Raw genomic sequence first — 57,167 nt, 5'->3', positions numbered from 1 at the left:
CAGCGACACCTTGACGAACGCGTCGATGACCAGGCCCTTGTCGAGGATCAGGTCGAGGACCTCCGCCAGCCCGCCCTGCGGGGATCGACGGACGCCACCGGTGGTCACCGGGGGAGTCTAGGAACGAGGAGCCGGTGTTGACCATCGACCGGACGGCCCCGTGCGGCCCCCCGCCCGCGCGGAGCGGCTCGTCAGCAGCCCTCGTCGTCCCCGTTCCCGTCGTCCCCGACGTCCCTGCCCTCGTCCCGTCGCTCGGCGGCCTCCTCCTCGAGCGCGTCGTCGAGCAGGCGCTCCAGACCCGCGATGCTCCGGTGGGGGCCACGACGGTCGAGCACGACCGGTTCGTCGGGGACACCTGCTTCGGCGAGTGACTCCGCGATGTGGTGAGCTGTGCGCAGACTGTGCACGCCCGCACGGTCGGCGGCGACGTGCCGCGGCGGGGGGACCCACTCTCCAGAGCGTGGATCACGCTCCGCAGGAGGCTCGTCATGCACCTCATCGTCAGCCATTGGCACTGCCCTCACTGCGACGTCGGTGGTCGGGACCCCGACCCCGAGCCCACGTGCTGGAACTGCGGTGCGGTGGCCGTGGTGACGGCCCGCCCCCACGCCGAGGGCGGGCCGCCGGCTCTCACGGCCTGACCCGCGTCCTCAGCTGGTGACCGCCGACATGCCCCGGTCGGCCGCGGCCGGGCCGGACGCGGACGGACGGATGTCGAAGTCGAAGATCGCGGTCGGCAGGTAGAGCGAGCAGCAGGCGTTCGGGATGTCGACGACGCCGCTGACCCGGCCCTCGATCGGCGCCGAGCCGAGCAGCAGGTAGGCCTGCTCGCCGGTGTAGCCGAACTTCTTGAGGTACTCGACGGCGTTGAGGCAGGCCCGCTTGTAGGCCAGCGTCGCGTCGAGGTACTCGTTGGTGTCGGTGTCGTGGTCCACCGAGATCCCGATGAACGTCAGGAACTCCGAGTAGCGGGGTTCGACGTTGCCCGGCATGAAGATCGGGTTGGTGCTGACCCCGTAGGTCTCCATGCCGCCCTTGATGAGGTCGACGCCGAAGTCGATGTAGCCGCCCATCTCGATGGCGCCGCAGAAGGTGATCTCGCCGTCGCCCTGGCTGAAGTGCAGGTCGCCGCCCGAGAGCTTCGCGTCCGCGACGTGCACCGGGTAGTAGACCCGGCTGCCGCGGGTGAAGTTCTTGATGTCGTGGTTGCCGCCGTTCTCGCGGGCGGGCACGGTGCGGGCGCCCTCCTCGGCGATCTGGTCGGCGAGCGACCCCGTCGCCTGCCCGCCGAGGCTGCTCTCGCGCAGCGGCGGCAGCGCGAGCGGAGGCACCCGGTCGGGATCGCGGTCGATGAGCGCCTGCTCGCGGCGGTTCCAGCGGGCGAGCAGGTCCGCCGACGGCGCGGTGCCGAACAGCCCGGGATGGGTGATGCCGGTGTACCGCACGCCCGGCAGGTGCCGCGAGGTCGCGACCTGGCCGTGGAAGTCCCAGATGGCCTTCGCGGACTCGGGGAAGTAGTCGGTGAGGAAGCCGCCGCCGTTCTGCTTCGAGAAGATGCCCGTGTAGCCCCAGCCCTGCCCGGGGGCGTCGCCGTACTCCTGCGGGGGCTGGCACGCCCCGAGGTCCAGGATGTCGACCACGAGCAGGTCGCCCGGTTCCGCGCCCTCGACGCCGATCGGGCCGGAGAGCATGTGCGCGCGGGCGAGGTCGACGTCGCGCACGTCGTTGGCCGAGTCGTTGTTGCCGATCTGGGCGTCGGTCCACTCCCGGCACTCCACCCGGAACTCGCTGCCCGGGCGGACCATCGTGGCCAGCGGGACGTCCGGATGCCACCGGTTGTGACCCGGGACCGCCTGGTCACGCATGGACTTGGACTGGTCGACCTCGAAGACGACCTCGGGCATGGGCGATCACCTTCTCCAACGGGGCCGGCGCTCGCCGGCCGGGGGTGTTGCGGACGAGGCGGGGATCAGGTCCGGCTGTACTCCTGGTCGGTCGGTGTCTCGACGGGCGCCGGGCCGCCCTCGCCGGCCCTCGCCGTCCGCCGCCCGGGCGGCCGCAGCATCGGCAGGAGGACGAGCGCCATGACGACGGCGATGGCCCCGAGCACGATCGCGGTGGGAGCGGTCGCCGGCCACTGACCGGTCAGCAGCAGGAACCCGGGGATCGCGGCGGTCACCCAGGCCTCGATGAGCGTGACCCAGCCCGTGTACCGGGTCATGGACTCACGCTTCAGCCCCAGCACGAGGAAGAACAGGGTCCACAGGAAGGCCCACATCAGCCAGATCACGCCGAAGGGCAGGTTGTCGAGCAGCGCGAAGTTCACGTACGAGTAGCCGACCGCCGCGATGGCCACGAACAGCGAGAACCAGCCGACGCCGGTGGTGTCGAGGTCGCCGAGGAGGCCGATGCCGACGTACAGGTAGGTGAAACCGAAGAGGTACAGGCCGGATGCCTGGAGGATCGTGTCCGGGTCGCCGTTCGCCGTGAAGATCAGGAACGTCGGGGTGACGACCTGGAGCGTCCCGACGAACAGGTTCATGATGGCTGCCGCCTTGGCCTCGATGAAGCCGAGGAGCAGCAGTCCGTTCACGAACAGGACCGCTCCGACGTAGAACAGGCCGGTTGCTGCCACTGGTGGCCCTCCCTGGACGAGGACGTCCGACCGGCGGGGCGGCCGACCCGCCCGCACGTCCGGTCAGCGACGCGTCGTGCCCGAGGCGCGCGTGACGACCTCGGGTGCGTCGCGGCTGGCTTCCTCCCGTGCGAGCGCCGAGCGCAGCGCCGGGTTCATCCCTGCGAGGCGTGGAGCCGTCCACGCTCGCGGCGAGGGCGCAGCGCAGCGTGGGCACTCCACGCGCTCCGGTGCCTCACCCATCGGGCGGATCGTGTCGAAGGCGCCGCAGTCGGGACAGCGGTAGGCGTACGTGGCCATCGCGTCCTCCCTCGACACCGTTGCCGCGCGAACAGGAAACAATTTCCGCGCACAGGCATCTCGGGGGAAGGGCCGGAGGTCCCGTCTCGGGCGCGCACGTGGTTGGGCCGTCCGGCGCAGTAGTGCCTGGCCCCGCACGGTGCCCGACGCCCGGCCGGCGCGGAGCCCCCGGAACGACGAACGGCCCCCGAGCCGGAGCTCGGGGGCCGCGCGTCGGAGAGTCGGTGCCGACCTAGTCCAGGTAGTCGCGCAGGACCTGCGAGCGCGAGGGGTGGCGCAGCTTCGACATGGTCTTCGACTCGATCTGGCGGATGCGCTCGCGCGTCACGCCGTAGACCTGGCCGATCTCGTCGAGCGTGCGCGGCTGGCCGTCGGTGAGCCCGAAGCGCAGGCGCACGACACCCGCCTCGCGCTCGGAGAGCGTCGCGAGGACCGACTGCAGCTGGTCCTGCAGCAGCGTGAACGACACCGCGTCGACGGCCACGACGGCCTCGGAGTCCTCGATGAAGTCACCGAGCTGCGAGTCGCCCTCGTCGCCGATGGTCTGGTCGAGGCTGATCGGCTCCCGGGCGTACTGCTGGATCTCCAGCACCTTGTCCGGGGTGATGTCCATCTCCTTGGCGAGCTCCTCCGGGGTGGGCTCGCGGCCCAGGTCCTGGAGCAGCTCGCGCTGGATGCGACCGAGCTTGTTGATGACCTCGACCATGTGCACCGGGATGCGGATGGTGCGCGCCTGGTCGGCCATCGCGCGGGTGATGGCCTGGCGGATCCACCACGTCGCGTAGGTCGAGAACTTGTAGCCCTTGGTGTAGTCGAACTTCTCGACCGCACGGATCAGACCGAGGTTGCCCTCCTGGATGAGGTCCAGGAACGCCATGCCGCGGCCGGTGTAGCGCTTGGCCAGCGAGACCACGAGGCGCAGGTTGGCCTCGAGGAGGTGGGACTTGGCGCGCTCGCCGTCGCGGACGATCCACCGCAGGTCGCGCCGCATCTGCGTCGCGAGCTCCTGCTGGGCCTCGGCGACCTTGCGCAGCCGCTCGGAGGCGTAGAGGCCGGCCTCGATGCGCTTGGCGAGCTCGACCTCCTCCTCGGCGTTGAGCAGCGCCACCTTGCCGATCTGCTTGAGGTAGGCGCGGACCGAGTCGGCGGACGCGGTGAGCTCGGCGTCCTTGCGCGCCTGGCGCAGCGCCTCGGACTCCTCCTCGTCCCAGACGAAGTCGCCGGACTTCTTGTCCTCCTCGGAGGGCTCCTCGGTCTCCACCTCGGCGGCCTCGACCACCTCGGCGCCCAGGACGACGACGTCCTCGGTGAGCTCCTCGGTGCCCGCGGCCTCGAGCTCGGCGCCCTCGAGCCCCTCGAGGTCCGCGCCCTCGGGACCGTCGGCGCCCTCGATCTCCTCGCCGCCCTCGGGCGCGTCGGCGTCGGTCTTCGTCCCGGCGGCCGCACCCTTGCCCTTGGCGGGGGCCTTCTTGCCGCCCTTGGCCGTGCGCGTCGTCGTCTTCTTCGCCGGCGCCTCCGGGGCGTCGTCGGGAGCGGCGACCACACCGACCGGGCCGCCCGCGGCGGCTGCGTCAGTGTCGGCGGCGTCGGCGACGCGGCGTCGGGTTGCGGACTTTGCGGCTGCCACAGACGACCTTTCGTGACGAACGGCTTGAACGGCGACGGGATCGACGACCGGGGTCGCGGGATGGCCACCCGGACGCGGGACGACGTCGAGGGCCCCGGTGCCTCCCGGTGAACCGCCTCGGCTCGTGCTCCATTGTAACGAGCGGAACGGCCCGCCGTCGCACCTCTCGGTCGTGCCCCGCCCGCGACCTGCTCCGACGTCCGTGCGGGATCGATTCCGAGGCCGTCGGCGGCGACTGCGGAGCGCGATCACCGGGCGGTGACCTGCACGTCGTCGAGTGGACACCCCCCTGTGGTCGGATGCGGCGGTGGAGCACCCCGATCCCGTCGTCCTGGAGGAGCTCGCGGTCGCCGTGGCCGCCGAGACCGCCGCGCTGGCCCTCGAGGTCCGCGAGCGCGTCGTGGGCCGCGACCGGCTGGGCACCAAGAGCTCCGCCACCGACGTCGTCACCGAGGGGGACACGGCCTGCGAGGCGCTGGTGCGGGAGCGGCTCGCGGCGGCGCGCCCGGACGACCTCGTGCTCGGCGAGGAGGGCGGCACCAGCGGCAGCCCCGCGCCGGGCCAGGTCCGCTGGATCGTCGACCCCATCGACGGCACCGTGAACTACACCCACGGGCTGCCCTGGTTCTCGGTGTCCCTCGGCGCCGAGGTGGACGGGCAGGTGGTGGCCGGGGCGGTCGTCGAGCCGGTCTCGGGGCGGGTGTGGCGGGCGGCCCGCGGGCACGGCGCGCACCGCGACGGCGAGCCGCTGCGCGTGACGACCCTCGAGGACCTGTCCCTGGCGGTCGTGGGCACGGGTCTCGGCTACGACCCGGGACGCCGCGGCCGGCAGGCGGCGGTGCTGGCGCGCATCGCGGCCCGGATCGGGGACGTCCGCCGCACCGGCTGCGCGTCGCTGGACCTGTGCGCCGTGGCCGCCGGGTGGCTCGACGGCTTCTACGAGCACGGCCTGCACCCCTGGGACCACGCCGCGGGCGGGCTCATCGCGCAGGAGGCCGGGGCGGTGGTGCGGCTGCCCGGCGCGGACCCCGACGGCCTCGGCGACGCGGCGACCGTCGTCGCGGCCCCGGCGCTGGCGGGCCCGCTGACCGCGCTGCTCGTGGCGGAGGGCGCGGGCGGGATCGGCTAGGTGCTGACTAGGTGCTGCAGTCCACCGACCGCAGCGCGGAGAGCGTGGCGTCGTCCGGGACGGGCGCGGGCGCGCCGGAGCCGTCGGTGGCGGTCTGGCGCGAGAGGGCGCGCAGGGCCTCGGTGACGGGCTGGGGCGGGGCGATGTCGCGGAAGTCGTCGCCGAGGGCGAGGTCGACCTCGCTGCCCTCGCGCCGGTCGGCCACGAGCTCGGCGCACGGGACGACGAGGCTCAGCGTCCGCGCCGCCGACGCCCCCTCGGGGCCGTAGCGGATCTGGCCGACGCAGGAGAGGTCCTGTGCGGGGTAGAGGGGGTCGTTGTCCGGCGGCGCGGCCTCGGCGATGCCCAGCTCGCCCAGCTCGGCGGCCGCCAGCTGGGCCTGCCCGCGGGTGCCGGCGCCGTTGAGCACCTTGACCCGCACGTCGCCCGGGGCCGCCGCGGCCTGGTCGTCGAGCGCGTCGGTGGCCTGCGGCGCCCCGGCGCCCGGCACGGGCGAGGTGTTGCAGGTGGTCACCGAGCCCGCGGTGGAGTTGGTGAACACCACCGTCCACGTCACGATGCTCGCCACCGCGAGCACCACCACGAGCACCGTCGCCGGGACGAGGTTGCGTCGCCGGTAGACCTCGCGCACCCGCGACGTCCCCGCCCTGACCGTGCCGACCAACCGACGCCCTCCCGACCCGCTGACCGCGCTGCCCGTGTCCGCGCCAGGGTAGTGGGACCGGCCACGCGAGCGGCCGCCGCGGCAGCAGCAGGCGGTGTGGCGGGTCACGATCCCGACACCCTCCCGGGGCCTCCTGACCGCGCGGGGTCCCGTGGGTTACCCTCCCGCCGCTCCGCAGCCGCGCGGACGTCCGCCTCGTCCGTGCCGCAGGACCCCGGGTGAGACCCGGGTCACTTTCCGGGTCCGGCACAAACGGTCGCCGTCCCGCGTTGTGCTGCCGCACGACCGAGATGGGACCGGCAGGAAACCGGGCAAGACCGAGGGTGGGACACGCTATGGCGACCGACTACGACGCCCCGCGCCGCAACGAGACCGACGAGATGGGCGAGGACTCCCTCGAGGAGCTCAAGGCCCGGCGCAACGAAGCGCAGTCCGCCGCCGTCGACGTCGACGAGACCGACACCGCCGAGAGCTTCGAGCTCCCGGGTGCCGACCTCTCCGGCGAGGAACTGACGGTTCGCGTGCTGCCCAAGCAGGCCGACGAGTTCACCTGCGGGAGCTGCTTCCTCGTCCACCACCGCAGCCGGCTGGCGGACCAGCGCGGCGGCATGTTCATCTGCCGCGACTGCGCGGCTTGATGGCCGCTCCAAGGCTTGGGCAGTGCACTGCTCCTTCGTCGCAGTGCTCTGCCCGGCGCCGTCGCGCTCCGGTGGTTACTCGAGAGTGGCGATGAGCTGCTCCGGACGACGGGTCGACACGACCCAGTAGGGCACGGGGTCGTCCGGGTCGAGCACCTCGACCCGGACGGCCGGCCCGATCCACGGCCGGTGCAGGACGTGCGCCTCGGGGTCGAGCTGGGGGCCGAGGGCCTCCCGCTTGGCCTCGCCGCGCACGACGTCCACCTGCCCGATCCGGTCGAGCGGCAGGCGGGCGTCCCCGGCGCGCAGCACGCCGCCGTCCACGGCGACGCGCACGCGCCCCAACCACACGAGCAGGACCACGGCCAGGGGCAGCAGGAGCACGTAGGGCAGCCACGAGCGCACGCCCGGGTAGCCCATGTGCAGCTCCGCCGCCAGGAGCCCCGCCATCAGCAGCGCCGGCGGCCACCACCACCAGGGCACGACGAGGCGCTCGCTGAACGGGACCGGCGTCTGCGGGTCCGCGTCGGGTCCCGGTGAGGGCCGCGGGGAGCTCACGACACCCAGAGTAGTCTCGCCGGCCGTGGTGCAGGTCGACATCGTCCGCCTCGACCCGGGGCTGCCCGTGCCGTCCCGGGCCCGGCCCGGCGACGCCGGGGCGGACCTCGCGGCCGCCCGCGACGTGGAGCTGGCGCCCGGGGAACGGGCGCTGGTGGGCACCGGCGTCGCGCTGGTGCTGCCCGACGGGTACGCGGCCTTCGTCGTGCCGCGCTCGGGGCTCGCCGTCCGCGAGGGCCTGGGCCTGCTCAACGCCCCCGGCACGGTGGACGCCGGCTACCGGGGCGAGGTCATGGTCTGCCTGGTCAACCACGACCCGTCGCGGACGGTCACCGTCCGGCGCGGGGACCGCGTGGCGCAGCTCGTGGTCCAGCGGGTCGAGGAGGCCGTCTTCCGGGTGCTCGAGGGTGTCGACGACCTCGAGACGCTCGCCAACGTGGCGCCGTCGGCACGCGGGACGGGGGGCTTCGGGTCGACCGGCGTCGCGCCGGGTCCGCACCCAGCGACGGAAGGGGACAGCAGTCGTGGTCGATGACGTGCGCGGGGGGCGCCACCGGCACCGCGCCGGGCGGGTCGCGCAGGTGTCCGTGGCCGCCGAGCCCGCGGGCCGGCGCCACCACCAGCGGCAGGGCCCGTGGGACGCCGAGGACGCGCCGCGCGACGGCCGCCTGCGCCTGGACCTGGGGTCGGTGCAGCTGCCCGTCCCGCGGGGCGCGCGCCTCAAGGCCGAGCCGGACCCGTCCGGGCCGCTGCGCGCGGTGCACGCGATGGTGCCCGAGGGCCGGCTGACGGTCAGCGCCTTCGCCGCCCCGCGCACCGGGGGGCTGTGGCCCGAGCTCGTCGAGGAGCTCGCCGCCCAGCTGCAGTCCGAGGGCGCGACGATCCGGCGCGACCGGGGGGAGTGGGGCCGCGAGCTGGTGGCCCGCAACGGCAACACCGTCGCCCGCGTCGTCGGCGTCGAGGGCCCGCGCTGGATGCTGCGCGGCGTCGGCACCGGCCCGGTCCAGCACGCGCTCAAGCTGCACGGGATGCTGCGCGAGATGCTGCGCGGCACGGTCGTGTCGCGCTCCTCGGACCCGCTGCCGGTGCGCTCGCTGCTGCCGCTCGTGGTGCCCGAGGACGTGCCCGAGGAGTTCGCGGACTCGCTGGTCGAGTCGATGCCGACCAAGCCCCGCCAGATCACCCGGCCCGAGGGCCCGGTGATCCCGATGATGCTGCCCCAGCGCGCCGGGGCGGGGACCTCGCCGGGCCGTTCCTGACCCGCGTGCCGGAGGCCGGGACGGGCATACCGCCGGGCCCGAACTCGTTTATCCTTCAGATGTCCGCGGCCGAGGGTGCCCGCTCGGGGTGCTCTGCAGCGGCGTCGCACGGGAGCACACACATGAGCGCCGAGACCGGGTTCCTGCGTCGCATGGTCCGTCGGCTCACCTCCGACGTCGGTGACCTCGACGCCGACGACCTGTCCGCCGAGGCCGTCCGTTCGGGCTGTGACCGGGCGTGCGACTCGAGCACCGGCGAGGCGGTGACCGTCAAGGGCCGCCTGCGCTCGGTGGAGATCTGTCCGCGCGGCTCGGTCGCCACGCTCGAGGCCGAGCTGTTCGACGGCACCGACGGCGTCACCCTCGTCTGGATGGGTCGGCGCCGCATCCCCGGCATCGAGCCGGGCCGCACGGTGCGCGCGAGCGGCCGGGTGGCCGTCCGCGACGGGCGCAAGGTCATCTACAACCCGTACTACGAGCTGCAGCTCGCCCACTGACACCGGCCCGGCGCCGCGGCCGCGCCGCGGGTCGTACCGTGGCGGGCACCGGCCGCCGGCCGTCGCGGGCGCCGCAAGCACGGGCCCGCCGTCCCCCGGGAGACCGCCATCCGACCCGAGACGCGCTCCTCGTCGCTCCCCGAGCCCCTGCCCGGGCACCGTTCCGAGCGCCACCCCGAGCGCCGCCCCGCCGACGAGGTCGACCCCCCGACCGGCCCCGTCGACCTGCGGCGCGCGGACCCGCCGACGGAGAACTTCGCGCCGGCGGGTGGCGGCGAGCCGGCCGCCGAGGAGCCGCGCGCGCCCCTGGGGCCGGCGGACGAGGCGGGCGAGGCGGGCGACGCGGACGAGGCCCCCGCGCCTCGCACGCCCACGCTGCTCGACCAGATGGGCGGCATCTCGGGGATCGTGTCCTCGGGCGTGCCCGTCGTGGTGTTCGTCGTGGTCCAGGCGATCGCCGGCAACCTCGTGGCGTCGATCGTCGCCGCGGTCGTGTCCGCGGTCGCCGTGGCGGCGTGGCGGCTCATGCGCGGCGAGGCCGTGCAGCCCGCGCTGTCGGGCCTGCTCGGGGTCGCGGTGTGCGCGTTCGTCGCCTGGCGCACCGGCGAGGCCCGGGGCTTCTTCCTGCTCGGGATCTGGACGAGCCTCGTCTACGGCGGGGTCTTCCTGGTCTCGGTGCTGGTGCGCCGGCCGCTGGTCGGCGTGATCTGGCACCTCGTCAACGGCGAGGGCCAGGACTGGCGGCGCGACCCGCGGATCCTGCGCGCCTACGACATCGCCTCGCTCGCGTGGGTGGCCGTGTTCGGCGCCCGGTTCGTCGTCCAGCGCTGGCTCTACGACTCCGTCTACGCCGACACGTGGCTCGGCTGGGTGCGGATCGCGATGGGCGTGCCGCTGGCCGCGCTGGCCGCCGCCGTCACGGTGTGGGCCATCCGGCGCAGTCGCCGGGCCCCGGCGGACGTTCGGGCTGCCCCGCGCGGGAGATCACCGCGCCGTTCGCGCGCCTAGAGGCAGCGAACAGCGCGTTCGCTGCTACTCCGCGGGCTCGCCCTTGAGGACCCGCTGGATCTCCTCCTCGACGTCCTCGCCCGCGACGAACATCATCTCGTCGCCGGGCTCGATGGGGTCGTCGGGCTGGGGGACGATCACGCGCCCGCCGCGCAGGATCGCGACGAGCGCGGCCTCGCGGGGCAGCGGCACCTCGCGGACGGCGCGCCCGGCGAGCGGGGTGTTGGCGGGCAGCGTGACCTCGACGAGGTTCGCCGTGCCCTGGCGCAGGGTCAGCAGGCGCACGAGGTCGCCGACCGACACGGCCTCCTCGACCATCGCGGCCAGCATGCGCGGGGTGGAGACGGCGACGTCGATGCCCCAGGCGTCGTTGAACAGCCACTCGTTGCGCGGGTCGTTCACGCGCGCGACCACCCGGCGCACCGCGAACTCGGTCTTCGCGAGCAGCGAGACCACGAGGTTGACCTTGTCGTCGCCGGTCGCGGCGATGACGACGTCGCAGCCCTGCAGGCGCGCCTCCTCGAGCGAGGCGAGCTCGCAGGCGTCGGCGTGCACCCACTCGGCCTGCGGCACGGCCTCCGGCTCGACGTGGGCGAGGTCGCGCTCGATGAGCATGACCTCGTGGTCGGCCTCGACGAGCTCGGCGGCGATCGAGCGCCCGACCGCCCCGGCCCCCGCCACGGTCACACGCATGGCTACTCCGCCCTCTCCGGGGAGGCCGCCGCGGCGGCCGTGACGGCGGCGACGGTCCCGCTGACCGCGGCCGCGTAGACGACGTCCTCGGCCTGCAGCACGGTCTCGCTGGTGGTCAGCAGCCCGGTGCCGAACCGCACGATGAACGCCACGCGGCTGCCGGTGGCCTCCTCGAGCTGGGTGACGGGCCGGCCCGACCAGTCCTCGTGGAAGTGCAGCTGCATGATCGCCACGGTGCCCGAGGGGTCGCGCCAGGCGGTGGCGACGCCGTCGGGCAGCAGCATGCGCAGCAGCCGGTCGGTGGTCCACGGCACGGTCGCGACGGTCGGGATGCCGAGCCGCTCGTAGACCGCGGCGCGCTTGGCGTCGTAGATGCGGGCCACGACGTGGGAGACGCCGAACGTCTCGCGGGCCACGCGCGCGGCGATGATGTTGGAGTTGTCGCCGGAGGAGACCGCGGCCAACGCCTCGGCGCGGTGGATGCCCGCCGCCGTCAGCGTCTCGCGGTCGAAGCCGGTGCCGACGACCTCCTGGCCGTGGAAGTCGCTGCCGAGGCGCCGGAACGCCTGCGGGTCGCGGTCGATGACGGCCACGCCGTGGCCGAGCCGCTCGAGGGCGAGCGCGAGGGACGACCCCACGCGCCCGCAGCCCATCACGACGATGTGCACCGCGTCACCGCCATGTCGTCCCCACGCTGTCGTCCCCACGCACCGGTGTGCCTCCCCGACTCGTGCCCGCCGTCCCGACGTGTCCCGGTGTACCCGGTGAGCGGTGCGCACCGTATCGCCCGACCGGCCGCCGGAGCCGTCACATCGGGGCGCGTCACGGCAGGCCACGTCGGGTGCACCCCCGGGCCGCGACGCGCCTACGCTTTCCTCGTGTCCAAGCTCGCCACGGCGACCAAGCGCCTCGTGCTCGGTCTGCCGTTCCGCAGCGACGCACTGCAGGGCACCCTGCTGCGCAAGCGCATCGCCCTGCCGGTGTTCGCCTCCGACGCCCTGTCGTCGGTGGCGTACGCCCCGCAGGAGGTGCTGATCACCCTGTCGCTGGCCGGGCTGGGCGCCTACGCGCTCTCGCCCTGGGTCGGCGTCGCGGTCGTCGTCGTGCTCGCGACGGTGATCGTCAGCTACCGCCAGAACGTGCACGCCTACCCGTCGGGCGGCGGCGACTACGAGATCGCGACGGTCAACCTCGGCCGCTACGCCGGGCTCACCGTCGCCAGCGCCCTGCTCGTCGACTACACGCTCACCGTGGCCGTGTCGGTGTCCTCGGCGGCGGACAACCTCGGCGCCCTCATCCCGGTCGTCGGCGACCACAAGGTCCTCTTCGCGGTGGCCGCGATCCTCGTGCTCACGGCGATCAACCTGCGCGGCGTGCGCGAGTCGGGTGTGACGTTCGCGATCCCCACCTACTGCTTCATCGTCTGCATGGTCGGGATGATCGTGTGGGGCGCGACGCAGCTGGCCCTGGGCGACGACCTCGTCGCCCCGAGCGCCGGGTTCGGCGTCCTGCCCGAGGGCGGCGGCGACTCCACCGACGACCTCACCCAGCTCGCCCTGGTCTTCCTCGTCCTGCGCAGCTTCACCCAGGGCTGCGCGGCGCTGACCGGCGTCGAGGCCATCAGCAACGGCGTGCCGGCGTTCCGCAAGCCCAAGTCCCGCAACGCCGCCACGACGCTCGCGATGCTCGGGCTCATCGCGGTGTTCCTGTTCTCCGGGATGATCTACCTGGCCCGCGCGTCGGGCGTCGTCATGGCCGAGCGGCCGGGCGAGCAGCTCGTCGGGGCCCCCGCGGACTACCGGCAGGAGACGCTGGTCGCGCAGCTCGCGCGCACGGTGTTCGACGGCTTCCCGCCGGGCTTCTGGGCGGTGACGATCTTCACCGCGCTCATCCTCGTGCTGGCGGCGAACACGGCGTTCAACGGCTTCCCGGTGCTCGGCTCGATCCTCGCCCAGGACCGCTACCTGCCCCGCCAGCTGCACACCCGCGGCGACCGCCTGGCCTTCTCCAACGGGATCCTCTTCCTCGCCTTCTTCGCGGTCGTGCTCGTCGTCGGGTTCTCCGCCGAGGTCACCGCGCTGATCCCGCTCTACACGGTCGGTGTGTTCGTCTCGTTCACGCTGTCCCAGACCGGGATGGTGCGGCACTGGACGCGCCTGCTGCGCACCGAGACCGACGCGGGAGAGCAGGCGCGGCTGCGGCGCTCGCGGTGGGTCAGCGGCTTCGGCACGGCCATGACCGGCACGGTGCTGCTGGTGGTGCTGGTGACCAAGTTCGTGGTGGGCGCCTGGATCGCCATCGTCGCCGGCGGGCTCGCGTTCCTCATGATGCTGGCGATCCGCCGGCACTACGACCGGGTCAGCGAGGAGATCGCCGCCCCCGAGGTCATGACGAGCACGCTGCCCAGCCGCAACCACGCGATCGTGCTGATCTCGCGGCTGCACATGCCGACCCTGCGCGCCGTCGCCTACGCCCGGGCGACCCGGCCGGACGTGCTGGAGGCGCTGACGGTCAACGTCGACGACGGCGACACCCGCGCGCTGGTCGCGGAGTGGGAGAAGCGGGACATCCCGGTGCCGCTCAAGGTCGTCGAGTCGCCCTACCGCGAGATCACCAAGCCGATCCTGCAGTACGTCAAGCGGATCCGGACCGACAACCCGCGTGACGTGGTCACGGTGTTCATCCCGGAGTACGTGCTGGGCCGCTGGTGGGAGCAGCTGCTGCACAACCAGAGTGCGCTGCGCCTCAAGGGGCGGCTGCTGTTCCAGCCCGGGGTGATGGTGGTCAGCGTGCCGTGGCAGCTGGAGTCGTCCAAGCGCGCCGCCGCGCGCCGCCCGCCGGGGGCGCCGGGGTCGGCGCGCCGCGGCTACGAGCCCGTGAACGGGGCCGCGCCGGCGCAGGCCGCGCCCGCCCCGCCGCCGAACCCCGTGTCGACCGACCGCGGCCCGGCCCGCTCGGGTGGCCCGGGTGGCCCGGCGGGTCGCGACGAGACCCCGGCGCGCCCCCGGTGAGCGCGGTGGAGCCCGCGACGGCCGAGACCCTCGACTGGACCGACCGTCTCCTCGAGGTCGACGTCGGCCCCGTGGCCCACGGCGGGCACTGCGTCGCTCGCCACGAGGGCCGGGTCGTGTTCGTGCGACACGCCCTGCCCGGCGAGCGGGTGCGGGCCGTGGTCACCGAGGACGGCGGCGGCTCGTTCTGCCGGGCCGACGCCGTGGGGGTGCTCACCGCGTCCCCGGATCGGGTCGAGCCGGCGTGCGCCTGGGCCGGGCCCGGCGGGTGCGGGGGCTGCGACTGGCAGCACGCGACCCCGGCGGCGCAGCGCGCGCTCAAGGCGACGGTGGTCGCCGAGCAGCTGGCGCGCCTGGCCGGGATCGAGCGCGAGGTCGTCGTCGAGGAGCTGCCCGGCGGGCCGCTGGACTGGCGCACGCGGATGCGGATGGCGGTCACCGACGACGGCCGCCCCGGCCTACGGGCGCACCGCAGTCACGAGGTGCTGCCCGTCGGCGACTGCCCGATCGCCGCGCCCGGGGCCCTGCTGCCGGTGCTGGAGCGGGAGTGGACGCCGACCGCCGAGGTCGAGGTGGTGCGCGACGCCGACGGCGAGGTGCACGCCGCCGAGCTGTTCGAGGGCGCCCGGCACCCCGAGATCGGCAGCGGCACCGCGCACGAGCGGGCCGCCGGTCGCACCTGGACGCTGCCCGCGGCCGCGTTCTGGCAGGTCCACCCGCACGCCGCCGACGCCGTGGTGGACGCGGTGCTCGAGGGCGTCGGCGACCTCGCGCCGGGCGCGTGCGCCTGGGACCTCTACGGCGGCGCCGGCCTCATCGCCGCCCCGCTCGCCGAGCGCGTCGGGCCCGAGGGTCGGGTGGTGCTCGTGGAGAGCGACCCGGACGCCACCGCGGCGGCGGGGGAGTGCCTCGCCGACCTGCCCGCGGTGCAGGTGGTGCGCGCCCGCGTGGAGAAGGTGCTGGGCGCGCTGCCCGGTCCGCCCGACGTCATCGTCGCCGACCCGCCGCGCAAGGGCCTGGGTCGCGGGCCGGCCGGCGAGCTCGCCGGGCGCGGGGCGGCACGCATCGTGCTCGTCGCCTGTGACCCGGCCGCGCTGGCCCGCGACGTCGGGGCCCTCGTGGAGCACGGCTATCGGCTGGATGCCCTGCGCGCCTTCGACGCGTTCCCGATGACGCACCACGTCGAATGCGTCGCAACGCTGCTCCTGGCGTGAGCCGCTCGGGTAGACAAGACCCGGCGGCGTCGAGGGAGTCACCGGTGAGCGGCAGCCTGGTCAGCGCGGGTCTCGTGCCCGCCGGCCCCGTGAGCTTCCTCGACGGGGTCCGTCTCGTCGACCACCACTGCCACAGCGTCGTCGGCCACGCGCTCGACCGGGCGGGGTTCGAGGCGCTGCTCACCGAGGGCCCGGGTCCGGCCGCGGGCACCAGCAGCTTCGACTCGGCGCTGGGGTTCTCGGTGCGGCGCTGGTGCGCGCCCGCGCTCGACCTGCCGCCGCACGTCGCGCCCGACGACTACCTCGCCCGGCGCGCCGAGCTCGGCCCCGACGAGGTCACGAAGCGCTTCCTCGGCGGCGCCGGGGTGGGCGCGGTGCTCGTCGACCACGGCTTCGCGGTCGACGGGATGCTCTCGCCGGCCGAGCTCGGGGCCACCGCCGGCGCGTCGGTCGGCGAGGTGGTGCGCCTGGAGGCGGTGGCCGAGGAGGTCGCCGACCGCGGGGTGTCCGCCGCCGGCTACGGCGACGCGGTGGCGCGGGAGGTGGCCGCGCGGACCGCCGAGGGCCGCCACCCGGTGCCCGTGGCGTGCAAGAGCGTGCTCGCCTACCGGGCCGGGCTCGACGTCGACCCGACCCGTCCCGGGCCCGCCGACGTGACGAAGGCGGCCGACGGCTGGCTGCGCCGCCGCGCCACCACCGGCGAGCCGCTGCGCGACCCGGTCCTGCTGCGCCACGGGCTCTGGGCGGGCCTGGACACCGGGCTGCCGCTGCAGCTGCACACCGGCTTCGGCGACCCCGACGAGGACCTGCACCGCGCCAACCCCGCCCTGCTCGTGGACCTGGCCCGCCTCGTCGAGCCGCTGGGCGTGCCGCTGATGCTGCTGCACTGCTACCCGTACCACCGCGAGGCGGCGTGGCTCGCCCAGGTGTTCGCGACGGTGCACGTCGACGTCGGGCTCGCCGTGCCCTACATCGGGGCCCGGGCGATGTCGGTGGTCGCCGAGCTGCTCGAGCTCGCGCCCTACGGCAAGGTGCTGTACTCCTCGGACGCCTTCGGGCTCCCGGAGCTGCACCTGCTGGGGGCACTGCGGTTCCGGTCTGCGCTGGGTGGTCTATTGGAGCACCTCTGCGCGACCGACGAGCTCGCGCCCGCCGACGCCGAACGGGTGGCCACCATGATCGGGACCGACAACGCACGCCGGGTCTACGGGCGGATGCCGGCGTGACCCGGCCGGTCGCCGCCGTCCCGCCCCCGGTCGACCCGGCCCTGCGCGCGGCGCTGGACGCCGAGCTGGACGCCGCGATCGCGCTGCGCCACGCGCTGCACCGCGACCCGCGCCTGTCCGGGGACGAGGCCGACAGCCGCGACCTGGTGCTCGAGGCGGTCGGCGACCTGGTGGACGTGGGCGCGGCCGGCGCGTCCGTCGCCGGCACCGGCACCATGCTGCGCCTCGGCCCGCCCGCGGGCGCCGGGGTGCCCGCGGTCGCCGTGCGCGCCGAGCTGGACGCCCTGCCCGTCGTCGAGCGCACCGGCCTGCCCTTCAGCGCGACCGGCGGCGCCGCGCACGTCTGCGGCCACGACGTGCACGTCGCCGCCCTGGTCGCCGTCGTCCGGGCGCTGGCGCGGGGCGGCGCCGACCGGGTGCCCGCCCCGCTGCTCGCCGTGTTCCAGCCGCGGGAGGAGAAGGCCCCGTCCGGCGCGGCCGACGTCGCCGCCGACCCGGGGTTCGTCGCGCACCGGGTCGGGGCCGTGCTCGGGGTGCACGTCCAGCCCGAGCTGCCCCGCGGCACGGTGTCGGTGCGCGGGGGACCGGTGAACGCCTCGGCCGACGAGATCGAGATCGAGGTGCACGGCCGCGGCGGGCACGGCGGCTACCCCCACCGCACGCGTGACCCCGTGCTGGCGCTGGCCCAGGTGGTCGCGAGCGTGCACCACATCGTGTCCCGCCGCGTCGACCCCATGGCGGCCGGGGTGATCACGATCGGGCAGATGGAGGCCGGGTCGGCGCCCAACGTCGTCCCCGAGACCGCCACCGCCCGCGGCACGGTCCGGGCCCTCGACGCCGACCGCGACGAGCTGCTCGCCGCGGTGCGCGATGTCGTCGAGGGCACCGCCCGCGCCCACGGCTGCGAGGCGACGCTGACCGTCGTGCCCAACGAGCCCGCCGTCGTCAACGACGAGGCCCTGGCCCGCACCGTGGCCCGCTCGCTGGGGTCGCGGCGCGCCGAGGACCGGGTCGACGGGGACGGGCACACCCCGCCGGGTGACGCGACCGGGCTCGTGCTCGACACCACGTTCCGGTCCTGCGGCGCCGACGACTTCTCCCACTACGGTGAGGTCCTGCCGTCGTTGATGCTCTTCGTCGGCACCGCCGCCGCCGGGACCACCCCCGGCAGCGGGCCGGGCCTGCACCACCCCGAGTTCTCCCCGGACGACGCGATGGTCGGCGAGGTGGCACGGGCCCTGCTCGCCGCCGTCACGGCCGCGGGCGCCGCCCTGGTCGCCCCGGCCGCCCCCGCCGACGGCGCCGTCGAGACCACGGCGGCCAGCGCGGCATCCACGCCGTAGTCCCTCAGCACCCTCCCGGGCCGACCCCCCGAGCCCGTTCCCGCAGTCCCCGACCGCACCCACCGCACCCCGGAGCCGAGTCACCGTGACCGAGATCCAGGCGTTCGCCCGCGAGTTCTTCCGCGACCCGTTCAACGTCGCGTCCCTCGTCCCCAGCTTCGCGCCCCTCTGCCGCCAGGCCGCCGCGCCGCTGCCGGAGACCGGTGACCCGGTCGTGCTCGACCTCGGGGCGGGCACCGGCCAGGTCACCGACGTCATCCAGGAGCGGCTGCACGGGCGCGGCCGCCACATCGCCGTCGAGTTCAACCCGCGGATGGCGGCGGTGCTCGCCGAGCGCCACCCCAAGGTCGAGGTGATCTGCGACGACGCCCACGCCGTCGTCGACCGCCTCCTCGACGAGGGCGTGCGCACCGACCTCGCCGTCTCCGGGCTGCCCTGGCTCGCGACGGCGCCGCGCCGCGGCCGCTCGATCTTCGAGCCGCTGGCCCGGCTCACCGCGCCCGGCGGCGCGGTGACGCAGCTCGCCCACGCCTGGATCCGGTTCTTCCCGGACGCCCGGAAGGTGCAGCGCAACCTCGAGGCGAACTTCGAGGAGGTCATCGTCACGCGCACGGTGATGGCGAACATCCCGCCGGCCGTCGTCTACGTCGCCCGGCGGCCCCGGGTCCGCTGACCCGTCCCCGATCCGGCGCGGACTGCGGCGCCGTCGCGCGTCCGTAGACTGGCGCGCCGAAGCAGTGCGCGCACCCCCGACGCACTCCGCCGGCGAGCCGAGGTGACCCGTGACGTTGCTGGACCGTGTTCGCACCCCCGCGGAGCTGCGCGGACTGGACGAGGACGAGGTCGTCGCCCTCGCCGGTGAGATCCGGGCGTTCCTCGTGGACAAGGTGTGCCGCACGGGCGGGCACCTGGGCCCGAACCTCGGTGTGGTGGAGCTGACCCTCGCGCTGCACCGGGTGTTCGACTCGCCCCGCGACGCGCTGATCTTCGACACGGGCCACCAGAGCTACGTGCACAAGATCCTCACCGGGCGCGCCGGGGACTTCGACGGCCTGCGCCAGCGCGACGGCCTGTCGGGCTACCCGAGCCGGTCGGAGAGCGAGCACGACCTGGTCGAGAACTCCCACGCCTCGACGGCCCTCTCGTGGGCCGACGGGCTGGCCAAGGCCGACGCCCTGACCGGCCGCGACCGCGCGGTGGTGGCCGTCGTCGGCGACGGCGCGCTCACCGGCGGCATGGCCTGGGAGGCGCTGAACAACATCGCCGCCGCCCCGGACCGGCCCGTGGTGATCGTCGTCAACGACAACGGCCGCTCCTACTCGCCGACCATCGGCGGGCTCTCGCGCAAGCTCACCTCGCTGCGCCTGCTGCCCCGCTACGAGCAGGTGCTCGAGCACGGCAAGCGCGCGGTGCAGGGGCTGCCGGTGCTCGGGTCGACGCTGTACTCGGCGCTGCACGCGGCGAAGGCCGGGGTGAAGGACGCCCTGTCCCCGCAGCCGCTGTTCGCCGACCTCGGGCTGAAGTACCTCGGCCCCGTCGACGGCCACGACGTCGCCGCCATGGAGCACGCGCTGCGCAGCGCCCGCGACTTCGGCGGGCCGGTGGTCGTGCACGCGGTGACGGCCAAGGGCCGCGGGTTCGCGCCGGCCGAGGCCGACGAGGCGGACCTCATGCACTCCCCGGGGCCCCTCGACCCGGGCACCGGGCTGCCGGTCGGCCCGAAGCCGGTGGACTGGACCTCGGTGTTCACCGAGTCGATGCTCGAGCTGGGCCGGGAGCGCTCGGACGTCGTCGCGATCACCGCGGCGATGGGCGGCCCGACCGGGCTCGCGGCGTTCGGCGAGGCCTACCCCGAGCGCCTGTTCGACGTCGGCATCGCCGAGCAGCACGCGATGACCTCGGCCGCCGGGCTCGCCGCGGGCGGCCTGCACCCGGTCGTCGCGATCTACTCGACGTTCCTCAACCGCGCGTTCGACCAGCTGCTCATGGACGTCGCGCTGCACCGCGCCCCGGTCACCATCGCGCTCGACCGCGCCGGGGTCACCGGCAGCGACGGCGCGAGCCACAACGGGATGTGGGACCTGTCGATCCTCGGGATCGTGCCCGGTCTGCGGGTCGCCGCGCCCCGCGACGCGGTCACCCTGCGCGAGGAGCTGCGCGAGGCCGTCGCCATCGAGGACGGCCCGACGGCGCTGCGCTGGTCGAAGGGCGCGGTGCCGGCGTCGGTGCCCGCGCTGCGCACGCTGGGCCCGGCGAGCGGCCCGGGCCGCGTCGACGTCCTCGCCGAGCCGCAGCGCCCCTCGCGCGCCGCGCCCCGGCCCACCGCGGTCGACCGCCTGCCCGACGCCGCGCTGCCCGACGTCCCCGACGTCCTGCTCGTGTGCGTCGGCGCGTTCGGCGAGCTCGGCGTGCAGGCGGCCGAGCGGCTCACGGCGCAGGGGATCGGGGTCACGGTCGTCGACCCGCGCTGGGTGCAGCCGGTGCCCGAGGCGCTGCGGACCCTCGCCGGCGAGCACCGCCTGGTCGTCACCGTCGAGGACGGCGGGCGCCACGGCGGCGTGGGCTCGGCGCTGGCCGACGCGCTCTCCCAGGACGGGGTCGACGTGCCGGTGCGCCGCCTCGCGCTCGACCAGGAGTTCCTCGCGCACGCCTCGCGGGGCCAGGTGCTCGCGGCGGCGGGGCTCACCGACGCCGACGTCGCCCGCCAGGTCACGGAGTGGGTCTCGGGCCGCGAGACGCTGACCGTCCCGGACGCGGATCTCGCACGCTGACCTGGGCTTCCTCTCAGCGACCGCTCAGGTGACCTGTGGCACCGTGGAGGCGTGCGAGTACTGATCGTGGAGGACGAGCAGGCCCTGGCCGACGCGCTCGCGCGGGGGCTGCGTCGCGAGGGCATGGCCGTCGACGTCGCGTACGACGGTGACGAGGGCAGCGAGAAGGTCGGCGTCACCCGCTACGACGTCGTCGTGCTCGACCGCGACCTGCCGGGGCGCTCCGGCGACGAGCTGTGCGCCGAGATCGTCGGCGGCGTCACCCGCGTCATCATGCTCACCGCGAGCGGGACGCTGCGGGACAAGGTGGAGGGCCTCGCGCTCGGCGCGGACGACTACCTGCCCAAGCCCTTCGACTTCCCGGAGCTCGTGGCGCGCCTGCGGGCCCTGGGCCGGCGGGCGACCCCGGCCGTGCCGCCGGTGCTCCGCGCCGCCGACGTCGTGCTCGACCCGGCCAAGCGCACGGTGACCCGCGGCAGCACCGCCCTCGAGCTCACGCGCAAGGAGTTCGGGGTGCTCGAGGTGCTCATGGCCGCGCGCGGCGCCGTCGTCAGCTCCGAGGAGCTGCTCGAGCGGGTGTGGGACGAGAACGCCGACCCGTTCACCACCACCGTGCGGGTCACCGTCATGACCCTGCGCAAGAAGCTCGGCGAGCCCGGCATCATCGACACCGTCGTCGGCTCGGGCTACCGCGTGCCGGCCGAGGCGCCCGCCACCGTCTGAGCCGTGCCGGCGACGTGCCCCCGGCGTGCTCCTCTGATCCGACGTCCGTGTCGGGACGTCGATCATGAGCGGTACCGGGGGCTCACGGCGGCCATCCGGGGGACGCCGTAGCGTCGGACCGTGTCCACCGCCCCCACCGCGTCGCCCGTGCCGCGCCGCGGCCCGGGGCTCCGCCTGCGCCTGACGCTGCTGGCGACCGGGCTGGTGGCCGTGGTCGCGGTGCTGCTGGTCTGGCTGGGCTGGGTGCTGGTCGGCCAGGTGGTCGCCGCGGTGCCGCAGCTGCCGCCGGACACGCCGGTGATGGTCGACGGGGTGCGCGTGCCCGCCGGGGAGCTGGCCGACGCGCTCGGCCGGGCCGCCCGCGTCGAGGTGCTGCGCATCGGCGCGCTGGCGTTCGCGATGGTCGTCGTCGCCGCGGCGCTGATCTCGTGGGTGACGGTCCGGCGGGTGCTGCGCCCGCTGCACGACGTCACGGCCACGGCGCAGCGCCTGTCCGCGGAGTCCCTCGACGCCCGCATCGGGCTGACCGGCCCGCGCGACGAGGTCGCCGAGCTCGCGGCCACGTTCGACGCGATGCTCGACCGGCTGCAGGCCGCGTTCGACGCCCAGCAGCGGTTCGTGGCCAACGCGAGCCACGAGCTGCGCACCCCGCTCGCGGTCCTGCGCACCGAGGTCGACGTGACCCTCGCCGACCCGGACGCCGACGCCGCCGAGCTGCGGCGCATGGGCGAGGTCATCCGCGACGCCACGCGCCGCGCCGAGGACCTCGTCGCCGGCCTGCTGTTCCTCGCGCGCACCGAGGCCGCCGACGCCGTGCCGCGCGACCCCGTCGACCTCGCCGAGACCGTGCCCGGTGCCCTGGACGCCGTGCGCGCCGAGGCCCGCGACCGGAACCTGACCGTGCACACCGAGCTCGCCCCCGCCGGGGTCGCCGGCGACGCCGCGCTGCTCGGGCGGGTGGCGGGCAACCTGCTCGAGAACGCCGTGCGCCACAACGTCGAGGGCGGCTGGCTCGCCGTGCGCACGCGGGTCGACGACGGGCACGCCGTGCTGTCGGTGTCGTCGTCGGGGCCCGTGGTGGCGCCCGCGATGGTCGCCGAGCTCTTCGAGCCCTTCCGCCGAGGCGCCGGGCGGACCGGCAGCGGCACGGGGCTCGGCCTGTCGATCGTGCGCGCCGTGGCCCGCGCGCACGGGGGGCGCGCGGTGGCCGAGCCGGTCGCGGGCGGCGGGCTGACCGTCGACGTGGTGCTGCCGCGGGCTCAGGACTCCTGAGGTCCGGAGGGTTCCGCCGGCACCGCGTGCAGCGCCTCGGCCAGCAGCGGGGCGGTGAGCTCCGCCTGCCAGGGGCGCGCGCCGAGGTCGCGCAGCGCGCCGGCCACCGCGTCGGGCGCGAGCGACTCGGGCGGCGCCCAGCACAGGCGGCGCACGAGGTCGGGGGTCACGAGGTTCTCGACCGGCGTGCCGGTGCGCTCGGAGAGCCCCGCGAGCGCGGCACGGGCGGCGGCGAGGCGGGCGGCCGCGGCCGGGTCCTTGTCGCCCCAGCGGTGCGCGGGCGGCGGTCCGTCCTGCGCCGGGGCGGACGCCGGCCACCCCGCCTTCGGCAGGGCGCGGGCCCGGGCGATCGCCGACCACCAGCGGTCGGCGAGGCGGCGCTGGGCACGCCCCCGGAACACGGGCATACCGACGAGGTCGTCGCGGCCGGTGGGCTCCCGCAGCGCCGCGTCGACGATCGCCGCGTCGGGCAGCAGCCGACCGGGGGCGACGTCGCGGGTGGAGGCGAGCTCGTCGCGGGAGCCCCACAGCTCGCGGACCACGGCCAGCTGCGCGGGCCGGCGGACCTTGTGCAGGCCGGAGGTGCGCCGCCACGGCTCGGCGCGCGGCGGCGGGGGAGGGGCGAGGCGCACGGCCTCGAACTCCTGCTCCGCCCAGGCGGTCTTGCCCTGGCGCTCGAGGTCGGCGGCGACGGCGTCCCGCAGCTCGACGAGCAGCTCGACGTCGAGCGCGGCGTAGGTGAGCCACTCCGCGGGCAGCGGGCGGCGGGACCAGTCGGCGGCGCCGTGGCCCTTCTGCAGCCGCACGCCCAGCAGGTGCTCGGTCAGCGGGCCGAGCCCGACGCGCGGGTAGCCGACGAGGCGTCCGGCGAGCTCGGTGTCGAACAGCGAGTCCGGGCGCATGCCGACCTCGGCGAGGCACGCGAGGTCCTGCGACGCCGCGTGCAGCACCCACTCGACGCCGCGCAGGGCCTCGTCGACCACCCGGAGGTCGCCGCCGCAGGCGATGGGGTCGACGAGCACGGTGCCAGCGCCCTCGCGGCGCAGCTGCACCAGGTAGGCGCGGGCCGAGTAGCGGTAGCCCGACGCCCGCTCGGCGTCGACGGCCACGGGACCCGTTCCGCCGGCCAGCGAGGCCGCTGCGTCCGCCAGCGCGGCCGCGTCGGTGACGAGCGGCGGTACGCCCTCGGCCGGTTCGAGCAGGTCGACCACCGCCGGGTCGTCGTCGACGACCTCGGCGGTCTCGGTCGGCTCGCTCGGCGAGGGATCAGGGGCCACGGACGCAGGAGTGTGCCCCTCACCACCCCGTTCGGCACGCGATGGCGAGGAACTCGCGGGTGTGTCGCGCGCGGAGGGTGACCGGTCACGGACCCCGCCGGTGCCCCCGGCGGGGTCCGTGGACCGACCGTCGTGCGACGACCCGGCCGACGGCCCCGTGTGAGAGGTGGTCGGCCCGCTCGCCCTCGCGCTCAGCGGATGACGCCGGCCCGCATGGCCAGCGCGACCATCTGTGCCCGGTCACCCGTGCCGAGCTTGCGCCCGATGCGGGAGAGGTGGCTCTTCACCGTCAGCGCCGAGAGGCTCAGCGCGTCACCGATCTCCTTGTTGGAGCGGCCGTCGGCGACCAGCTGCAGCACCTCGACCTCGCGGGCCGAGAGCTCCCGCGGGGTGTTGTCGGTGGCCGGCACGCGGGTGCCCGCCGCGAGCAGGGGAGCGACCGACGGGTCGGCGTAGAGGCCGCCCTCGAGGACCCGGCGCACGCCGTCGGTGACCACACCGGGCGACGCCGACTTGAGCAGGTACGCCTGGGCGCCGGCCTGGAAGGCCGCACGGACCGCCGACGGGTCGTCGGAGGCCGCCAGCACGACGACACGGTTCCAGCCCTGGGCGCGGAGCTCCGCGATCAGGTCCAGGCCGCTGCCGTCCGGCAGGCCGAGGTCGAGGATCGCGAGGTCGCACGGCCCGGAGGCCAGCGCCCGCGTGCGGGCCTCGGAGATCGAGGCCGCCTCGTGGACGGTGCCCGCGCCCATCGAGGAGAGCCGCTGCGCGATGGCCTCACGCAACAGCGGGTGGTCGTCGACCACCAGCACGGTGAACATCTCTTCCCGCGGATGCGGGACCATGGCCGGCGGCAGCAAGCCGCTCGCGACGCCGCGAAGGGCCATGCCTGGGCCCACGGTTGCCACGTCGAGTACCTCCTAGAAGTCGGTCTTGCCCCCCGACATAACGCACCCTGGCCCTCGTCCCAACGACCGCGCCGCCGATCGGACGAGGAAGTGCGTGCGAGAGAAGATATCCCCCCGGGCGAGTTAACGAGAGCATCAGGGCCAACTTCGCTCGGTGGAGTTTCGCGTGTTACGCGGTCGCGGTCACCCTTTGGAGTGGACAGACTCCACGAAATCGTCTCGTGGTGACACTCGGTGTAACTGCTGCTACGGAGAGTATCGAGTAGCGCCGACCGCCCCAGGGCTGCTGCAACCAACGACCCAACGTGTTGGCGTGACGGACGCAGCGTCCTCGGGCTGATCGGACGGCAGGCTGTTCAGCCCGGGGAATGGGCACGATGACCTGCGGAAGTGCGAAAAAAATTCCGACATCGATACCGGTGGTACCGGGAGAATGCTCAACCAGATCGGCCGGCGCGCCGGGCACCGAGCGTCGTCACGCCCACCGGCGGAAGTCCCGCGGCGATCGCGAGGACACCCGCGAACGCCTCGCCGTGCGCGCTGAGGACCTCCTCGGTCGGCGTCCACGACGCGCGCAGCTCGAGGTCGGTCGCGTGGGTCGGGCCGCTGATGTCGCCGAAGCGGACCGAGGCGGTCTGGGTCACGGTGCCCCCCAGCGCCGTCCACGCCGCGCCCGAGTCCTCCAGCGCGCCGGTCAGCCAGGACCACGCCACCTCGGGCAGCATCGGGTCGCCGGCGTGCTCCGGGTCCAGCTCGGCGCGCACGAACGTCACCACGCGCAGCGTCCCGTCCCAGGCGTCCTGGCCCTCCGGGTCGTGCAGCAGCACGAGGCGTCCGGTCACCACGACCTCGGCGTCGTCGACCTCGCCGGTGCCCGGCGCGGGGGCGCTCGCGAGCACCTCGGCGCTCCAGGCGGCGGAGTACGGGGCGAGGCGCTGCGGCGGGCGCATGGTCCGCAGCTCGATCTCCGCGCGCGTCGGGAGACCGTCGAGCGAGTCCACCGCGCGACGGAAGGTCTCGGGGTGGGTGGTGGGCGCCGTCACCTCGACGACAGTAGGCCGAACGGGTTCTTCCCGGCACCTCCCACGCCGAACGCCCCGGACGTGCACCTCCGTCCCTCCCGTCCCGGGCGTCCCGACCCCGAGCCGGGCGAGGGCGTCCTTCGCTGCGTGCCACGCAGCCGGGGCGTCCCTCGCTGCGACCACCCGGCACACGCGGCGGCGCGCGAGGACGACGTGGGAGGATGGGGACACCATGAGCAGGGCAGGAATCGTGACCACGGACGTCCACGCCGACGCGTCTGCGGGGCGCCGGCACCTGCCCGCTTCGCCCTTCCTCGCCGCCGCGCGCGGGGAGCGCCCGACCCACCGGCCGGTGTGGTTCATGCGGCAGGCCGGGCGCTCGCTGCCGGAGTACCGCGAGGTCCGGAAGGGCACCGGGATGCTCGAGGCCTGCCTGACCCCCGACCTCGCCTGCGAGATCACCCTGCAGCCGGTGCGCCGCTACGGCGTCGACGCGGCGATCCTCTTCTCCGACATCGTGGTGCCGCTGCGGGCCGCCGGCGTCGGCGTCGACATCGTCGCGGGCACGGGGCCGGTGGTGGAGCACCCCGTGCGCACCGCCGCCGACGTCGCCGCGCTGCCCGCCCTCGACGGGGCGGGCGTCGCCCCGGTCGCCGAGGCCGTGCGCCTGCTGGTCCGCGAGCTGGGCGAGACGCCGCTCATCGGCTTCGCCGGCGCCCCGTTCACGCTCGCCTCCTACCTCGTCGAGGGCGGGCCGAGCCGCAACCACGAGCGCACGAAGGCGCTCATGCACGCCGAGCCCGAGACCTGGCACGCGCTGTGCTCCGTGCTCGCCGACACCACGCTGACGTTCCTGCGCGCCCAGGTCGAGGCCGGGGTCGACGCCGTGCAGCTCTTCGACTCCTGGGCCGGGGCCCTGTCCGAGCGCGACTACCGCGAGCTGGTGCTGCCGCACTCGACGCGGGTGCTGGCCGGCCTCGCCGACGCGGGCGTGCCCCGCATCCACTTCGGCGTCGGCACCGGCGAGCTCCTCGGGGCGATGGGGGAGGCCGGCGCGGACGTCGTCGGCGTCGACTGGCGGATCCCGCTCGACGTCGCCGCCACCCGCGTCGCGCCGGGCACCGCGCTGCAGGGCAACCTCGACCCGGCGCTGCTGTTCGCCGGCGAGGACGTCGTCGCCCGCGAGGTCCGGCGCATCCTCGCCGAGGGCGAGGCGGCCGCGGGCCACGTGTTCAACCTCGGGCACGGGGTGCTGCCCGAGACCGACCCCGACGCCCTGGCCCGCGTCGTCGACCTGGTGCACGCCACCGCGCTGCCGTGACCCGCGTCCTCGTCGTCGGCGGCGGGGTCTCCGGGCTCGCCGCGGCCCACCGGCTGCGCACCCTCCTGGGGCCCGACGCCGAGATCGTCGTCGTCGAGGCCGCCCGTTCGCTGGGCGGGAAGCTCGCGGCGATGGAGATCGGCGGGCGGCGGGTCGACGTGGGCGCCGAGGCGTTCCTGGCCCGGCGCCCCGAGGCGGGCGCGCGGATCGCCGAGCTCGGCCTGGACGACCAGCTCGTGCACCCCGGACCCGCCGCCTCGGGCCTGCGCGTGGGCGGGCGGACCGTCGGGCTGCCCCCGCGCACGGTCATGGGCGTGCCGGGCGACCCCGACGTCGCCGCGGACGCCCTCTCGCCCGCCGGTCTCGCGGCGCTGCGGGCCGACCGCCCCGGCGACTGGGAGCCCGGCGGTGACGTCGCCGTGGGCGCGCTGGTGCGGGCGCGGCTGGGCGACGAGGTCGCCGACCGGCTCGTCGACCCGCTGCTGGGCGGCGTCTACGCCGGGCACGCCGACGGGCTGGGCCTGCGCGCCACCGTGCCCGCGCTGGCCGCCGCCCTGGACGCCGACCCGCGCTCGCTGCTCGCCGCCGCCCGCGCGTGCCTGCCGGCCCCGCCCGCCGAGGCCGCGCCGCCGGTCGCCACCGGCGCGCCGAGCTCCAGCCCCGGGCGCGCCCCGGTCTTCGGCACCCTGCGCGGGGGGCTCGCGGACCTCCCCGCCACCCTGGCCCTCGCCGCCCGCGCGGACCTCCGCCTCGGACGGACGGTCACCGCGCTCGCCCGCACCCCCGACGGCTGGCGCGCCGAGATCACCGACGACGCGCCGGTCGAGGCCGACGCCGTCGTGCTCGCCGTGCCCGCGCCGGCCGTGCGCCGCCTGCTCGCCGACCACGCGCCCGGTGCCGCGCGCGCCGCCGGCGAGATCGAGCTGGCGTCCTCGGCGCTCGTGGTCCTCGCGCTGCCCGCGGCCGCGGCGGGCCCGCTCGCCGGGCGCTCGGGGGTGCTCGTCGGGGCGGGGGAGCGGCGCCCGGACGGCCTGCCCTGGACGATCAAGGCGACGACGTTCAGCAGCGAGAAGTGGCCGCACCTGGCGCCGCACGACACCGGCGACCCCGACGCCACCGCCGTCCTGCGCCTGTCGATCGGCCGCCACGGCGACCCCGGCTCCCTGGCCGCGCTGCGCCGCGACGACGACGACCTCGTCAGCGCCGCCCGCAGCGACCTCGCCGCCCTCACCGGGATCGAGGAGGTCCCCGTCGAGTCCGCGGTCGTGCGCTGGCCCGGCGGGCTGCCGCAGTACGGCGTCGGTCACCTCGACCGGGTCGCCGCCATCGAGTCCGGCGTCGCCGCGCTGCCGGGGCTCGCCGTGGCCGGGGCGGCGCTGCACGGCGTGGGCGTGCCGGCCTGCCTCGCCACCGCCGACGCCGCGGCCCGCCGCGTCGCGGAGCACCTCGCGGCGACCACCGTCCGGTAGCTGCCGTCCGGTCGTTCCCGTCCGGACTACGCCGGTCGTTCCCCCCGACCCCGTGCCACGCCAGGATGCTCGCCGTGACCGATCTCGCCGGAGACCTCGGGGCGCGCGACGACGACGCCCGCACCCGCCACATCGTCGACACCCTCGCCGACGCGTTCTCCGACCTCATGACGGAGTCGCCCGCGGCGTTCCGCAACAAGTTCCGCAAGATGGCCGTCGAGCCGTTCGCCTTCTACCGGGGCAGCGCGCCGCTCTACTACGCCGACGTCGCGCGCCTCGAGGACCCGTGGGTCGACGACAAGACCCGGCGCGTGTGGATCCAGGGCGACCTGCACGCCGAGAACTTCGGGACCTACCTCGACGGCGACGGCGTGCTGGTCTTCGACGTCAACGACTTCGACGAGGCCTACGTCGCCCCGTGGACCTGGGACCTGCGCCGGCTCGTGGCGAGCGTGGCCCTGCTCGGCTGGTCCAAGGCGTTCTCCGACGGCGACATCGACGCGCTCAACGCCACCTACCTGCGCTCCTACCTCGCCGCGGTCCGCTCGTTCTCGGGCGGCTCGGGGGAGCGGGAGTTCGCGCTGACCCGGCGGAACACCGACGGCCCGATCCGCGAGGCCCTGCAGCGCTCGCGGGAGAGCAGCCGGAGGGCCCTGCTCGACGCGGTCACCGAGATCGAGGGGGAGGACCGGGTGTTCCGCGCCGGCCCCGGGGTGCGCCGCCTCGACGACGAGGAGCGCGCGGAGGTGCTCGCGGCCTACGAGGGCTACCTCGGCACGATCCCGCACGCCAAGCGGTGGCCGGACACGGCGTACGGCGTGCACGACGTCGTCGGGCGCAGCGGTTTCGGCATCGGCAGCGCGGGCCTGCCGGCCTACAACGTGCTCATCGAGGGCCCGAACGAGGCGCTCGACAACGACATCGTGCTGTCGATGAAGCAGGCGGTGCGGGCCGCGCCGAGCCGTGTCGTCGACGACCCCGAGGTGGCCTCCTGGTTCACCCACCACGGCCACCGCACCGCCCTGTCGCGGCGCGCGCTGCAGGCCCATGCCGACCGCCTGCTCGGCTGGACCGAGATGCGCGGCGTCGGCTACGTCGTCGCCGAGCTCTCGCCGTACGAGAACGACCTCGACTGGGACGACCTCACCGAGCCCCGCGACCTGCGCGACGTCCTGCACCACCTCGGGCGCGCCACCGCCCGGGCCCACTGCGTCTCCGACGCCGACGCCGAGCAGGGCCTGGTCACCGGGCAGGTCGAGGACGCCCTGCTCGGGGTGGTCGGGGAGCGGGAGGACGACTTCGTCGCCGACCTCGTGGCGTTCGCCCGCGACTACGCCGACATCGTGCGCGACGACCACCGCCGCTTCGTCGAGGCGTTCCGGGCCGACCAGGTGCCCGGCGTCTCCAGCGCCGAGGAGTCCCTCTGATCGGTGCCGGTGGCACCATGGAGCGCGTGGCCCGGCTGAACTACGACGAGCTGAACTCGACCCTGCGCTACGCCATGTGGTCGGTGTTCCGCACCGACCCGGCGCGCCTGCCCGAGGACCGCGCGGCCCTCGGCGACGAGCTCGCCGGCGTGCTCGAGCAGGCCGACGGCAAGGGCGTCGCCGTCCGCGGTCTCTACGACCTCGCGGGCATGCGCGCCGACGCCGACTGGATGGTCTGGACCCACGCGCCGGACATCGAGTCGCTGCAGGCCACCTACTCGGCGCTGCGCCGCACCGCGCTCGGGCGCGCGTCGACCCCGGTGTGGTCGGGCACCGCGCTGCACCGGCCCGCGGAGTTCAACAAGAGCCACGTGCCGGCGTTCATCGCGGGCGAGGAGCCCAAGGGCTACCTCTGCCTCTACCCCTTCGTGCGCTCCTACGACTGGTACCTGCTGCCCGACGAGGAGCGGCGCACCATGCTCGCCGACCACGGCAAGGCCGCCCGGGGCTACGCCGACGTCCGCGCCAACACCGTGCCCGCGTTCGCGCTCGGCGACTACGAGTGGATCCTCGCGTTCGAGGCCGACCAGCTCGACCGGATCGTCGACCTCATGCGCGACCTGCGCGCCACCGAGGCCCGCCGCCACGTGCGGGAGGAGATCCCGTTCTTCACCGGCCCGCGGGTGTCACCGGGGCAGCTCGTCACCTCTCTGCCGTAGTCCGGCGGCAACCGGACGCCGTCCGCCGTACCGGACGAGCCGTACATCGATCAAGTCCTCGCTTCACGCAACGCGACCTGTCATATTCCGTGTGTGGCGACCGTGGGTTTCCTTCACGTCGCGTCGGCGCACGTCCGGGAGGCCCGCCGCCTCCTCGCGGAGTACGCGCCCGGCGTCACCGACGTGCACCTGGTCGACCGCCTGCTGCTCGAGCCCGGCCGCGACATCGGCGTGCGCGTCGCCGCCCGCGTCGGCGAGCTCGTCGGTCGTGACGTCGACACCGTGATCTGCACCTGGCCGGCGCTGACCGACCACGTGGTGCGCGTCGCCCGCGAGCGCGGCATCGCCGCGGCCGGTGTCGAGGAGCTGCTCGCCCCGTCGTCCGGGGTGCTCGCCCTCAGTCGATGAGGTGCCAGGTGATGAGGTCGTGGATCTCCGCGGCCTGCTCCGGGCCGCGGCACGTCACCTCGTAGAACGTCCGGCCGACCTGGATCGCCACGGTGTTCGAGAAGATCGGCTCGTCCTCGGCGGACACGTACGACACCGTGGTGATGCGGCTGTAGGGCGCGGTGATGAGCGCCGCGCGCCCGCCCGGGAAGGCGGTGTCGAGCAGGATCACCCGGCGGTTGGTGATGCCGCACAGCGCGATGCCGGCGCTGTCGCTGGCGTAGACGCCGTCGATCTGCTCCTCGGGCATCAGCGTGTCGCGGATGACGTCGTACTGCACCGTCTCGTCGAACCGCGGCAGCCGCGCGGACAGCGGGTGCGGACGGCGGGGGTGGTCGTCCGTGGTGCGGGGACGCAGCGGATGGCCCATCGACGGCATCGTCCTCTCTCCGGCGCGGAGGCGGGCTGGCCGTCCTCCGACACTAACGATCCTGCCCGTCGGCGGCTCCCGGCGGTGGTGTCGGACACCGGTCGCCGCGCGGAATGCGTCGCGGTGGACGCGTGCGTTGCGCCGGACGGAGCAGGGGTGGCGGGGTGGATCAGGCGCGGTACTCGAGGAGCAGGTGCTGCCCCCAGCGCGCCATCGACAGCGGACGGACGGTCTCTGGGTGGGCGTCCACCCACTCCCACACGGCGCGCAGCTCGGCGTCGTGGTCGAACAGGTCGTCGAAGTAGACGAGCGTGCCCGGCCGCAGGTGGGGCTCGAGCCAGTCGAGCACCTCGCGCGTGCTCGAGTAGAGGTCGCAGTCGACGTTGACGACGAGCTCGTCGTGCGGCGGCAGCGCCCGGCCCGGCAGCGTGTCGGCGAACCAGCCGGGCACGATCTCGACCCGCGGGTCGTCGATCCGCGGCACCACCCCGGTGGCGAAGCTGCCCGCGGGGGCGTCGGGGTGCCAGTCGCCGGGCAGGCCGTCGAAGCTGTCGAACCCGATCATGCGCGCGCCCGGCGTCGCGAGGTGCTCGCTCCACCAGCGCAGCGTGCGGCCCTCGTGCACGCCGAACTCGAGGTAGAGCGGGCGCGGCGAGCGCAGGCGCTCGACGATCTCGGCGAACACCGCGAACCGGTCGCCGCGGTTGGGGACGCGCAGCTCCAGGCTCCGCATCCAGCTGCCCTGCTCGAGCGCGCCGAGGGCGGTGCGCAGGCCGGTGAGGTGGCGGGGGGAGAGCTGCCGGCCGGCCGCGACGAGCAGCCGGCGCGGCTGGACCGGGTGCAGCCGGCGGGCGAGGCGGCGGCCCAGGTCGCGGCCGAGGTCACGGCCGAGATCACGGCCGAGGGTGCGCGTGGTCGTGGACATCGGCCGACGACCGTAGCGGGCCGCCTCAGCCGGCCGGGTGCCCCGGGGACCTCAGCTCGCGGGCTCGAGGCGCAGGCTCACCGAGTTCATGCAGTAGCGCTGGTCGGTGGGCGTGCCGTAGCCCTCGCCGCTGAACACGTGGCCCAGGTGCGAGTGGCAGGTCGCGCAGAGGACCTCGACGCGGGCCATGCCCATCGAGCGGTCCTCGCGCAGGATCACGTTGTCGTCGGCCGAGGGCGCGTAGAACGACGGCCACCCGCAGTGGGAGGCGAACTTGGTCTCGGAGCGGAAGAGCTCGGCGCCGCAGGCGCGGCAGGAGTAGACGCCCTCGGTGAAGACCTCGTCGTACTCACCGGTGAACGGGCGTTCCGTCCCCGCCTGCCGCAGCACCTGGTACTCCTCCGGCGTCAGCTGCTCGCGCCACTCGGCGTCGGACTTGCTGACCTTCGGGGTGCCGATCGAGGCGTCACTGCTCATGCATCCAGGCTAATACGTCGTGCACGTCTCAGAGGGCCGTGCCGAGGACCACCTCGAGGACCTCGAAGATCACGAAGCCGGTGCCGAGGAGGACCAGGGCGACGAGCACGACCGCGGCGAGCCGGCGCGGGCCGTCCGCCCGGTTGGCGGATTCGGCGAAGTCGCGGACCCCTGCCAGTTGCCCCTCCACGGTGAACGCGGCCGGCCCGGTCTGCTCAATCCGATCGAGGTGCGCGGCGAAGGCGCGCGCCTCGGGGTCGTCGGGATCGAGACCGACGAGGTCGTCGGCGAACCGTCCGTGCGGGCCCGCGGGCTCGTCCGGACCCTGATCGGGGGAGCCGGAGCGGCCCCCACCTGGGGCTTTCGACGCGCTCATCGACCCACGGTAACCCGCGGCCCTTCCCGTCGGGCCTACCATTGGGTCATGAGCACGGACACCTCGGCGTGCACGACCCTCGACACCCAGTTGTGCTTCGCGCTGCACGACGCCTCGCGGGCGATCGCCGCGTCCTACCGGCGCGGGCTCGCCCCGCTGGGGCTGACCTACAGCCAGTACGTCGTGCTGCTCGTGCTCTGGGAGCACGGCCCCACGACGATGGGGACGCTGTGCCGGGAGCTGCACCTCGACAGCGGCACCCTCTCGCCGCTGCTGCAGCGCCTCGAGGAGCGCGGCCGCGTGGTGCGCCGCCGGCGCCCCGAGGACGAGCGCACCGTCGAGGTGACGTGCACGGCGGAGGGGGACGCCCTGCGCGAGCCCGTGCTCGCCGTGCAGCGTCGGGTCCAGGCGGAGACGGGCATGGGGATCGAGGACATCGTCCGGCTGCGCCAGGAGCTCCAGGCCCTCGCGGACCGGCTGCGCGCGGCCGACGAGAACGGCCTGACCGGCTAGCCTTCCGCGTCGTGGCGAAGTCCCCGGCCGAGGAGATCGACGTCGACGGGCTGACCGTCCGCGTCACCAATCCCGACAAGGTCTACTTCCCGGACCGCGGGATCACGAAGCGGCAGGTCGTCGAGCACTACGTGGCGGTCCGCGAGCCGCTGCTCGCCGTCCTCTACGAGCGCCCCACGCACCTCAAGCGGTTCGTCGACGGCGTGACCGGCGAGTTCTTCTACCAGAAACGGGTGCCCAAGGGCGCTCCCGAGTGGGTCGAGACCGTCGACGTCCGCTTCCCCAGCGGGCGCTCCGCCACGGAGATCTGCCCGACGGTGACCGCGGTGCTGCCGTGGGCCGCGAACCTCGGCACCTTCGACTTCCACCCGTGGCCCGTGCGCCGCGGCGAGGTCGACCAGCCCGACGAGCTGCGCATCGACCTCGACCCCCAGCCCGGCACCGACTTCGCCGACGCCGTGCGCGTGGCCGGCGTGCTGCGCGAGGTCCTCGACGACGCCGGCCTGCACGGACGTCCCAAGACCTCCGGCGGGCGCGGCATCCATGTGCTCGTCCCGGTGCGCCCGGAGTGGGACTTCGTCGGCGTGCGCCGCGCGGTGATCGCCCTGGCCCGCGAGGTGTGCCGGCGCGTCCCGACCGAGGCCACGGTCGACTGGTGGAAGGAGGAGCGCGGGCAACGCGTGTTCCTCGACTACAACCAGGCCGCCCGCGACCGCACGATCGCCTCGGCCTGGTCGGTGCGCGGCACCCCGCGGGCGACGGTGTCGATGCCGCTGCGCTGGGAGGACCTGCCCGAGGTCGACCCCGACGACTTCGACGTCCTCACCGCCGCGGGCGTCCTCGCCGAGCGCGGCGACGCCCTCGCGGGCCTGCACGACGCCCCGGGGAGCCTTGCGACCGTCCTGGAGTGGGTCGAGCGCGACCAGCGCGACCACGGTCTGGGCGACCTGCCCTACCCGCCCGAGTACCCGAAGATGCCGGGCGAGCCCAAGCGCGTGCAGCCCAGCCGCAGCCGGGCGGACACCACCGGCAAGACCGTCCGGTGAGGAGCCCTCCGCCTCCCGACCCCGATCCCGTCGTCGTGCGGGACGAGAGCGGTGTGCGGGTGACGGTGATCCCGGTCGGGTGGGTGGGGGTCCGGCGCTCCCACGTGGAGTTCGGCGGGCCGTGGTCGCTGCGCTACGCCGCGATCGCCGTCGACCGCCGGTGGGCTCCGTGGCTGCCGGTGAACGTCGTGCTGATCGAGCACCGGCGCGGGATCGTGCTCGTCGACACCGGTGAGGCGGTCGATCAGCCGCCCGGGCACTTCGGCTGCGGCGACCGCGTCCAGGAGAGCATCTACCGCCGATACCTGCGCCTCCCGGTGCGGGCCGGTGCCGATGCGCCCGCCCGGCTGCGCGCCCTCGGCGTCGCGCCCGACGCCGTCGACACCGTCGTCCTCACCCATCTCCACGGCGACCACACCGGCAACCTGCCCGCGTTCGCCCGGGCCGAGGTCGTCGTCGGGCCCGGAGAGGTGGAGGGCTATCCCGGAGCGACCGCTTGCCGCGTGACCGGCCGACGGCTGGTGCGGCCCCGGTTCGAGGACGGTGGGATCGCCGGCTTCGCGAGGTCCACGACGCTCGTGGACGACGGGTCGGTCCGGGCCGTACCGCTGCCGGGCCACACCATCGGACACCTCGGTGTCGTCGTCGACGGGGCCCGCCCGACGGTGATCGCGGGCGACGCGGCGTTGAGCTACGAGCAGCTGCGCCGGCGCGGCACCCCGGGTGTCGCCCGCGACCGGACCGAGAACCGTCGGACGCAGGAGCGGCTCGACACCGTTGCCCGGGCGGGCGGACAGGTCGTGCTCTCCCACGCGGCGCCTGACGCTCCCTGACGGCCCTGGGTACCGGCCGCCCCCGAGGAAGAGACGGACCGTGGTCCTGCGCAGCGCAGGACGAAAGCCCGTGCTGGCGCCCAGGAGATTGAGCCCAGCATCGTCGTCCGCACACCGCTGGACCCGGAAGGTGCAGGGGAGGACTCGATGTCTGTGGACTCGGACGGTCGGCCCGACACACAGCCCGGCCCGACGTCGACGACATGACGTCGTCCCGTGGCGGTCGCGGCGGGCCGGCCGGTCCGCTGCGCGTGGCGCCGCCGACCCACCCGTTCCTCGTGATGAACCCACGCTCGGGCGCCGGGAAGGTGCGGCGGTTCGGGCTGGCGGAGAAGGCGGCATCCCTCGGAGCGAGCGTGCTGTTCCTCGATGAGGACGAGCGCGAGCTGGCGGCCCGTCTGCACGCGGCGGTCGACGACGGGGCCGATCTGCTCGGCGTTGCGGGCGGCGACGGGACGCTCGCACCCGTCGCCGAGGTGGCCGCGGAGCGCGGTGTCCTCTTCCTGGTGATCCCGGCCGGTACGCGCAATCACTTCGCCCTCGACCTCGGGCTGGACCGGTCCCGGCCCGACCGGGCACTGGACGCTCTGAGCGACGGCGTGGTGTCGGTGGTCGACCTGGGCGTCGTCGGTGCGCGCCCGTTCGTCAACAACGTCTCGCTCGGTGCCTACGCGGAGATCGTCGGTCGGCCGGATTACCGGGACAGCAAGCTCATGGTCGCTCTGGACGTCCTCCCGGACGTGCTCTCCGGGCGCGTGGAGCAGTGCTTCACCGTGCGCGCCGGCCCGATGACCGTCACCGACCCGACGGTCGCCCTCGTCAGCAACAACCCCTACGGCGCCCGCGGTGCCGGGGGTGTCGCGCGACGGCGGCGTCTCGACCTCGGTGTTCTCGGGCTGATGTGCGTGGACGTGGGGAGGCCGGGGGAGGCCCTCGCCGCCGGGGAACGACAGCACCCACCGGCCATCGTGGCCACCGCGGAGGAGGTCGTCATCGATGCTCCGTCCCCGGTGGTGCGGGCCGCGGTCGACGGTGAGAGCACCTGGCTCGACACACCGGCCGTCTGCCGGATCCGTCCCCGCTCGCTGCGGGTGCTGATTCCGCGGCACCGTCCCCGCGCTGCCGGACACCGAGCCGCAGCGGCACCGCGTCCGGTGGGACGCGCGACCGCGCGGTGATGACCAGGGGGTTCCGACGACGGAGGCGCATCGTCCGGGACCTGTGATCAAGCGGCGGTGTCCGGCCGTGGTGCGGCGTCCGGGTCGGGCAGGGGACGGTCGCAGATCGCACGGGCTTCGTCGGCGGGGACGCCGAGCATGCGGAGCAGGTCCTCGGTGACGAGATCGGTCGCCGTCGCATCGTCGCGGCCCGGGTCGTCGTGCAGCAGCTGGCCCAGGGTCAAGGCGGTACCCGTGACGACGACGAGGGCGAGGTCCGCATCGCGGACGGTGGCGAACCGTCCGGCCCTGACGGCCGCATCGACGTCGCGGCGCGCGCGGCCGGCGAGGCCCTGACCGGAGCTCGCCAGAGCCAGGCCGTTGTTCAGCAGGACCTTGCTGAGCTCGGGATGCCGGCGATGCAGTCGCCCCGTGAGCCGGAAGCTCTGGGCGAACGCCTCGGCGGGGTCGTCGATGTCCTCGGTCAGGGTGTCCAGGGTCTGCCCGAAGGTCTCCAGCGCGTCCTCGACGGCGGCGTGGAAGAGCTGCTCCTTGGTCTCGAAGTAGTTGTAGAACGACCCCATCCCGACGTCCGCGAGCTGGGTGATCTCGGCGATCGGGACGGCGGTCCTCCCGCTCGCGATACAGGTCTGGGCGGCGCGGACCAGTGCGGCACGGGTGCGTGCCTTGCGCCGGTCCATGCGGTTGCGTGCCTGCTCGGTCATCGCGCTGGTCCTCCCGTCGGGTTCCCGCATCCACTCTAGCGTCGAGCGTCAGAGTTGACGAATTAGTCAGACTCGCACCACCACGGCAGCCGTCGGCGGGCCAGGTCGGAACCGGAGTCCACGACCGAGCTCGAGCTGCCTCCGGGGCTCCGGCGGGCTGCTCACATGGCTGCCATCGCGATGCCGGTCACCGAGTCAGTGCTGACGAATTCCTCAGAAGCGCTTGACTGAGCAACGTGTCATGACTGACGATATCCTCATTACTGAGGGGAGTAGTCGATGATCAACAACCGCGATCCCCACGCGGAGCTGCACAGCGAGCAGGGCGCGATGGCCGGTGAGCATCCAGGCCGCGCCCGCGATCCGATCGTCAGGGTGCACGACCTCGCGTGGCTGGAGTTCGAGAAGCCCGACCTGGACGGGGCGGAGCGCTTCGCGCGGGCCTTCGGGTTCACCACGGCGGCGAGCACGCCCGATGAGCTGCACCTGCGGGGGACCGACCCGGGCGCGCCCTGCGTGCTGATCCGGCGCGGCCGCCGCTCGGCGTTCACGGGTCCCGCCTTCCGCGCCGCCGACTCGGGCGACGTGCTCCGGCTCGCCGAGGCGACCGGCCGTCGGGCGGTGAAGCTGCCCGAGAGCCTGGGTGGGCTGGCCGTCGATCTGGTCGATCCGAGCGGGCTGCGGGTGCGCGTGGTGTCGGACACCAACGAGCTGGCCGAGCTGCCGGCCCAGGCACCGCTGCGGCTCAACGTCGGTCACCGCGCGGTGCGGACCAACGCCACCCAGCGTCCGGTGCGGGAGCCCGCGCGGGTGCAGCGGCTCGGGCACGTGGTGTGGCAGACGACCACGTACCGGGAGACGCTCGACTGGTACCTGGATCACCTGGGGCTGATCGTCAGCGATTTCCTGTACTACCCGGGGCAGCGGGAGCGCGGTCCGGTGATGAGCTTCATCCGTTGCGATCGCGGCGCCACCCCGAGTGACCACCACACGCTGGCGCTGGCGCTGGGGCCGGCGAACCGGTACGTGCACTCGGCCTACCAGGTCGCCGACCTGGACGCGCTGGCCTCGGGCGGGGAGTACCTGCGCGACCAGGGCTATCACCACTCGTGGGGCATCGGCCGCCACATCCAGGGCAGTCAGATCTTCGACTACTGGCGCGACCCGGACGGGTTCATGGTCGAGCACTTCAGCGACGGCGACCTGTTCGACGACACCCTCGAGCCCGGGTGGGCCCCGATGACGGCCTCCGGCCTCGCGCAGTGGGGACCGCCGGCGACCAAGGACTTCCTCGGCATCGCCCCGGGCCCCCAGGTCCTGCAGGAGCTCCGCACCGTGGTCGGCGCCCTGCGCCAGGACAACGAGTTCGACGTCGAGCGCCTCCGCGGTCTGGTGAAGGTGGCGGCGTCATGAGCATCTCCGTGCTGCGCACCGCCGACGCCTGGTACGTCTCCACGCCCGGCGGAGCGACCTGGATCGACACCGCCGCGACGACGACCGCGGAGCTGCTGGCCGATCGGCCGGCGATCGCCGCCGCGGCGGCGGGCGGGCGGACCGTGCCGGTCGGCTCGCTCGACCTCGTCTCCCCGGTGACGGCTCCGTGTCGCGTCGTCGCCCAGATGACCAACTTCGCCTCGCACGTCGAGGACGCCGGGATGGATCCGGACACCGTGCCGCTGACGTTCTTCCGGAAGGCCTCCGGCTCGATCAGCGGCCCGTTCGACGACGTCGTCAAGCCGTCCCACGTTCGGCTGCTGGACTACGAGGTCGAGATCGGGCTCGTGATCGGGCGCGAGCTGCCGGTGGGCACCGAGGTCGGCGAGGACGACCTGGCCACCGCCGTCGCCGGTCTGGTGGTCACCAACGACGTCTCCGCCCGCGACCTGCAACTGCCCAAGACGCAGTTCTACGAGTCGAAGTCCTACCCGACGTTCACCCCGGTCGGCCCGGCGCTGGTGCTGCTCGACGCCGACGAGCTCAAGCGGTTCCCCGACCTGCGCCTGCGGCTGTCGGTCCACGGCGAGGTCCGGCAGGACCGCACCGTCGGTGGCGACATGATCTATCGACCGGCCGAAGCCCTGACGGCCTTGACGCGGTTCCAGCGGCTCGACGTCGGTGACCTGGTGCTCACCGGGACGCCGGTGGGCACGGCGCTGTCCGCGCCGTCCCGGCCGGCGCAGATCCTGGGATCCCTGGTCCCGCCGGCCACCAAGTGGACGATGTTCTTCAGGAGTCAGGCGCGCAATCCGAAGTACCTCGCCGACGGCGACGTCATCGCAGCGAGCGTCGCCACCGACGACGGTGTCATCGACCTCGGTACCCAGCGCACGGTCGTGAGGGACGCGCGATGACCGACGATCTGCTCTGGCCGCGCTACGCCGCGCCCACCGACCTCGCCGCGATCGAGGCCGTCCCGCTGGCCGACCGGGACCTGCCGGAGACCACCTACGCGCTGCTCGCCCGGGCCGCGACCCGCTGGCCCGCGCGCACGGCGCTCTCGGTCCTGCCCGACGCCGCCCGCTGGCGGGAACCGGAGTCACGCTCGTTCGCCGAGCTGCTCGCCGACGTGCACCGCTGCGCCAACCTGCTGCACCGCCTCGGCGTCCGCCGCGGGGACGCGGTCGCCCTGATGGCGCCCAACTGCGCCCAGCTGGTCACCGCGATGCTGGCCGCGCAGCTCGCCGGCATCGCCGCCCCGGTCAACGGCGCGCTGTCCCGCCCGCACCTGGCCGAACTGCTGCGCCGGTCCGGTGCCCGCGTGCTGATCACCGCCGGGCCCGAGCTCGCGCCCGAGGTCTGGGAGACCGCACGGGCGCTGGCCGACGAGCTGGACGCGGTCCTGGTGTTGCGCCCGACCGGCGCGGGCGGTGCGGCGCCACCGCTGGACGACATCGCGGGAGTGCGGGTCGGCTACATCGATGAGCAGGCCGCGACGGAGGACGCCGAGGCGTTCGCCGGCGAGCCGCCCCGGTCCGCCGACCTCGCTGCGTTCTTCCACACCGGTGGCACCACCGGCGCGCCCAAGCTCGCCGCGCACACGCACGCCAACGAGGTAGCCGACGCGTGGATGCTCGCGGCGAACTCGTTGATCGACCCCGACACCGTGGTGTTCGGCGCGCTGCCCCTGTTCCACGTCAACGCGCTGGTGGTGACTCTGCTCGCGCCGCTGTTCAAGGGGCAGCGAGTCGTCTGGGCCGGGCCGTTGGGCTACCGGGATGCCGCGCTGTTCGGCGAGTTCTGGCGGATCGTGGAGCACCACCGGATCGCCACGATGAGCGCGGTGGCGACCGTGTACGCCACCCTGGCCCAGGTCCCGGTGGACGCCGACATCAGCAGCCTGCGCTTCGCCATGGTCGGCGCCTCGCCGCTGCCCCCCGCGGTGCGGACGGACTTCCAGCAGCGCACGGGCGTGCCCCTGCTCGAGGGCTACGGCCTGACCGAGGCCACCTGCGCCAGCGCGCGCAGCTTCCCCGACGCGCCCCGGCCGGGCGCGGTCGGTCAGCGACTGCCCTACCAGCACATGACGGTGCTCGAGAACGGGGTGCTCGCGATCAGCGGCCCGACGGTGTTCCCGGGCTACGTCGTCGGCCGCGAGGACCACGGCTACCGGCTCGACGGGTTGGGCAAGCTCGTCGACGGTTGGCTGGACACCGGCGACCTCGCCGAGATCGACGAGGACGGGTTCGTGCACCTGCGCGGCCGCGCCAAGGACCTCATCATCCGCGGCGGCCACAACATCGACCCCGCGCTCATCGAGGACGCACTGCTTGCCCACCCGCACGTCACGGCGGCCGCCGCCGTCGGTCGGCCCGACGCGCACGCCGGCGAGGTGCCGGTGGCCTACGTGGCCGTGGCCCCGGGCGCCGCCGTCGACGAGGTCGGCCTGCTCGCGTGGGCCGCGCAGCGGGTGCCCGAACGCGCCGCCGTGCCCAAGGCCGTCACCGTGCTGGACGCCCTGCCCCTCACCGCCGTCGGCAAGCCGTACAAGCTGGACCTGCGCGCCGACGCGACCCGGCGAGCCGTCGCGGACGCCCTCGCCGCGGTCCCCGACGCCGAGGTCGAGGCGCACATCGACGACGGGTCCGTCGTCGTGACGGTGACCGCCCCGACGTCGTGCGACCGGACCGCGATCGGGGACGCGCTCGGCGCCTACGCCGTCACCTGGAACCTCCACATCACTCAGGACGCCTCATGACCCCCGTCATCGGCTTCGCCGCCGCCATCGTCGTGATCTTCGCCGGGCTCGGCCTGGTCAAGGTCCTCGCCCTCGCCCCGGCCCGCGCTCTCGCCACCGAGGCCGGCTTCTCCGTCGACGCCTACCGGCGCATCGGGGCCCTCGAGCTCGCCGGTGCCGTCGGCGTGGCGCTCGGCCCGGCCGTGCCGGTGCTCGGCGTCCTGGCCGGGACCGGCCTGCTGCTCCTGCTGGCCGGTGCCGTGGTCACCCACCTGCGCCACCGCGACGGCGTGCGCCGGATCGCGCCCGCGGTGGTGTGCGCGGTCCTGGTCGCCGGCTACCTTGCCGCGCTCGGGCAGGCCGTGTCATGACCGCGCCACACGTGCCGGTGCTCGTGGTCGGCGCCGGTCCGACCGGATTGACCGTCGCGACGCTGCTCGCCCAGCGTGGCGTCGAGTGCCTGCTGCTCGACCGGTGGGCCTCGATCTACCCGCAGCCCCGCGCGGTGCACCTCGACGACGAGGTCTACCGCATCCTGGCCCGGCTCGGACTGCGCGAGGAGTTCGCCGCGATCTCCTGGCCGTGCCACGGCCTGCGCCTGGTCGACCCGAGCATGCGCGTGCTCGCGGAGCTTCGCCGCGCCGGCGGGACGGGGCGGCACGGCTTCCCCGAGGCCACCATGTTCGACCAGCCCGAGCTGGAACGCCTGCTGCGCGCGAACCTCGAGCGGCACCACACCGCGACACTGCGCGGCGACATCGAGGTCACCCGGGTCACCCAGGACGGCGCGGGCCCGGTCCGCGTCGACTACACCGACCGGGTCAGCGGTGCGCAGGGCTCGGTCCTCGCCGACCACGTGCTCGGCTGCGACGGCGCCAACAGCCTGGTCCGCGCCGCGATCGGCGCCACCATGCAGGACCTGCACTTCGAGCAGCGATGGCTGGTCGTCGACGTGGCCACCGACGCCGAGCTCGATGAGTGGGAGGGCGTGCACCAGGTGTGCGACCCGTACCGCGCCGCGACCTACATGCGGATCGGACGCCACCGCTACCGCTGGGAGTTCCAGCTGCGCCCGCACGAGACCGTCGAGGACTACCGGCACATCGACCAGCTGCATCCGCTGCTGCGGCCGTGGACCAGGGACATCCCGAGCGACGCGCTCCACGTGGTCCGGGCTGCGGAGTACACCTTCCGAGCGCAGCTGGCCGACCACTGGCGCGACCGACGGGTGTTCCTGCTCGGCGACGCCGCCCACCTGACCCCGCCGTTCGTCGGGCAGGGCCTGTGCGCCGGGATCCGCGACGCCGCCAACCTGGCCTGGAAGCTCGCCGCCGTCCTCGACGGGAGCCTGCCCGAGCAGGTGCTCGACAGCTACGAGGCCGAACGGAAGCCGCACGCCCGGGCCATGATCCGGCTCGCCAAGCTCATCGGGACGGCCATGACCCAGGGCGGCGACGCCGGCACGCTCCTGCGCCGGATCGTCGTGCCGCGTCTGGCCCGCATCCCCGGCCTGTCCCGGATCGTGCTGGACAGCGAGACCCCGCCCCTGCACCGCTCCGCGCTCGTCCTCGGCCCCCGCCTGCGTCTCCGCCGGCGTCGCCTCGCCGGGCGGCTGTGCCCCAACGGCCGGTTCGGCGACGGCCGGCGTCTCGACGAGGTCACCGGGGGCCGCTTCGCGCTCGTCACCATCGGCCCTGCCTCGCCGACGGTGACGGCCGAGGCGCGGCGGCGCGGCGGTGTGTGCTTCGCCGCCCCGGCCGACAGCGACCTGCACCGCTGGTTGCGTCGAGGCCGCGCCCGCGCCGCCGTCGTCCGGCCGGACGGCACCGTCCTGCACGCCGGGCGCGACCCGTCCGGACTCTGCGCCGCCCTGCCCCACCACGGCCACGAGGAGGAGTCGTGACCACAGCACTCGCCGTCGACGCCATCGGCGGCCCCAATCCCGTCGTCGGGCTCCGCCGCAAGGACCTCGTCGACTCCGTGCGCTCGGTCGTCGGCGAGGCGGTGGCGCACCCGTCGCACACCACGGCGAGCCTGAGCCACCTGACCAGGACCGCGGCGGAGGTGGCCCTCGGGCGCGCCGCGCCGGCACCCGACCCCAAGGACCGCCGATTCGCCGACCCCGCCTGGTCGCAGAACCCCTGGTACCGCCGCCTCATGGGACTCCACCTGGCCGCCGAGACGGAACTGGACACCTGGCTCGCGGGCACCGAGCTGGCACAGGTGGACCGCGAGCGGGCCCGTTTCGTGCTCTCGTTCCTGCTCGACGCCGCGTCGCCGAGCAACCTGCCGCTGAACCCGTCCGCGGTGAAGCGTGTCCTCGACACCGGGGGCACCAGCGTCATCGCCGGCCTCCGGCACTTCCTCGGCGACGTGCGCGACAACGGCGCCTTCCCCCGACAGGTCGACGCCGAGAAGTTCGTCGTCGGCGGCAACCTGGCCACCACCGACGGCGCCGTGGTGTACCGCACCGAGGTCCTGGAGCTGATCCAGTACCGGCCGCGCACCGAGAAGGTGCGCGCCCGCCCTCTGCTGATCGCACCACCGCAGATCAACAAGTTCTACGTCTTCGACCTCTCCCCGAAGAAGAGCCTGGTCCGCTACGCCCTCGAGCAGGGGTTCCAGGTCTTCGTGATCAGCTGGCGCAACCCGACCGAGGAGCACCGCGACTGGGACCTCGGCACCTACCTCACCGCGACCGAGGAGGCGATCGACGTCGTCCGCGACATCACCGCCTGTCCGGATGTCAACCTGGTCGGCGCGTGCTCCGGCGGCATCACCTCGGTGGCGCTCACCGCCTACCTCGCGGCGCGGGGCAGAGACGTGGTCCACTCGCTGTCCCTGTTCGTCAGCGTGTTCGACATGACCGAGGACCGGACCCTGCTCGGCGTGTTCGCCAGCGAGGAGTCGCTCGAAGCCGCCAAGCGGCACTCGCACGTGCGGGGCGTCCTGGACGGGCGTGAGCTCGCGAAGGTTCTCAACCTGTTGCGCCCCAACGACCTCATCTGGACCTACTGGGTGAACAACTACCTGCTCGGCAACGACCCGCCCACCTTCGATGTCCTGTACTGGAACAACGACACGACCCGGCTGCCCGCCGCCTTCCACGGGCAACTGATCGACATCTACCGCGACAACTCCCTGGCACACCCCGACGAGGTCATGGTCGACGACACGCCACTCGACCTCGGCTCGATCACGACGGACGCCTTCGTCATGGCGGGCACGACCGACCACATCACGCCGTGGGACGCCTGCTACCGCTCGGCCCAGCGTCTCGGCGGCGACGTCGACTTCACCCTCAGCAGCTCGGGCCACATCCAGAGCATCCTCAACCCGCCCCACGGCAACCCGAAGGCGACCTACTTCGTCAATCCCGACCGCCCGGACGACGCCCACCGGTGGCTGGACGGAGCGACGAAGGTCGCGGGCAGCTGGTGGCCGAGGTGGATCGACTGGCTCGGCCGGCGCTCCGGGGACGAGGTCGCCGCTCCGGTCGAGCTGGGCGACGCCGAGCACGCCCCGCTCGAGGCCGCGCCCGGGAGCTACGTGCGGGCATGACCGCCGTCCACGGCCCGCGGCAGGTCCACGGGGTGACCCTGAACGTCGACGTCCAGCCCGGTGAGGGCGTCCCCCTGCTGCTGTGCAACGGGATCGGGGCCAACGTCGAGCTCCTGCAACCCCTGGTCGACGACCTGCACGTCCAGGGGGGCCGGCGCATGCCGGTGATCCGGTTCGACATGCCCGGCACGGGCGGCTCGCCGACCACGCGGCTGCCCCGGCGGATGCACCGGTGGGCGCGGATGGTGGCCGACCTGGTGACCGACCTCGGCTACGACGAGGTCGACGTCCTCGGCATCTCCTGGGGCGGCGCGCTGGCCCAGGAGTTCGCCCACCGCCACCCCCGGCTCTGCCGCCGCCTCGTGCTGTGCGCGACCAGCATGGGCATGGTCATGGTCCCCGCGAGACCATCGGTGCTGCTCACGCTGGCCAGCCCGCTGCGCTACTTCGGCCCGAGCCACCTGCGCGAGACCGGCCGCCGGATCTACGGGGGCGGGTTCGGCTCCGACCCCACCCTGGCCGCGCGCTTCGCCACCCACACCAGGGCTCCCGACCCCCTCGGCTACTACTGGCAGATCGCCGCGGGCGTGGGCTGGACCAGCGCCCACTACCTGCCCCACCTGCCCCAGCGGGTCCTGCTCCTCGCGGGCGACGACGACCCGATCATCCCCACCGTCAACGCGCACCTCATGGCGCGGCTGCTGCGGCACGGCCGCCTCCACGTCGTGCGCGGCGGCGGCCACCTGGCCCTGCTCACCCACGCCGCCGAGGTCGTCCCCCTCGTCCACGACTTCCTCACCGACGGCGAGACGACCTCCTGATCGTCCCTTTCTCGCACCGGGAGAACCCCATGAACGACACCGACGTCCCCGTCCTCACCGCCGGCAGCGGCAGCGCAGGACGACGACCGAGACCCGCGCTCCACCCGGACCGCCGTCCGCGGTCATGACCGCTCTCGACGGTAGCGACGCGTGGAGCAGGGCCGCGGGACGTTGGTCCTTCGCCGGAGGCCCGAAAGCCGGTGCTCGCCCCCGAGGTGACAGCGAACCCTCCGCGGCCACAGCCGCGGAGTGACGAGAAGGAGAGGATCGAGGAGGTACTCATGCACGCAGACACGGACGCGCCCGGAGGACTCGCGGGACAGCTGTTGCGCCGAGAGGCGGCGCGGTGGTGGTGGGCGCCGTTGGTGGCGGGCATCGCCTGGTTCGTGATCGCGTGGGTGGTGCTGCGCGCGGATGTGACCTCGCTGGCGGCCGTGGGGCTGCTGGTCGGGGTCGTGTTCCTGGTCGCCGCGGCCACCGAGGTCGGCCTGACCGCGCTGGTGGCGGGCGGCTGGAGGGTCGTGCACATCGTGCTGGCGGTCGTGTTCGTGCTGGCCGCGGTGTGGGCGTTCGTCCGACCCATCAACACGTTCTTCGCGTTGGCGTCGGTGCTGGGGCTGTTGCTGCTCTTCCAGGGGGTGTTCTACATCGCCCGAGCGGCGGTGGTCCGGGAGGTGAGTCCGTTCTGGTGGATCGGGATGGTGTGCGGGGTGCTCGTGGCCCTGCTCGGGTTGTGGATGTCGGCGTCGGACCGAGTCTGGGACCTGGCCGCCCGGGCGGTGTTCATCCTGCTCTTCGTCGGCTTCTACGCGGTGTTCCGCGGGATCAACGACGTCGTGCTCGCCTTCGAGCTCCGTCACATCGGCCGGGAGCCGCGAGAGGCTGCCGCCGCCGGCGGCGAGGCACCGCAGGTGCCCACGCAGGAGCGTCGCCACGTGACGGCCGACGCGCAGCCGGGCTCTCAGCCCGACTCGGCATCCGGCGCGTCAGCCACGGCCGGACCCCGGTGATCCGACCAGATCCAGGAGGGGTCGGCTGATGACCGCAACCCGCGACGCGACGGTCGACCGCCGGCGCCGCAACCTCGGCGAGGCACTCGGCACGGACTTCTTCTTCGTGCGCGATCAGTTCACCGACGAGCAGTGGCAGTCGTTCATCCGGACCCGCCGCTTCGTCGACGAGGAGGTCCTGCCCGTTGCCGCGGACTACTGGGAACGCGCCGAGCTGCCCTGGCCGCTGATCCGCCGCCTGCCCGAGCTCGGGATCGTCGGCGAGGACATCCACGGTTACGGATGCGCCGCCATGACGCCCACCGCGTGCGGGTTGGTGCACATGGAGCTCCACCGCGGCGACGGCAGCCTGGGCACCTTCCTCGGGGTGCACGCCGGGCTGGCCATGCAGTCGATCGCGCTCTGCGGCTCGCCGGAGCAGCGGGCGCGATGGCTGCCCGACATGGCCGCACTGCGGCGCACCGGAGCGTTCGCGCTGACCGAACCCGACCACGGCTCGGACTCGGTCGCCCTCGAGACCACCGCTCGCCGCGACGGCGACCACTGGGTCCTCGACGGCCACAAACGCTGGATCGGCAACGGCAGCGCCGGCGACATCATCGTGGTGTGGGCGCGCTCCACCGAGGACGGGCAGGTCAAGGGCTTCGTCGTCGAGAAGGGGCCCGACGGGTACCCGGACGGCTATTCGGCCGAGGTCATCGGGCGGAAAGGATCGCTCCGCTCGATCTGGCAGGCCGACATCGTCCTGGACGGCGTCCGGGTCGCTGACGACAACCGGCTCGCGGATGCGCACGATTTCGCCGCCGCGGGTCGTGTGCTGGCCAATACGCGCAGCATCTGCGCCTGGATGGCCCTCGGCCACGCCACCGGCGCCTACGACGCCGTCCTGACCTACGTCAGCGAACGCCGTCAGTTCGGGCGCACGTTGACCAGTTTCCAGATCGTCCAGCAGCGCCTGGTCAAGATGCTGGCCGAACTGACCGGCATGCAGCTGTACTGCATGCAGATCGGGCGCCTCGCCGACCAGGGACGCCTGTCGCCCACCGTGGCCGGGCTGGCCAAGATGAACAACACCAGCAAGGCGCGCTGGCTCATCGCCGAAGCCCGCGACCTCATGGGCGGCAACGGCATCCTGCTCGACCACCACGTCATGCGGCACATGGCCGACATCGAAGCCATCCACACCTTCGAGGGCACCGAGACCATGCAGACGCTGATCGTCGGTCGCGACATCACCGGGATCGGCGCGTTCACCGCGGGCGCCCGCTGACCACGTGTCGACGCGCCCGGGCAGCATCACCGAGGGAGATCAGGTGGGAGACGATGGACTACTCGCCGCAGCTGACGACACTGGAGCAGAAGGTCGCCGAGGCGAAGAGAGCGGTGGAGACCGCCACCACGGAGTCCCGCGAGCGGCTCCAGCAGCGGATCGGCGAAGCTCAGGCCGACCTCGACCGCGCCGCCGAGGACGCCAAGAAGCGCGCTGACGCCGCGGCCGCCAGCACGCGGAACAACTGGGCCCAGATGAAGGCCGACGCCGCGGCCAAGATGGACGACATCAAGGCGAAGGTCGACAGGCGGAACGCCCAGCTCGATGCCCGCCTCGCCGCCGACGAGGCGACGTGGGCCGAGGACGAAGCGACCACCGCGATCGAGTTCGCCGCGTGGGCCGTCGACACCGCGGGTCTGGCGATCCTGGACGCGATCGACGCCCGCGCCTACGCCGACGAACGCCAGAAGGTGACCGCCGGCTGAGGTTCGCGGCCGCGGACGGCCACCCAGGCCGGCCCCGTCGACGCCACCCCACGGTGCGGGTCGGCGGGGCCGATCTCTGGCCGGGGACGACCTCCGGGTGCTCGAGTCACAGATGGTTCGGCCGGAGGGGCCGTGAAGCGATCCTCGGTCGCCGGGGTCTCCTCGCCGTGGGGTGTGGGGTCGCCCGACGACGCCGGTGTCTACCTCGACGTCGAGAACCGCGCGGGCTTGCTGTGACACCTCGGCTCCTGAGCCGCGCTCCACCACAGGGGCGGAGAGCGTCGACACGGTGGTGGCCTGGCGTCGTGTGTCTACCGTGGCTCGGTGACCTCCGCCGACGGGTCCGCGGGTGCCGACCCCGAACGAAGCGCACACCGCACACGGGCGCCCGTGCGCGTGATCACCGAGCGGCTCAAGGAGAGGGTGTACGCCCAGCTGAGCGTGGTCGCGGTGACGATCGGCCTCGCGCTCGGCGAGTCCGGCAGCGCGCGGGCGGCGGCATCGGCGGTCGCCGCGACCGCCCTCGGCCTGTGGCTGGCCACGGTCGCAGCCGACCAACAAGCACACGCCGCGGTGCACGGGCGGGTCGCCCGCGGCCACGATCTGAGGATTCTGCTGTTCCGGACGAGCCCCCTGCTCACGGCCGCCATCGGGCCGCTGCTGATGATCGGGCTGGCGGCCCTGGAGGTGCTGCCGCTGGTGACCGCCCTCTACCTCGCCGCCGGCGTCGATCTCGCGCTCATGTTCGTCTGGGGGTTCGGTCTCGGGCGCCGGATGGGCGCAGGCCTGCTGGCGGCGCTGTTCTCGGGGCTGGCCAACCTCGTGATCGGCCTGATGGTGGTCGGAGTGAAACTCCTGGCCGGCCACTAGCCTGCGCGCCTGTTCGGCCTGCAGTGCCCCGTGCTCGTCCGGTGGGCGTCGTGGGTGGTGACCGGCGGAACACGGGCGTGGAGCGCAGCCGGGCGCCCGCTCAACCGCCGGTGGTAGGTGTGCTCCACGGTCACGTCACGAGCAGGACGCGAGGACCTCGCGGTCGTCGCGCTGGACGCGGTCGACGACGGTGCGGGTGGCGGTGTCGATGACCGTGTCCGGCCCGCCGGTGTGGCTCACGACGAGGCGGGTGCCGTCGGTGGACAGGTCGAGCCCGGTCCCGCCGGCGTCGACGAGGATCGTCGCCACGACCCGTTCGGTCCGGGTGTCGATCACCGTCACCGTCCCGGCCGCGGGGTCGAGGACCCAGAGGTAGCGCCCGTCGATGCTGTGCACCTGGACGGTCGGGCACCGGTCGGCCGTCTCGGCGGCGTGGCCGCGCCCGGTGGGGACCAGCGCGGCCCGGTGGTGGACGAGGTCGACGACCCACCGCCGATGACCGTGGTCTCCCTGGCGGGCGTGGTGTCCGCGGACCGGACGGTGACCGTGGTGGTGGCCGGCGTGGTGGCCGGTGTCGTGGTGCCCGGGGGAGGGGTGGCCCTTCCCGGGCGGGCAGGGTCGGGGCGTCGGGTGCCCCGGCGTCGGGTGCCCGGGCGTCGTGGCGACCGGACTGATGGCGACGGTCACCGGGACGACGACGACACCGCCGTGGCCGTCGGTGACGCGCACCGTGAAGGTGTCGGTCGTGGGCCCTCCCTGCGCGGCGGCCCGCCGGGCGGCGTCGGTGGGGGTGTAGGTCCAGCGGCCGGTGACCGGGTCGACGAGGACCGAGCCGTGGGCGGGGCCGGTGCCCGCGGAGTACCCGAGGGTGTCGCCGTCCGGGTCGGTGACGCCGACGTCCCCGGTGACCACGCCGGTGGCCGGGTTCGTCGTCGGGGCCGACGGTGCGCCCGGGGCGGTGGGGACGGCGTTGGCCGGGGTGATCGTGACGGTGACGGCGACGGGGGTGCGCAGGCCCGCGTCGTCCACGACGTCGACGGTGAAGGTGTCGGTGGTGGGCCCGCCGGCGGCCCGCGGCGTGACGGGCGGACGCGCTCGGGGTGTAGACGAACGCGCCGGTGGTGGGGTCGACGGTGACCGTGCCGCGGGCCGGGCCGGTGCCCAGGGCGTAGCCGAGGGGATCGCCGTCGGGGTCGGTGACCTCGACGCCGCCCGTGACGCGCCCGGTGCCCACGTCGGTGACCGGAGCGGTCGGGGTGATCGCCACCGGTGCCCGGTTCGGGGAGATCGTGACGGTGACCGGCACGGTGACGACGCCGCCGTGGCCGTCGTCGACGGTCAGGGTGAAGGTGTCGGTGGTGGGCCCGCCGCTGGCCGCGGCGGCACGGGCGGCCGGGTCGGGGACGTAGGTCCAGTCGCCGGTGACGGGGTCGACGGTGACCGAGCCGTGGGCCGGGTCGCCGCTGACCGTGTAGGTGAGGTCGTCCTCGTCGGCGTCGCCGACGCCGGCGTTGCCCGTGACCTGCCCGCCGCGGCGGCGGTCGGTGACGGGCGCCCGCGGCGGCGTAACCGGGACCGACGGGGCGACGTTGTCCGGGTCGATCGTCACCGTCACCCGCACCGGGATCTGCCCGCCGCGGCCGTCGGAGACCAGCACGGTGAACGTGTCGGTGACCGGCCCGGTGCCGTTCGCGGCGGCCCGCGCGGCGTCGTGGCGAGCCTGTGTCGTGGGGGTGTAGGTGACGGTGCCGTCGGGGCCGGGCGTGGCCGTCCCCAGCGCCGGGTCGGGCGCGTCGGTGGGGTCCACCGCGAGCTCGAGGGGATCGCCGTCGGGATCGGTGACGCCCAGGTCGACGGTCACCGCGCCGTCGGCACCGGGCTGCCCGGCGACCGGTCCGGCCCCCGGTGCGGGCGGCTCGTTGGGCGTGACCACCGGACCCTCCACGGGGCCGAGCACGGTGAGGTGGGCTGTCTGCACCCCCGTGAGGGGGTCGGAGCCCTCGGTGACGACGTAGACGGTGCCGTCGGGACCGTGCACGACCGTCGTGCGTGACCCGGGGACGGTGGCCGTCACGGGAGGCGCGTCGGGTCGATTGGGGTCGACCTTCACGATGTGCGTGGTGTCGGTCCCGGTGGCGTGGCCGTACTCGGTGGCGACGACGGTGACGCCCCCGTCGGGACCGGTCTCGATCCAGCCCGAGTAGCCGGGCACCGTGACCGTGATGGCGCCGCCGGGGTCGGAGGGGTCGAGCACCAGGAGATGCGTGACGTACTCACCGGTCGCCGGATCGGGTCCGTTGCTCAGGATCCGCAGGGTGCCGTCGGGGCCGATCTGCAGCGCGGTCATGGACCCGGGGACGGTCGCGACGACCTCCGACTCTCCGGGCCGGGCGGGATCCACGGCCACGACACGAGTGGTGCTCGCGCCCGTGGCCTGGTCGTACTCCGTGGCGGAGACGTACAGCGTGCCGTCGGGCGCGAACTGGTAGCCGCTCCAGGAGCCGGGAAAGCCGGCCGTGCGAGGTGTGGAGGTCGGGTCGGTCGCGTCGACCACCGCGACGTGCGTCGTGGCCGTCCCCGAGGCGTCGTCGTACTCGGTCGTCAGGACGTAGAGGGTGCCGTCGACGCCGTGGAGGGCGCGGCCGTTGTACCCCGGGAGGGTGACGACGACGGGCGCGGCGTCGAGGTCGGTGGGGTCGACCACCGCGACGTGCGTGCTGTACGTGCCCGTGGTGGCGTCGCGCTCCTCGGTGACGACGACGAGGCTGCCGTCGGGACCGCGCTCCGGTCGATCCTCGGCCCTGCCCGGGAGGATCGTCGTGACCGGCGTGGCGCCCGGCCGGGAGGGGTCGATGAGCGTGACGCGCGTGGTGTAGGAGTCGGTGTCGGGGTCGTAGGCGTGGGTGAGGACGCTGATGACACCGTCGGTCTCGACCTCGACCCTCTCAGGGTGACCGGGCACGGTGACCGAGCGGCGCGTCGCGTCGGGGTCGCTCGGATCGACCGTCGTGAACCGCGTGGTGGTCGCTCCGGTGGCCCGATCACGTTCGTAGGTGACGACGGTGACGGTGCCGTCGGCGCCGCGGATGATCCTCTCCAGCGCCCCGGGAACGGTGATCGTGGTGGGCGTCGCGTGGATGTCTTCGGGGTCGATCACCGCCAGGTGTGTCGTGGACGTCCCGGTGGTCGGGTCGGACTCGCGGCTGACGACGAAGAGGTCGTCGTCGGGGCTGTCGCCCACCTCCCGGAGCTCGCCGGGGAGGACGGTGGTCGTCGGGGCGGCCTCCGGGTCGGTCGGGTCGACCACGGCGATGTGGGTCGTGGTCCTCCCGGTGGCGCGGTCGTACTGGTGGGTGACGATCATGACGGAACCGTCGGCGTTCGTCCCCGTCCACTGCAGCAGGCCGGGGAGGGTGACGGTGGCGGGTGCGGCGCCATGGTCGGTGGTGTCCACGACCACGACGTGTGTCGTGAAGGCCCGAGGTTCGAGATCGGAGTCGGCCTCGTAGGTGACGACGGTGAGGGTCCCGTCGGCCCCGCTCACGACCCTGTCGATCCGCCCGGGCAGGGCGACCACCACCGGGACGGCCTCGGGATCGCGGGCGACCACCGCGAGGCGGGTCGTGGCCGTCCCGGCGGTGAAGGAACCGGCGTAGGTGACGACGTAGGCGGTGCCGTCGGGCGCGAACTCGATCCGCTGGAACTCCCCGGGCAGGGAGGTGACGGTGGTCGCGGCTCCGGGTGCGGTCGTGTCTACCGGCGCCACGTGGGTGGTGTACGTCTGGCTCGCATCGTAGTCGCGGGTGACGACGTAGAGCGTGCCGTCGGGCCCGGACACGACACGGTCGCGATAGCCGGGCAGGTCGGAGGCGACGGGCAGCCCGACCGGGTCCGAGGGGTCGATCACCACGACATGGGTCGTGTCGTCGCCGGTGACGGGGTCTTGCGCCCAGGTGAGGACGAGGACCGTGCCGTTTGGACCGGACAGCACATCCTGGGGGTAGCCGGGGACCGTGGACGTGACCCATGTGGCGCCGGGGGAAGGAGCCAGCACGGCGAGGGTGGTCATCCCGTGTCCGGCGTCGTCGTAGCCGGAGGTCGCGACCGCGGCCGTCCCGTCGGGACCGAAGGTGACCCTGCTGGGGCCGCCGGGGAGCGTGATCGTGAGCGGCGTCGCGTCGGGGTCGACCGTCCGCACCGCGGTGACGACGCTGGAGTAGCTCTGCGCGACGTCGTCGTAGGCGTAGGTGATGACGTAGACGGTGCCGTCCGGGCCCGTCACCACCCCGTAGGTCTCGCCGGGGAAGGTCGTCGTGACGGGGTCGGTCGCGCTCGGTGCCAGCCCGGTCGTGACGTCGCCGGTCTGCCCGGTCCGGCTCGCGGTCGGACTGCTGATCAGCGAGCCCTGTCCGCGGCGGGCCATGGCGGCGAGCAGGAGCGCGGCGGTCGGGCCCGGCTCGGCCGGGCCGTCGGTGCCCAGCCCGGCCAGGGTCGTCGCGGCGGCCACGATCGGGTCGACGACCGCCGTGATCGCCTCGGCGACGGTGCCGGCCGTCGGCGCGGTGTCGTCGCCGCCCGGGACCGAGCCGGTCGCACTGGTCGTGCCGCCCCCGGGGGCGTCGGCAGGGTTCCCCGTGGCGCCGCCACCCGCGCCCGCCGCCGTGCTCACCCCGGACGGCGTCGCGGGCGCGGCGGTCGTCGCGGCGGCGGCCCCGGTGGGCCCGTTCGGCGTCACCGCCGGAGCGGTCGGCGCCGGAGCGCCCGGTCGCGTCGCGGAACCGGTGCTCTCGGTCGACGACGACGGGGTGTCATCTGAGGGAGAGGTACTCGTGGCGGAGGTCGGCGCGGCCGCCGAGGTGTCGTCCGAGCCCGAGGCTCCCTCCGAGTCCGACCCCGAGTCCGACCCCGCCTCCGACCCCGAGTCCGACCCGGCCCCCGAGTCCCCGGGGTCGCCGGAGCCCGGGTCGTCGGTCGCCGACCCGGCGTCGGAGCTCGACCCCGAGTCGGAGCCCGCGTCGGACGCCGCCGCGGACGACGACTCCGAGCCGCCGTCGCCGTCGGACCCTTCCGCGTCCCCACCGGTCTCCGGCTCGTCGGCGGACACGAGGGCGATGCCGCCCGGTGCGGCGTCGACGACGTCGGCCCTGCCCGACGGCTGCCCGCCGTGCAGGAGGACGCCCGCACCGAGCGCCACGGCGAAGGCGGCCTTCAGCGTCTGGGGTGACCGGATCGGCCGGACGCGCACCCTGCCGGTGGAGCGTGCTGACCTCGTGCGTCGTCCGTCCATCGTTTCCCCCCGCGGTGGACCGCCCGGGATGGGACCGAGACGGTACCTCTTTCGGCTGATGCCGAGACTCTTGTTGGCTGTGTGTAGCAGGATGGGCCTGTCCTCCGCGTGTCGCTAAGGATCACGCCGTTGTTACGTCGCCCAGATGGCCTAGCAGATCGAAGAGCGGTGACGGGGAGCACGCGATTGGCCACGCCGACGCGGTGCCCCACCGACCGCAGGGCTCCCGCCCACTCCGCGCGGTATCCGGACATCGCCCTTGCGGTCCGACGCAGCAGCGCGCCCACAATCTGCGCCGTGCAGCGGGTGGCGGGGATGGACCGGGCGCTGGCGGTGCTCGCCGGCGGGGCGTTCCTGACGCTGCTCATCGGGACCGTCGCGTCCGGCGAGTCGCTCGCGGCCGTGCTGCTCGGCGCGGTGTTCGTCGTCCTGGCCACCGCCGCGTTCGTGTGGGTGCGGCGCCGGGACCGGCTGGCCTGGTCGGTCGCCTACGTGGCGGTCCAGCTCCCGCTGGCGTTCGTCGTCTTCGTGCTCAACGCCGGGGTCGGGGCGACGCTGTTCCTCGTCGTGCTGACCAGCCAGTGCGTGCTGCTCCTGCCCCTGCCCGCGGTCGTCCTGGTGTGCGCCTGCGTGCCGTTCGTCCACGTCGGGATGTCGTGGAGCGACGGCTTCCGCGAGGGCCTCGGGACGCTCGCCGCGGTGGTGTTCGCGGCGATCGTCACCGGCCTGCTGCAGCGCGAGCAGCGCACCCGCCGGGAGCTGGCGACCGCCCACGAGCGCCTCGGCGAGTACGCCGCGCAGGCCGAGCGCCTCGCCGCCGAGCAGGAGCGCACCCGCGTGGCCCGCGACATCCACGACGGGCTCGGGCACGCGCTCACCGTGGTCCAGATGCAGGTCAAGGCGGCGCGGGCGGTACTGGCCGCCGACGCCGAGCGGGCCGACGAGGTGCTCGCGAAGGCCCAGGACCAGGCCGAGGCCGCCCTGGCCGAGGTCCGCCGCTCGGTGCGCGCGCTGCGCGACGCCGACGCCCGGCGCCCGCTGACCGAGGCCCTGCAGGAGCTCGCCGACCTGAGCTCCGAGGCCGGGGTGGCGACGCGGCTGGTGGTCGCCGGCGACCCGCGCCCGCTCGCGGACCCGGCCCGCGACGCGCTCTACCGCGTCGGGCAGGAGGGGCTGACCAACGTGCGCCGCCACGCCCGGGCCTCGACGGCGGAGCTGCGCCTCGAGTACGGTCCGGACGCCGTGCGGCTCGACGTCCGCGACGACGGCACGGGCGCCGCGCCGACCGATCCGTCCTCCGGGGTGGGCGTGCTCGGCCTGCGGGAGCGGGCGGCCGAGGTCGGCGGGCACGTGGCGCTCGAGTCGGTGCCGGGGCGGGGGACGACCCTGCGCGTGGAGGTGCCGGCGTGACCCCGGTGCGGGTGCTGCTCGTGGACGACCAGGCCCTGTTCCGGGAGGCGCTCGGGACGCTCCTGGGCGCGAGCGAGGGCGTCGAGGTCGTCGGCGAGGCCGCGGACGGCCGCGAGGCGCTCGACCGCGTGGCCGCGCTCGCGCCCGACGTCGTCCTCATGGACCTGCGGATGCCCGTGCTCGACGGCGTCGCGGCCACCCGCCGGCTGCGCGTCGAGCACCCCGCCGTCCACGTCATCGCGCTGACGACCTTCGACGACGACGAGGAGGTGTTCGCCGCCCTGCGGGCCGGGGCGATCGGCTACCTACTCAAGGACGTCTCGTCCGCGCGGCTGCTCGAGGCGGTGCAGGCCGCGGCGCGCGGCGAGTCGGTGCTCGCGCCCACGGTGGCGGCGAAGGTCGTCGCCCGCGTCGCCCGCCACCTGCGCGAGGAGACGCCGGCGGACCGGCCCCTCGTGGTGCCCCTCTCCGAGCGCGAGCGGGAGATCGTCCGGCTGCTCGCCGACGGCCGCAGCAACCGCGAGATGGCCGCCCGGCTCTTCCTCGCCGAGGGCACGGTGAAGAACCACGTGACCAACGTGCTCGCCAAGCTCGGCGTCCGCGACCGCACCCAGGCCGCCCTGCGGGCCCGCGAGCTCGACCTGCTCTGAGACTCCATGGCCCTTCCGGTGGCCGCCTCGGCGGCTGAGAATCGGTGCG

General features: G+C 74.4%; 55 protein-coding genes and 1 pseudogene (1 of these 56 running past the window's edge). 36 read left to right on the top strand and 20 right to left on the bottom strand.

The genetic code is table 11. The annotated features are described in order from the left end of the window. The 6 genes from gvpJ to PH190_RS03485 all read right to left on the bottom strand — a co-directional run. On the bottom strand, positions 1-108 hold the 5' end (the start) of the coding sequence (gene gvpJ / locus PH190_RS03505; protein ID WP_274230112.1) for a gas vesicle protein GvpJ. 273 nt of this gene lie to the left of the window's left edge; the window shows 108 of its 381 coding nt (coding positions 1-108); it begins with the start codon at positions 106-108; the stop codon falls past the left edge of the window. An 83-nt stretch (positions 109-191) separates the two neighbouring features. Then, complete coding sequence (locus tag PH190_RS03500; RefSeq protein ID WP_274230111.1) at positions 192-407, bottom strand: hypothetical protein; 216 nt, start codon at positions 405-407, stop codon at positions 192-194. A gap of 243 nt (positions 408-650) precedes the next feature. Further along, the gene (gene fmdA, locus PH190_RS03495) at positions 651-1,904 is read right to left on the bottom strand and encodes a formamidase (RefSeq protein WP_274230110.1); all 1,254 of its coding nucleotides are present in this window, start codon (positions 1,902-1,904) and stop codon (positions 651-653) included. A gap of 65 nt (positions 1,905-1,969) precedes the next feature. Beyond that, a complete protein-coding gene (locus PH190_RS03490) occupies positions 1,970-2,635 on the bottom strand; it encodes an AmiS/UreI family transporter (RefSeq protein ID WP_274230109.1) in 666 nt (221 codons plus the stop codon). 63 nt (positions 2,636-2,698) lie between these two features. Beyond that, positions 2,699-2,935 (bottom strand): FmdB family zinc ribbon protein, encoded by a 237-nt coding sequence (locus tag PH190_RS30720; RefSeq protein ID WP_420791565.1) that lies wholly within the window; start codon positions 2,933-2,935, stop codon positions 2,699-2,701. Between the two features lie 232 nt (positions 2,936-3,167). Beyond that, positions 3,168-4,562: an RNA polymerase sigma factor gene (locus PH190_RS03485; protein ID WP_274230108.1), complete on the bottom strand. Its 1,395-nt coding sequence runs from the start codon at positions 4,560-4,562 to the stop codon at positions 3,168-3,170. 307 nt (positions 4,563-4,869) lie between these two features. Here PH190_RS03485 and PH190_RS03480 point away from each other — a divergent pair, with 307 nt between their 5' ends. Further along, a complete protein-coding gene (locus PH190_RS03480; protein WP_274230107.1) occupies positions 4,870-5,691 on the top strand; it encodes an inositol monophosphatase family protein in 822 nt (273 codons plus the stop codon). Positions 5,692-5,698: 7 nt separating this feature from the next. On the opposite strand, the gene cei is transcribed toward PH190_RS03480, so the two are convergent. Continuing rightward, positions 5,699-6,322, bottom strand: coding sequence for an envelope integrity protein Cei (cei, locus tag PH190_RS03475; RefSeq protein ID WP_274230106.1), 624 nt, complete (start codon positions 6,320-6,322; stop codon positions 5,699-5,701). 368 nt (positions 6,323-6,690) lie between these two features. Between cei and PH190_RS03470 the strand changes: the two genes are divergently transcribed. After that, positions 6,691-6,993 carry a DUF4193 domain-containing protein gene (locus PH190_RS03470; RefSeq protein ID WP_116706156.1) on the top strand — a complete coding sequence of 101 codons (303 nt, stop codon included), beginning with the start codon at positions 6,691-6,693 and terminating at the stop codon, positions 6,991-6,993. 75 nt (positions 6,994-7,068) lie between these two features. Here the strand turns inward: PH190_RS03470 and PH190_RS03465 are convergent, their stop codons facing one another. Beyond that, positions 7,069-7,551 carry a DUF3093 domain-containing protein gene (locus PH190_RS03465; RefSeq protein ID WP_274230105.1) on the bottom strand — a complete coding sequence of 161 codons (483 nt, stop codon included), beginning with the start codon at positions 7,549-7,551 and terminating at the stop codon, positions 7,069-7,071. A 28-nt stretch (positions 7,552-7,579) separates the two neighbouring features. Here PH190_RS03465 and dut point away from each other — a divergent pair, with 28 nt between their 5' ends. The 4 genes from dut (at position 7,580) to PH190_RS03445 (ending at position 10,315) form a co-directional block, all read left to right on the top strand. Further along, positions 7,580-8,086: a dUTP diphosphatase gene (gene dut / locus PH190_RS03460; protein ID WP_274230450.1), complete on the top strand. Its 507-nt coding sequence runs from the start codon at positions 7,580-7,582 to the stop codon at positions 8,084-8,086. Beyond that, positions 8,076-8,810 carry a DUF3710 domain-containing protein gene (locus tag PH190_RS03455; protein WP_274230104.1) on the top strand — a complete coding sequence of 245 codons (735 nt, stop codon included), beginning with the start codon at positions 8,076-8,078 and terminating at the stop codon, positions 8,808-8,810. The genes dut and PH190_RS03455 overlap by 11 nt, the downstream gene beginning before the upstream one ends. A 122-nt stretch (positions 8,811-8,932) precedes the next feature. Beyond that, positions 8,933-9,307 carry an OB-fold nucleic acid binding domain-containing protein gene (locus tag PH190_RS03450; RefSeq protein WP_274230103.1) on the top strand — a complete coding sequence of 125 codons (375 nt, stop codon included), beginning with the start codon at positions 8,933-8,935 and terminating at the stop codon, positions 9,305-9,307. 387 nt (positions 9,308-9,694) lie between these two features. Continuing rightward, positions 9,695-10,315: a DUF3159 domain-containing protein gene (locus PH190_RS03445; protein ID WP_274230102.1), complete on the top strand. Its 621-nt coding sequence runs from the start codon at positions 9,695-9,697 to the stop codon at positions 10,313-10,315. Between the two features lie 24 nt (positions 10,316-10,339). On the opposite strand, the gene PH190_RS03440 is transcribed toward PH190_RS03445, so the two are convergent. Together PH190_RS03440 and PH190_RS03435 are read right to left on the bottom strand one after the other, a co-directional pair. Then, the gene (locus tag PH190_RS03440; protein WP_274230101.1) at positions 10,340-11,008 is read right to left on the bottom strand and encodes a potassium channel family protein; all 669 of its coding nucleotides are present in this window, start codon (positions 11,006-11,008) and stop codon (positions 10,340-10,342) included. Between the two features lie 2 nt (positions 11,009-11,010). Then, entirely contained in the window at positions 11,011-11,676 is a 666-nt protein-coding gene (locus PH190_RS03435) for a potassium channel family protein (protein WP_274230100.1), read from the bottom strand. A 210-nt stretch (positions 11,677-11,886) separates the two neighbouring features. On the opposite strand from PH190_RS03435, the gene PH190_RS03430 reads away from it, so the two are divergent. From PH190_RS03430 to PH190_RS03395, 8 genes are all read left to right on the top strand, one after another. Continuing rightward, positions 11,887-14,019, top strand: a complete 2,133-nt coding sequence (locus tag PH190_RS03430) for an APC family permease (protein ID WP_274230099.1) — start codon at positions 11,887-11,889, stop codon at positions 14,017-14,019. A 5-nt stretch (positions 14,020-14,024) separates the two neighbouring features. Continuing rightward, entirely contained in the window at positions 14,025-15,233 is a 1,209-nt protein-coding gene (locus PH190_RS03425) for a class I SAM-dependent RNA methyltransferase (RefSeq protein ID WP_274230098.1), read from the top strand. Positions 15,234-15,277: 44 nt separating this feature from the next. After that, a complete protein-coding gene (locus tag PH190_RS03420) occupies positions 15,278-16,459 on the top strand; it encodes an amidohydrolase family protein (protein WP_274230097.1) in 1,182 nt (393 codons plus the stop codon). Then, positions 16,456-17,802, top strand: a complete 1,347-nt coding sequence (locus PH190_RS03415) for a M20 metallopeptidase family protein (RefSeq protein WP_274230096.1) — start codon at positions 16,456-16,458, stop codon at positions 17,800-17,802. Before PH190_RS03420 ends, PH190_RS03415 begins: the two co-directional genes overlap by 4 nt. An 85-nt stretch (positions 17,803-17,887) precedes the next feature. Then, positions 17,888-18,475: a class I SAM-dependent methyltransferase gene (locus PH190_RS03410; protein WP_274230095.1), complete on the top strand. Its 588-nt coding sequence runs from the start codon at positions 17,888-17,890 to the stop codon at positions 18,473-18,475. A gap of 109 nt (positions 18,476-18,584) precedes the next feature. After that, positions 18,585-20,573: a 1-deoxy-D-xylulose-5-phosphate synthase gene (dxs, locus tag PH190_RS03405; protein ID WP_274230094.1), complete on the top strand. Its 1,989-nt coding sequence runs from the start codon at positions 18,585-18,587 to the stop codon at positions 20,571-20,573. 51 nt (positions 20,574-20,624) lie between these two features. Then, positions 20,625-21,296, top strand: coding sequence for a response regulator transcription factor (locus PH190_RS03400; protein WP_274230093.1), 672 nt, complete (start codon positions 20,625-20,627; stop codon positions 21,294-21,296). A gap of 120 nt (positions 21,297-21,416) precedes the next feature. Next, positions 21,417-22,568, top strand: coding sequence for a sensor histidine kinase (locus PH190_RS03395; RefSeq protein WP_274230092.1), 1,152 nt, complete (start codon positions 21,417-21,419; stop codon positions 22,566-22,568). Here PH190_RS03395 and PH190_RS03390 read toward each other — a convergent pair. The 3 genes from PH190_RS03390 to PH190_RS03380 all read right to left on the bottom strand — a co-directional run bounded on the left by PH190_RS03390 (position 22,556) and on the right by PH190_RS03380 (position 25,796). Continuing rightward, a complete protein-coding gene (locus tag PH190_RS03390) occupies positions 22,556-23,845 on the bottom strand; it encodes a ribonuclease D (protein ID WP_420791564.1) in 1,290 nt (429 codons plus the stop codon). The genes PH190_RS03395 and PH190_RS03390 overlap by 13 nt on opposite strands. Positions 23,846-24,036: 191 nt before the next feature. After that, complete coding sequence (locus PH190_RS03385; protein WP_116706142.1) at positions 24,037-24,732, bottom strand: response regulator; 696 nt, start codon at positions 24,730-24,732, stop codon at positions 24,037-24,039. Positions 24,733-25,190: 458 nt separating this feature from the next. Next, positions 25,191-25,796, bottom strand: coding sequence for a DUF3000 domain-containing protein (locus PH190_RS03380; RefSeq protein ID WP_274230091.1), 606 nt, complete (start codon positions 25,794-25,796; stop codon positions 25,191-25,193). A gap of 211 nt (positions 25,797-26,007) precedes the next feature. Between PH190_RS03380 and hemE the strand changes: the two genes are divergently transcribed. From hemE to PH190_RS03355, 5 genes are all read left to right on the top strand, one after another. After that, complete coding sequence (gene hemE, locus PH190_RS03375; RefSeq protein WP_274230090.1) at positions 26,008-27,096, top strand: uroporphyrinogen decarboxylase; 1,089 nt, start codon at positions 26,008-26,010, stop codon at positions 27,094-27,096. Continuing rightward, a complete protein-coding gene (gene hemG, locus PH190_RS03370; protein WP_274230089.1) occupies positions 27,093-28,565 on the top strand; it encodes a protoporphyrinogen oxidase in 1,473 nt (490 codons plus the stop codon). Before hemE ends, hemG begins: the two co-directional genes overlap by 4 nt. 74 nt (positions 28,566-28,639) lie before the next feature. Further along, entirely contained in the window at positions 28,640-29,992 is a 1,353-nt protein-coding gene (locus PH190_RS03365) for a DUF2252 domain-containing protein (protein ID WP_274230088.1), read from the top strand. A gap of 26 nt (positions 29,993-30,018) precedes the next feature. Next, positions 30,019-30,711: a hydrogen peroxide-dependent heme synthase gene (gene hemQ, locus PH190_RS03360; RefSeq protein ID WP_274230087.1), complete on the top strand. Its 693-nt coding sequence runs from the start codon at positions 30,019-30,021 to the stop codon at positions 30,709-30,711. 102 nt (positions 30,712-30,813) lie between these two features. After that, on the top strand, positions 30,814-31,119 hold the full coding sequence (locus tag PH190_RS03355; RefSeq protein ID WP_274230086.1) for a hypothetical protein: 306 nt from the start codon (positions 30,814-30,816) through the stop codon (positions 31,117-31,119). On the opposite strand, the gene PH190_RS03350 is transcribed toward PH190_RS03355, so the two are convergent. The 4 genes from PH190_RS03350 to PH190_RS03335 form a co-directional block, all read right to left on the bottom strand. Beyond that, on the bottom strand, positions 31,109-31,528 hold the full coding sequence (locus tag PH190_RS03350; RefSeq protein ID WP_274230085.1) for a PH domain-containing protein: 420 nt from the start codon (positions 31,526-31,528) through the stop codon (positions 31,109-31,111). The genes PH190_RS03355 and PH190_RS03350 overlap by 11 nt on opposite strands. Before the next feature lie 169 nt (positions 31,529-31,697). After that, a complete protein-coding gene (locus tag PH190_RS03345; RefSeq protein ID WP_274230084.1) occupies positions 31,698-32,453 on the bottom strand; it encodes a class I SAM-dependent methyltransferase in 756 nt (251 codons plus the stop codon). A gap of 51 nt (positions 32,454-32,504) precedes the next feature. Further along, positions 32,505-32,930 carry a peptide-methionine (R)-S-oxide reductase MsrB gene (gene msrB, locus PH190_RS03340; protein WP_274230083.1) on the bottom strand — a complete coding sequence of 142 codons (426 nt, stop codon included), beginning with the start codon at positions 32,928-32,930 and terminating at the stop codon, positions 32,505-32,507. A gap of 28 nt (positions 32,931-32,958) precedes the next feature. Beyond that, the gene (locus PH190_RS03335; protein ID WP_274230082.1) at positions 32,959-33,306 is read right to left on the bottom strand and encodes a hypothetical protein; all 348 of its coding nucleotides are present in this window, start codon (positions 33,304-33,306) and stop codon (positions 32,959-32,961) included. Between the two features lie 48 nt (positions 33,307-33,354). Between PH190_RS03335 and PH190_RS03330 the strand changes: the two genes are divergently transcribed. From PH190_RS03330 to PH190_RS03315, 4 genes are all read left to right on the top strand, one after another. Next, positions 33,355-33,819 (top strand): MarR family winged helix-turn-helix transcriptional regulator, encoded by a 465-nt coding sequence (locus PH190_RS03330; protein WP_274230081.1) that lies wholly within the window; start codon positions 33,355-33,357, stop codon positions 33,817-33,819. Between the two features lie 11 nt (positions 33,820-33,830). Further along, entirely contained in the window at positions 33,831-34,865 is a 1,035-nt protein-coding gene (gene ligD, locus PH190_RS03325) for a non-homologous end-joining DNA ligase (RefSeq protein WP_274230080.1), read from the top strand. A 59-nt stretch (positions 34,866-34,924) separates the two neighbouring features. Beyond that, positions 34,925-35,698, top strand: a complete 774-nt coding sequence (locus tag PH190_RS03320) for an MBL fold metallo-hydrolase (RefSeq protein WP_274230079.1) — start codon at positions 34,925-34,927, stop codon at positions 35,696-35,698. Between the two features lie 203 nt (positions 35,699-35,901). Continuing rightward, positions 35,902-36,876, top strand: a complete 975-nt coding sequence (locus PH190_RS03315) for a diacylglycerol/lipid kinase family protein (protein ID WP_274230078.1) — start codon at positions 35,902-35,904, stop codon at positions 36,874-36,876. Positions 36,877-36,923: 47 nt separating this feature from the next. On the opposite strand, the gene PH190_RS03310 is transcribed toward PH190_RS03315, so the two are convergent. Continuing rightward, complete coding sequence (locus PH190_RS03310) at positions 36,924-37,580, bottom strand: TetR/AcrR family transcriptional regulator (RefSeq protein WP_274230077.1); 657 nt, start codon at positions 37,578-37,580, stop codon at positions 36,924-36,926. Between the two features lie 279 nt (positions 37,581-37,859). On the opposite strand from PH190_RS03310, the gene PH190_RS03305 reads away from it, so the two are divergent. The 11 genes from PH190_RS03305 to PH190_RS03255 all read left to right on the top strand — a co-directional run bounded on the left by PH190_RS03305 (position 37,860) and on the right by PH190_RS03255 (position 49,771). Then, a complete protein-coding gene (locus tag PH190_RS03305; protein WP_274230076.1) occupies positions 37,860-38,993 on the top strand; it encodes a VOC family protein in 1,134 nt (377 codons plus the stop codon). Beyond that, positions 38,990-39,931 (top strand): fumarylacetoacetate hydrolase family protein, encoded by a 942-nt coding sequence (locus PH190_RS03300; RefSeq protein WP_274230075.1) that lies wholly within the window; start codon positions 38,990-38,992, stop codon positions 39,929-39,931. The genes PH190_RS03305 and PH190_RS03300 overlap by 4 nt, the downstream gene beginning before the upstream one ends. Further along, complete coding sequence (locus PH190_RS03295; RefSeq protein ID WP_274230074.1) at positions 39,928-41,775, top strand: acyl-CoA synthetase; 1,848 nt, start codon at positions 39,928-39,930, stop codon at positions 41,773-41,775. The genes PH190_RS03300 and PH190_RS03295 overlap by 4 nt, the downstream gene beginning before the upstream one ends. Continuing rightward, entirely contained in the window at positions 41,772-42,125 is a 354-nt protein-coding gene (locus tag PH190_RS03290; RefSeq protein WP_274230073.1) for a DoxX family protein, read from the top strand. Before PH190_RS03295 ends, PH190_RS03290 begins: the two co-directional genes overlap by 4 nt. Further along, the gene (gene mhpA, locus PH190_RS03285; protein ID WP_274230072.1) at positions 42,122-43,657 is read left to right on the top strand and encodes a bifunctional 3-(3-hydroxy-phenyl)propionate/3-hydroxycinnamic acid hydroxylase MhpA; all 1,536 of its coding nucleotides are present in this window, start codon (positions 42,122-42,124) and stop codon (positions 43,655-43,657) included. Before PH190_RS03290 ends, mhpA begins: the two co-directional genes overlap by 4 nt. Next, complete coding sequence (locus PH190_RS03280; protein WP_274230071.1) at positions 43,654-45,315, top strand: alpha/beta fold hydrolase; 1,662 nt, start codon at positions 43,654-43,656, stop codon at positions 45,313-45,315. Before mhpA ends, PH190_RS03280 begins: the two co-directional genes overlap by 4 nt. Then, positions 45,312-46,136 (top strand): poly(3-hydroxyalkanoate) depolymerase, encoded by an 825-nt coding sequence (gene phaZ, locus PH190_RS03275; RefSeq protein ID WP_274230070.1) that lies wholly within the window; start codon positions 45,312-45,314, stop codon positions 46,134-46,136. Before PH190_RS03280 ends, phaZ begins: the two co-directional genes overlap by 4 nt. Positions 46,137-46,417: 281 nt before the next feature. Beyond that, positions 46,418-47,146: an HdeD family acid-resistance protein gene (locus PH190_RS03270; protein ID WP_274230069.1), complete on the top strand. Its 729-nt coding sequence runs from the start codon at positions 46,418-46,420 to the stop codon at positions 47,144-47,146. Positions 47,147-47,174: 28 nt separating this feature from the next. Then, positions 47,175-48,416 (top strand): acyl-CoA dehydrogenase family protein, encoded by a 1,242-nt coding sequence (locus PH190_RS03265; protein WP_274230068.1) that lies wholly within the window; start codon positions 47,175-47,177, stop codon positions 48,414-48,416. Between the two features lie 53 nt (positions 48,417-48,469). After that, positions 48,470-48,901 (top strand): hypothetical protein, encoded by a 432-nt coding sequence (locus PH190_RS03260; RefSeq protein WP_274230067.1) that lies wholly within the window; start codon positions 48,470-48,472, stop codon positions 48,899-48,901. 390 nt (positions 48,902-49,291) lie between these two features. Then, a complete protein-coding gene (locus PH190_RS03255; protein ID WP_274230066.1) occupies positions 49,292-49,771 on the top strand; it encodes a hypothetical protein in 480 nt (159 codons plus the stop codon). 135 nt (positions 49,772-49,906) lie between these two features. Here PH190_RS03255 and PH190_RS30715 read toward each other — a convergent pair whose 3' ends face one another. Both PH190_RS30715 and PH190_RS30710 read right to left on the bottom strand, forming a co-directional pair. Beyond that, the gene (locus PH190_RS30715; RefSeq protein ID WP_420791581.1) at positions 49,907-50,800 is read right to left on the bottom strand and encodes an Ig-like domain-containing protein; all 894 of its coding nucleotides are present in this window, start codon (positions 50,798-50,800) and stop codon (positions 49,907-49,909) included. Between the two features lie 271 nt (positions 50,801-51,071). Beyond that, positions 51,072-52,118 (bottom strand): annotated as a pseudogene (locus PH190_RS30710) (Ig-like domain-containing protein); the annotation flags it as partial. A gap of 3,237 nt (positions 52,119-55,355) precedes the next feature. Here PH190_RS30710 and PH190_RS03245 point away from each other — a divergent pair. Next, positions 55,356-56,468 carry a sensor histidine kinase gene (locus PH190_RS03245; protein ID WP_274230064.1) on the top strand — a complete coding sequence of 371 codons (1,113 nt, stop codon included), beginning with the start codon at positions 55,356-55,358 and terminating at the stop codon, positions 56,466-56,468. Next, a complete protein-coding gene (locus tag PH190_RS03240; RefSeq protein WP_274230063.1) occupies positions 56,465-57,118 on the top strand; it encodes a response regulator in 654 nt (217 codons plus the stop codon). Before PH190_RS03245 ends, PH190_RS03240 begins: the two co-directional genes overlap by 4 nt. The last annotated feature ends 49 nt before the right edge of the window (positions 57,119-57,167 follow it).

The organism is Actinomycetospora straminea, assembly GCF_028737255.1.
In the GTDB taxonomy this organism is placed as follows: domain Bacteria; phylum Actinomycetota; class Actinomycetes; order Mycobacteriales; family Pseudonocardiaceae; genus Actinomycetospora; species Actinomycetospora straminea.
This window is presented reverse-complemented; position numbering and strand designations above follow the sequence as displayed.

What these genes read in the sequence shown, in the direction of transcription:
- fmdA (WP_274230110.1), bottom strand. Translation starts at nt 1,904, where the DNA reads ATGCCCGAGGTCGTCTTCGAGGTCGACCAGTCCAAGTCCATGCGTGAC.
- PH190_RS30720 (WP_420791565.1), bottom strand. Translation starts at nt 2,935, where the DNA reads ATGGCCACGTACGCCTACCGCTGTCCCGACTGCGGCGCCTTCGACACG.
- PH190_RS03470 (WP_116706156.1), top strand. Translation starts at nt 6,691, where the DNA reads ATGGCGACCGACTACGACGCCCCGCGCCGCAACGAGACCGACGAGATG.
- PH190_RS03450 (WP_274230103.1), top strand. Translation starts at nt 8,933, where the DNA reads ATGAGCGCCGAGACCGGGTTCCTGCGTCGCATGGTCCGTCGGCTCACC.
- PH190_RS03445 (WP_274230102.1), top strand. Translation starts at nt 9,695, where the DNA reads ATGGGCGGCATCTCGGGGATCGTGTCCTCGGGCGTGCCCGTCGTGGTG.
- PH190_RS03440 (WP_274230101.1), bottom strand. Translation starts at nt 11,008, where the DNA reads ATGCGTGTGACCGTGGCGGGGGCCGGGGCGGTCGGGCGCTCGATCGCC.
- PH190_RS03385 (WP_116706142.1), bottom strand. Translation starts at nt 24,732, where the DNA reads ATGGCCCTTCGCGGCGTCGCGAGCGGCTTGCTGCCGCCGGCCATGGTC.
- hemE (WP_274230090.1), top strand. Translation starts at nt 26,008, where the DNA reads ATGAGCAGGGCAGGAATCGTGACCACGGACGTCCACGCCGACGCGTCT.
- PH190_RS03350 (WP_274230085.1), bottom strand. Translation starts at nt 31,528, where the DNA reads ATGGGCCATCCGCTGCGTCCCCGCACCACGGACGACCACCCCCGCCGT.
- PH190_RS03345 (WP_274230084.1), bottom strand. Translation starts at nt 32,453, where the DNA reads ATGTCCACGACCACGCGCACCCTCGGCCGTGATCTCGGCCGTGACCTC.
- msrB (WP_274230083.1), bottom strand. Translation starts at nt 32,930, where the DNA reads ATGAGCAGTGACGCCTCGATCGGCACCCCGAAGGTCAGCAAGTCCGAC.
- PH190_RS03335 (WP_274230082.1), bottom strand. Translation starts at nt 33,306, where the DNA reads ATGAGCGCGTCGAAAGCCCCAGGTGGGGGCCGCTCCGGCTCCCCCGAT.
- PH190_RS03330 (WP_274230081.1), top strand. Translation starts at nt 33,355, where the DNA reads ATGAGCACGGACACCTCGGCGTGCACGACCCTCGACACCCAGTTGTGC.
- PH190_RS03315 (WP_274230078.1), top strand. Translation starts at nt 35,902, where the DNA reads ATGACGTCGTCCCGTGGCGGTCGCGGCGGGCCGGCCGGTCCGCTGCGC.
- PH190_RS03310 (WP_274230077.1), bottom strand. Translation starts at nt 37,580, where the DNA reads ATGACCGAGCAGGCACGCAACCGCATGGACCGGCGCAAGGCACGCACC.
- PH190_RS03305 (WP_274230076.1), top strand. Translation starts at nt 37,860, where the DNA reads ATGATCAACAACCGCGATCCCCACGCGGAGCTGCACAGCGAGCAGGGC.
- PH190_RS03300 (WP_274230075.1), top strand. Translation starts at nt 38,990, where the DNA reads ATGAGCATCTCCGTGCTGCGCACCGCCGACGCCTGGTACGTCTCCACG.
- PH190_RS03295 (WP_274230074.1), top strand. Translation starts at nt 39,928, where the DNA reads ATGACCGACGATCTGCTCTGGCCGCGCTACGCCGCGCCCACCGACCTC.
- PH190_RS03290 (WP_274230073.1), top strand. Translation starts at nt 41,772, where the DNA reads ATGACCCCCGTCATCGGCTTCGCCGCCGCCATCGTCGTGATCTTCGCC.
- mhpA (WP_274230072.1), top strand. Translation starts at nt 42,122, where the DNA reads ATGACCGCGCCACACGTGCCGGTGCTCGTGGTCGGCGCCGGTCCGACC.
- phaZ (WP_274230070.1), top strand. Translation starts at nt 45,312, where the DNA reads ATGACCGCCGTCCACGGCCCGCGGCAGGTCCACGGGGTGACCCTGAAC.
- PH190_RS03270 (WP_274230069.1), top strand. Translation starts at nt 46,418, where the DNA reads ATGCACGCAGACACGGACGCGCCCGGAGGACTCGCGGGACAGCTGTTG.
- PH190_RS03265 (WP_274230068.1), top strand. Translation starts at nt 47,175, where the DNA reads ATGACCGCAACCCGCGACGCGACGGTCGACCGCCGGCGCCGCAACCTC.
- PH190_RS03260 (WP_274230067.1), top strand. Translation starts at nt 48,470, where the DNA reads ATGGACTACTCGCCGCAGCTGACGACACTGGAGCAGAAGGTCGCCGAG.